This is a genomic window from Pseudomonas sp. ESBL9, from assembly GCF_036668715.1.
GTDB lineage: Bacteria > Pseudomonadota > Gammaproteobacteria > Pseudomonadales > Pseudomonadaceae > Aquipseudomonas > Aquipseudomonas lundensis.
This window is the reverse complement of the sequence record NZ_JAZEVV010000009.1, coordinates 1-56,693: the sequence shown is the minus strand read 5'-3', so window position 1 is coordinate 56,693 and position 56,693 is coordinate 1. Positions and strand designations below refer to the sequence as shown.

Genomic DNA, 56,693 nt, shown 5'->3' with positions numbered 1-56,693 from the left:
ACTGATCGCCCTGTGCGGGCGTGCAGGAGCTGCCAGCGGGCGCTCCTGCATGGCGGGGACTGTCAGTGCCCGGCAGCCGTTTTGAATTGCGGATCGCCCGTCAATTCAAACAATAACCCCACCCCTTGTGGCCAATACCCCAGGCCACTGTCGGCATTGATATGCCCCGCATTGTCCAATGTCTCCAACCTTTTGCTGCCCCACGCCTCGCTAAAGGCCTGTGCCCGCTCAAGCGCGACAAAAGGATCGTCCGTGCTGGCGACGGTGATGGACTCAAACGGCAGCTTGTTCAGGGGCATGGGGGTAAACCCCCGGGTGCCTGACGGGTAACTGTCCGCTTCGGTATCGCTGGGCGCCACCAGCAACGCGCCTCTCACCTGCTTGGCCGCCTCCGGGTGTTCGTGTGCCCAGCGGGCAATCAGGGTACAGGCCAGGCTGTGGGCCACCAGCGCCACCGGGCGCGGGCTGGCGGTGACCTTTTCATGCAACCGCTGCACCCAGTCGTCACAGGATGGCGTCTGCCAGTCGGTCTGTTTAACGCGCTTCAAGCCGCTGAAACGCTGTTCCCAATGGGATTGCCAATGATCGGGGCCTGAATCAAGTAGCCCGGGCAATATCAACACTCTGACGGTCATCCCTGCTCTCCTCTGGATGCTGGATAGTCACCGTGACCTTAGCTGCTCACTGGCCTGCGGTCGAGGCGACTGATCCACACGGCGACGAGTATCACTAATCCACCCAAAAACAGCCGCCCAAGCGGCTCGTGCTGATTCCAGATCAACAGGTTGAGCAACAAGCCCACTGGCACATGCAGGTTGTTCATCACTGCCAGCGTGCCCCCGCTGACCAGGCAAGCGCCCTTGTTCCACCAGTACATGCCCAGCGCGGTGGATACCAAGCCCAGAAACAGCAGCACACCCCACTGCAACGGCGCGTCGGGCAGAAAGTGGGCCTTGCCGAACAGCAGGAAAGCTGGCAACACCACGGCCAGTGCGCCCAGGTAGAAATATCCGAAGCGCCGGTAGTGCGGCAGATCGCTGGGGTAACGCGCCACCAAATGTTTGTACATCACCTGCCCGGCGGCGTAGGTAAAGTTGGCCAGCTGCAGCAGCAGGAAGCCTTTGAAAAAGTCCGGGCTGATGCTGTCAAAACGAATGACCGCCGCACCGCTCACGGCCACCAGTGCCGCCACCAGCGCCCACGGGTTGAAGCGACGATTGAGCGCGTCTTCAATCAGCGTCACGTGCAACGGCGTCAAGATGGTAAACAGCAACACTTCCGGCACGGTCAGGACGCGAAAACTCAAATACAGGCAGACATAGGTAATGCCGAACTGCAACGCGCCGATCAACAACATGCCGCGCATAAAGCCCGGCTCAACCGCGCGCCAGCGGGTTAAGGGGATAAACACCAGCCCCGCCAACACCACGCGTACCAGCACTGCAAAGTAACTGTCGACATGCCCTGCCAGATACTCGCCAATCAGGCTGAAGGAAAACGCCTGTATCAGCGTAACAATCAATAAATAGCCCATTACTTTTCGCCTGCCGCCCAACGGAATGAGGGCGACCTTAGCGGTTTTCCACCGACAGCGAAATCCCGGGCAAAAAAAACCCGATACAGCTAAAAAGCTGATCGGGCTGGAGCACTCAGAAGCAAAGTGCAAAGGGAGGTTCGATGCGCGAACCGCATGCTTGAAGGAGCAATGAAGCGATTAAGCCCGCTGGCGATTACCTGCCGATTAAGGCGTCATGCAATCTCTGAAATCCGGGATCTGGCTTGGTTCAATCCTTTTTCCTGGAAGTCACCACCCAAATTCATACCCTCTGCGTGGATAAAGGTCACATCGTGGATCCCGATAAACGCCATCACCTGACGCAGATAGGGTTCTTGGTGGTCCGTGGTGCTACCCGCGTATAGGCCGCCCCGTGCCGTCAGCACGTATGCTTTTTTGCCGGTCAGCAGCCCTTGCGGCCCGGTGTCGGTGTATTTAAACGTCACACCGGCCCGCAACACGTGATCCAGCCAGGCTTTGAGGGTGCTGGGGATGGCGAAGTTGTACATCGGTGCGGCCATGACCAGCACGTCGGCGGCCAGCAATTCATCGGTCAGTTCGTTGGAGCGCTGCAACGATGCCTGTTCCGCCTCGCTGCGTTGCTCTTCAGGCTTCATCCAGCCACCCAACAGGTTGGCATCCAGGTGCGGAACCGGGTTACGCGCCACATCGCGGACCGTGATCAGGTCAGCTGGATGCGCCGCTTGCCATTGGCCGATGAACTGCCGGGTCAGTTGACGGGAAAAAGAATCCTGCTGGCGGGCACTGCTTTCGATGATCAGAACACGGGACATGATAGGTAGGCTCCATCTCTAAATGCTGTAAGGCGATGGAGTGAAGGTTAAAGGCCACGGCTTCGATGAAAAAGCGCAAATACCTGCTACAACCTATCTATAAAGTTGTTTATTAATCGTTGTGCCGGTGCGAACATCAGGCGCACGTGCCTTGGCCCAACGTGGCTACCAACGCAGTCATCTATTCATTCTCAGAGGTACTCATCGTGAAAGCGCCCCGCGTGACCCTTGACCAATGGCGCACCTTGCAAGCGGTGGTCGACCATGGCGGCTTTGCACAGGCCGCCGAAGTGCTGCACCGCTCGCAATCGTCAGTCAGTTACACCGTGGCCCGCATGCAGGACCAGCTCGGCGTGCCACTGCTGCGCATCGACGGGCGCAAAGCCGTGCTCACGGAGGCGGGCGGCGTGTTGTTGCGCCGCTCCCGGCAACTGGTCAAACAAGCCAGCCAGCTCGAAGACCTCGCCCACCACATGGAGCAAGGCTGGGAAGCAGAGGTACGCCTGGTCGTGGATGCCGCCTACCCCAACGCACGCTTGGTCCGTGCTTTGGCCGCCTTCATGCCGCAGAGCCGCGGCTGCCGGGTGCGGTTGCGCGAAGAGGTCTTGTCCGGGGTTGAAGAAGTGTTGCTCGAAGGCGTGGCCGATTTGGCCATCAGCAGCTTCAACATTCCGGGTTACCTGGGCACCGAACTGAGCGCGGTGGAGTTTGTGGCCGTGGCCCACCCCGACCATCCGCTGCATCGCTTGCAGCGCGAGTTGCAATTTCAGGACCTGGAAAGCCAACTGCAAGTGGTGATCCGCGACTCGGGACGCCAGCAACCCCGCGACATGGGCTGGCTGGGGGCTGAACAGCGCTGGACCGTCGGCAGCCTGGCCACCGCGGCGGCGTTTGTCGGCAGCGGACTGGGGTTTGCCTGGCTGCCACGGCACATGATTGAGCGGGAAATCAACGAAGGCGTGCTTAAACCCTTGCCCCTTCATCAAGGCGGTAACCGTCACCCGGTGTTTTACCTGTATTCCAACAAAGACAAACCGCTGGGGCCTGCTACGCAAATTCTTGTCGAGTTGTTACGCACCTTCGACACGGCCCCACTGGACGCCGCCTTTGCAGCGCCCATGCAAGCATGACAGCGGTGGGCAGGAACCGGATTCGGGCATATCCTGTCAAACACTCGCGACATCTGCTGTGCTGTCTGCGTGACCTTCAACCGTCACCCCACTTTTTCAGGATCACACACCCATGCTTAAAAAAATTGCCCTCGCCGCTGGCGCCCTGCTGTTTGCCGCCAACCTGATGGCAGCGACGCCTGCATCGGCCAAGGCGCCCCATGTGCTGTTGGATACCAGCTTCGGCAAAATCGAAATTGAGCTGGACCCGGTCAAGGCCCCGATCAGCAGCAAGAATTTTCTGGAATACGTCGACAGCGGCTTTTACACCAACACCATTTTCCACCGCGTGATTCCAGGATTTATGGCGCAAGGCGGCGGTTTTACGGCCCAGATGGTGCAAAAGCCGACCCGCGACCCGATCAAGAATGAAGCCAGCAACGGCCTGCACAACGTGCGCGGCACGCTGTCGATGGCACGCACCTCCAACCCGAATTCCGCCACCAGCCAGTTCTTTATCAACGTGGCCGATAACGCGTTCCTCGACCCGGGCCGCGATGCCGGTTACGCCGTGTTCGCGAAGGTGGTCAATGGCATGGACGTTGTGGACCAAATCGTCAACTCGCAAACCACCACCAAACAAGGCATGCAAAACGTGCCCATCGACCCGGTCGTTATCAAATCTGCCAAGCGCATTGATTGACCGATCGAGCCTTGCAGGAAGCGTAGACCGCTCCCCCTGAACGTAGCTGCTGCCAAACCTGCGAGCTGTTACACCTGCCGGAACAGCTCGCACGTTTGAGTCCTTGCGTGTTCATCGGGTCAGTGGTCACACCACGAAAGGAGAGCCCGCGCTGCGGGCGTCAGTGCCCATGCTTTATCGCCGTTTCGAAAAACTGATCGATATCTTCCGCGAACCGCCCACCCCGGCGCCTCCCTCGACGGTCTGGGCGTTTTATCTGTATTACCTGCGTCAGGTCTGGCCGATTTTTGCCGCCTTGCTGGTGATCGGGCTGGTGGCGGCGCTGATTGAAGTTTCCCTGTTCAGCTACCTGAGTACCTTGATCGACCTGGCCCAAGGCACGCCCAACACTGATTTTTTCAGGGTCCACAGCACCGAGCTGATCTGGATGGCCGTGGTTGCGCTGATCATTCGTCCGGTTTTTTTCGGCCTGCACGACTTGCTGGTGCATCAAACCCTGAGCCCCGGCATGACCAGCATGATCCGCTGGCAGAACCACAACTACGTGCTCAGGCAGAGCCTGAACTTCTTCCAGAACGATTTCGCCGGGCGCATCGCCCAACGCATCATGCAAACCGGCAACTCGTTGCGCGACTCATTGGTGCAAGCCGTCGACGCGCTCTGGCACGTACTGATCTACGCCATCAGCTCGCTGGTGCTGTTTGCCGAGGCGGACTGGCGCCTGATGATTCCACTGCTGACCTGGATCGGGCTGTATATCGGCGCGCTCTATTACTTCGTACCCAGGGTCAAGGAGCGTTCGGTGGTGTCCTCCGACGCACGCTCCAAACTGATGGGCCGCATCGTCGATGGTTACACCAACATCACCACCCTCAAATTGTTTGCCCACACCAATTACGAGCAAGAGTACGCGCGCGAAGCCATCGTCGAACAAACCGAAAAAACTCAACTGGCCAGCCGTGTCGTGACCAGCATGGACGTCACCATTACCGCCATGAACGGCCTGCTGATTGTCAGTACCAGCGGTCTGGCCTTGTGGTTGTGGAGCCAGTCGCTGATCAGCGTCGGCGCCATTGCCCTGGCCACCGGCCTGGTGATTCGCATCGTCAACATGTCCGGCTGGATCATGTGGGTGGTCAACGGCATCTTCGAGAACATCGGCATGGTTCAGGACGGCCTGCAAACCATTGCTCAGCCGTTGGCCGTCACCGACCGCGAAAATGCGCCCCGCCTCACCGTCACGCGCGGCGAAGTGCGCTTTGAGCATGTGGATTTCCACTATGGCAAACACAGCGGGATCATCAGCGACCTGAACCTGACCATCAAACCCGGCGAAAAAATCGGCCTGATCGGCCCTTCAGGCGCGGGCAAATCAACGCTGGTCAACCTGTTGCTGCGCTTGTATGACCTGCAAGGCGGACGCATCCTGATCGACGATCAGAACATTGCCGAAGTGACACAGGAAAGCCTGCGTGAACAAATCGGCATGATTACTCAGGACACTTCGTTGCTGCACCGCTCCATTCGCGACAACTTGCTGTATGGCAAACCGGATGCCACCGACGACGCGTTGTGGGCCGCCGTGCACAAAGCGCGAGCCGACGAGTTCATCCCGCTGCTGTCCGACGCCCAGGGCCGCACCGGCTTTGACGCCCATGTGGGCGAACGCGGGGTCAAATTGTCAGGCGGCCAGCGCCAGCGGATAGCCATTGCGCGGGTGCTGCTGAAAAACGCGCCCATCCTGATCATGGACGAAGCCACCTCAGCGCTGGACTCCGAGGTTGAAGCGGCCATTCAGGAAAGCCTTGAAACCCTGATGCAAGGCAAAACCGTGATTGCCATTGCCCACCGGCTGTCCACCATCGCCCGCATGGACCGTTTGGTGGTGCTGGACAAAGGCCGCATCGCAGAAAGCGGCACCCATGCCGAGTTGCTCGCCCACGGCGGTTTGTACGCACGGCTTTGGCAACATCAAACGGGGGGATTTGTCGGCATCGACTGATCCAAACCAACCGCTCCTGTAACCCCCCTGAAACACATCGCCAGCGCCCGGTTTTAAAGGGCTCTGGCTTTTTTTTGGGCAATGGAAAATCCGCTGCCGCCTGCTGTAATGAAAAAAGGATTCGGAGGAATTCTGTCGTCAAACATGCAGGATGCACCGAGTGATCACTGATAGATCAAGCCATCTATCCAGGACCCTGACATGAACCTGTTCAAACGCTCCATCACAGAGTTGATCGGCACTTTCTGGTTAGTCCTTGGCGGGTGTGGCAGCGCGGTACTCGCCGCTGCTTTCCCCGATGTCGGCATCGGATTGCTCGGCGTGGCGCTGGCATTTGGTCTGACAGTACTGACAATGGCCTTCGCCATCGGCCATATCTCCGGCTGCCACCTCAATCCCGCCGTATCCTTGGGGTTGTGGGTGGGCGGACGCTTCCCGGCCAGGGAGTTGCCCGCCTACATGGTGGCCCAGGTCATTGGCGGGATCATTGCGGCCAGCGTGCTGTACTTCATCGCCAGCGGCAAACCGGGTTTCGATCTGGCCGTCAGCGGGCTGGCCGCCAATGGCTATGGCGAACACTCACCCGGAGGCTATTCAATGATCGCCGGGCTGGTGTGCGAATTGGTCATGAGCGCCATGTTTATCCTGATCATCATGGGCGCCACCGATAAACGCGCACCGCCCGGATTGGCCCCCATTGCCATTGGCCTGGCGCTCACGCTGATTCACCTGATCTCAATACCGGTGACCAACACCTCGGTCAATCCGGCCCGCAGCACCGGGCCGGCGCTGATCGTCGGCGGCTGGGCGATCCAACAGCTTTGGATGTTCTGGGTGGTGCCACTGGTGGGCGCGGCCATCGGCGGGCTGACCTATCGCTGGCTGGGCAAGACCGACAACTGAGGTGCAACACGGCGAGGCTCAGGCCTGCCGATAAGGCAGCGCCGACCTCGCTTGTTCCGCATACGCCAGCACGCCTTCGCGCTCGCGTTCCAGAAAATCGCTGACCGCAGCTTTCAGGCCCGGGTGCCGCAGGTAATGCCAGGAACGTGTGATGACCGGCTCAAAGCCGCGGATCAACTTGTGCTCACCCTGGGCCCCCGCATCGAAGCGCTCAATACCGTGGGCGATGGCGTACTCCATCCCCTGGTAAAAGCACGTTTCGAAGTGCAGGCGATCGAACTCGGCCAGGCAGCCCCAGTAGCGGCCATACAGGCTGTCGCCTCCCAACAGACTGAACGCCATGGCCACCGGTGAAGCGCCCTGCTTGGCCAATACCACGCGAATGGCCTCGGGCATGCGCTCGGCCAACAGGCTGAAAAACGCGCGGGTCAAATACGGCGTCTGTCGACGCACGGCGTAGGTGTGCGCATAGCAGGCGTAGACAAAATCCCACTGCGCCTCGCTCACCTGATGACCTTCCAGCCACTCGAACGTGAAACCCTGCGCGGCGACCTGTTCGCGCTCCTTGCGCATTTGTTTGCGCTTGCGCGAGCTGAGCGTGTCGAGAAAGTCCTGAAAGTCGCGATACCCGCGGTTTGGCCAATGGAACTGGCAGCCCAGGCGTTGCAACCAGCCGGCTTGCTCCGCCAACGCGCTGTCTGCCAGCGCATCGGTAAAGTTGATGTGCGCACTGGACAACCCTTCGATCTCCAGATAGCCCGGCAACGCCGCCAGCAACTCACGCCCTTGCTCGGCGCTGGCAGCTAAAAGACGCGGGCCGCTCACGGGGCTGAAAGGCACGGCAGTCAACAGCTTGGGGTAGTACTCGATACCCGCCCGCTCACAGGCGTTGGCCCATTCGTGATCGAACACGTACTCGCCATAGGAATGCCATTTGCGATAACTGGGCAATGCCGCCTGCAAAGTGCCGTGCGCGTAATGCAACAGGTGCTCGGGCTGCCAGCCGGACTGCGGGTTCAGGCTGCCACTGTCTTCAAGCGCGCTGAGAAAGGCATGACGCAAAAAAGGGTGGGACGTGGGGACCAGTGCATCCCATTCAGGGGCGCTGATAGCCGACAGACTGTCCAGACGATGTAACGGCATTGAGGGGCTCCGGCACGCGCTTCAGAGCGGCGATGGTATCACCCCGCCCGCCTTTGAAAACGCCCTTCGCCGCCTCATGCCCGGCAGCACCTGCACACAGCACGCGTGCCGGCGCGGCACTTCAGCCCACCGGAACGCCTGCCAACCGGGGGCTGGAGCGGTGTCACAGACTTGCTATCACCCTGCCACTTTTCTGTCATATCCAGCCGCGATACTGGCGCCGCTTCTTAGAGCGCGGGGTTATGAGTGGACGGCTGCCAACACGCCCATAACACACTCGCCCCGCACCCATTTTGAGCCCGAGAAGGGCCGTTTTTCCTGGGATGGTCATCGCCATCCCACCACTGGGAGATTCATATGCGTCTTGTATCTACACGGGTTGCGGCGGGACTATGTGGCGGCCTGGCGTTAGCCATGAGTATTCCGGCCAGCGCCGGGGTCGATGCCAAACTGCTGGAAATGCTCAAGGCAAACGGTTCCATCTCCCCTGGCCAATACGCCGAGTTGCAAACCGAACTCGCCAGTGAAAAACAGGCTCAGCAGGAAGCTGCCGCCCAACAGGTCAAAAAATCCGACCTCAGCGCGTTTGAACAAAAAGTGGCATGGGCCGCCAAGACCGAGTTCAAGGGTGACGTGCGGGTTCGCCATGAGAACATCAAGATCGACGGTGAGTCAGACGGCAAAAACAAGGACCGCCAGCGTATTCGTGCACGCCTGGGTGCCTACACCCAGATCAACCCGCAGGTGAACACCGGAATTCGTATCGCCACTGGCGGCGGCGACGATGCTCGTTCGACCAACCAGGACCTGGACAACTATTTCGACAAGAAACAGCTGTGGCTGGATCAGGCCTACATCGACTACCACCCGACCGCGGTCAAGGACCTGCACCTGATTGGCGGCAAGATGCCACAACCGTGGGTGAGCACCGGTGATGTGATCTGGGACAGCGACATCAACCCTGAAGGCGTGGCCGCTACCTACAAGCACAACCTGGGCAACAGCGGCGTCGAAATGTTCGGCAGCGCGGGTTACTACACCCTCAAGGACAACGTCGACGGCGAAGGCGTGCAGTTCCGCCACGACCTGAGCATGTATGCCGGTCAATTGGGCACACGCTTCGCACCGACCGACAGCCTCAAAGTGACCTTGGGCGGCAGCGTTTACGGCTACAAAAACGACGATGACAGCAAGTGCCCGACCACCGGCACCAAAACCACGCCGTGCGCCCTGGCCGTCAATGGCAACAGCACCAGCGAGTTCCGCCTGTATGAAGGTTTCGGCCAGGTCGACATCGCCAACCTGCCACTGCCGCTGTCGCTGTACGGCCAGTACGTGCACAACGCCGCCACCGACAGCGATCAGGACGATGCCTGGCTGGTGGGTTTCAAGAGCAAGCTGAACGCCTTCAGCCTGGACTACAACTACCGCGACGTTCAACGTAACGCCGTGGTCGGGGCATTCACTGACTCCGACTTTGCCAACGGCACGACTGGCTCGCGTGGCCATAAGGTCAAACTGGGTTACGAAATCGACAAGAACTTCGGTGTCGGCGTGACGTACTACCTGACCAAGGCCGACTACGCCACCACGACCCAGAAAGACGCGAACACCAACACCCTGCAACTGGACGTAGAAGCCAAGTTCTAATCCACGCTTGAATCAAAGAAAGGCGCCGTCGATCCCCTTCATCCGTCGACGGCGCCTTGTCTTTAGTCCCCTTTTTGGTGACGCGACCGCTCACGCACCATTCGCTCAACCGTCGCCTCAAGGTCCGCTGGCGGGGCCTGCGGCAAGTGTTTGAGGGTGGCATTGAGCAACCGCATTTGCTTGATGAACCGACGGCAGTTGGGGCAGAACAGCAAATGATGGCGCACCAGCAGCCGCTCACGAAAGGTCAACTGGCCATCCAGATAATCACTTGAACGGGCAACTTGCTGTTTGCAGGTCAACATTCACCGGTTTCCTCGAAATGCTCCACCGTCGCGAAGACTTTAAGCCGGGCACGATGTATCAGCACCCGGGCATTAGAGAGCGTTATCTGCAGAAGATTACAAATGTCTTCCAGCGCCAGCCCTTCGCGCTCGCGCAACACCAGCACACTGTTTTGCAACTGAGGCAGGCTGAGCAAGGTGTGCTCAAGGCACTCACGCAGTTCGTCCTCCGTCAACAAGGCTTCCGGGGTGTCCTGATGCCAGGCAAAAGGCGCCAACAGCCAATGGCCATCACTGGAGAAACGGTCATCGTCAACACAGCCGTGGGGCGATGGCAGGTCATCGAGCAACACTTCGCGCCGATTCTGTTTGTAGCGATTTTTAGCCGCGTTGGCCGTGATCGTCAGCAACCAGGTTTTCAGGCTGGATCGACCTTCGAACCCGTCCAGATTGCGCACCACCGACAACCAGGCGTCTTGCACCGCTTCGTCTGCATGACGACTGCCGACAATCGCGTACGCCACGGCACGCATGGCACTTTGATAGGTGCTGACCAGCTCGCGAAACGCCCGGTCATCACCCGCCAACAGGCGGGTGAGTAATTCAGAGTCAGCCATCAGGCCTCACATCATCAGGGCCGCTGCCCTATCTGGACAACGACCCTGCAAGGGGATTAACGCTTGCGCAGAATCACGCTACCGATGGAGTAACCCGCACCGAACGAACTGAGAATGGCCAGCGCGCCGTTGGGCAAGTCATCCTGGTACTTATGGAACGCAATCACCGATCCCGCCGAACTGGTGTTGGCGTAGGTATCCAGAATCACCGGCGCTTCTTCGACCGAGGCTTCACGGCCCAGCAGGCGCTTGACGATCAGGTGGTTCATGCTGAGGTTGGCCTGGTGCAGCCAGAAGCGCTTCACGTCGGCCACGTCCAACTGGTTTTCTTCGAGGTGCTGCCCGATCAGCTCGGCCACCATCGGGCACACGTCACGGAACACTTTGCGCCCTTCCTGCACGAACAACTTGTCCGGGCTGTCGGCAGGTTCGTCCGAAGCACGGTTCAGGAAGCCGAAATTATTGCGGATGTTGTTCGAAAAGGTTGTCAGCAATTTGCTGCTGACGATATCGAACTGATGCGCCGAAGTCGCCAGGTCAGCGCGCTCGATCACCACGGCCGTCGCCGCATCACCAAAGATGAAATGGCTGTCACGGTCCCGGAAGTTCAGGTGGCCGGTGCACACTTCGGGGCTGATCAGCAGCACGGCGCGGGCCTGGCCCAACTGCACGCTGTTGCTGGCGGTCTGGATGCCGAAGGTCGCGGACGAGCAGGCGACGTTCATGTCAAAACCAAAACCCTGAATGCCCAGTGCGTGTTGCACCTCGATGGCAATGGCCGGGTACGGGCGTTGCAGGTTGGAGCACGCCACGATCACGCCGTCGATATCGGCTGCGGTTTTGCCTGCGCGCTCCAGCGCCTGCTGTGCCGCGCCGACCGCCATTTCGCAGAGCACCGACATTTCGTCGTTGGAACGCTCCGGCAGGCGCGGGCGCATGCGCTGCGGGTCAAGGATGCCGTCCTTGTCCATCACAAAACGGCTTTTGATGCCGGAGGCTTTTTCGATAAAGGCCGCGCTGGATTCGGCCAGAGGCTGAATCTCACCGGCCTCGATGGCAGCCGCGTGTTCGGCGTTGAACTGTTGCACATAGGTATTGAAAGACTGCACCAGCTCTTCGTTGGAGATGCTGTTGGCCGGGGTATACAGGCCGGTGCCGCTGATGACGACGTTATGCACGGTCGTTCCTCTGTTCTGTTCAAGCAGAAAATATTGGCACTTGCGTACCAAATCATAAAAGGACTCACCCCGGACAAACGGGGGGTGAAGTGCCTTGGATCACATACGTGTCTGGACTTAATAGCCGCGAAGTTTGCCATAAAAGGCAACATTTGCGTTATCGCCGCATCGACGGCCGGAGGCGCGTGTCACGCCTCCACCTGGCTCCACTGTTTGCTCAGGCGCTTGTCAGAAATCGGCACCTTGGTGCCCAGTTGCTGGCCGAACAGCGACACCCGGTATTCTTCCAGCCACCAGCGGTACAGCTCCAGTTGCGGATCGCGCTTGCCTTCTTGCGCATGCTTGGTGGCGCGGGCCTGATACTGCGCCCACAGCCCACTCAATTCGCCGCTCCACACCCGATCTTTTTGCACCTGGCCCGGCAGTTTCTCCAGGCGCAGTTCAATGGCCTTGAGGTAACGCGGCAGCTCCTTGAGCCACATCGCGGGGGTTTCCCGGACAAATCCGGGGTACACCAAATGGCTCAGTTGCTGCTTGATGTCATTCAACGCCACGGCCTGGGCCAGGTCGATCTTGCCTTTGAAGCGCTTTTGCAGACCGTGCCACAGCTTGAGGATGTCCAGCGTCAGTTTCGCCAGTTTCTCGGCGTGTTCCGTCCAGCCGGCGCGCTTGCGTTCGGCCAGTGAAGCCAGCCCGGCGCCATCACGGGGCAGCACGGCCTCGCCTTCAAGAATGCAGCTGTCGAGGCTGGCCAGCAGAATGTCTTCGACCAGACTTTCAACCCGTCCCAGCTCGCGGTACAGCAAGCCCAGTTCGGTCAGCCCCGGCAATTTGCCCCGCAGGAACTTCGCAGGTTCGGCCAACTGCTGCATCAGCAAGCGCTGCAAGGCGCGACGGTGCTGGTATTCGGCCTCGGCCGGGGTCGAGAATCGACCTTCCTTGACCGTGTTGCCCTCTTCGACCAGCGCCGGGTACACCGTCATCGACAAACCGGCAATCTTTTGCTGGGTTTTCTCCGCCACCGGGGCAAAGCCCCTGGCCTGCACCGGCTGTTGACTTTCGGCGCTCTGCGGCACCGCCAGAGCGGCTTGGCTGGCTTCAGCAAAACGCGCGGTCAGCTCGGCCAAATCGCGGCCTTCGCCAAGGAACTTGCCATGGGCGTCGACGATTTCCAGGTTCATCCGCAGATGACTGTCGACCTGCTGCGCCGCCTCGGCCCACGCCTCATCACTGACCCGCACGCCTGTCATGCGCAACAGTTCACGCCCCAGCGCCTGGGGCAACGAACCCTGACCAAACTCCATACGCTGCAACGCAGCCTTGACGAAGTCCGGCACCGGCACGAAGTTTTTGCGCAATGCCTTGGGCAGGCTGCGCACTAGCGCGATGCACTTGGCCTCGATCATCCCCGGCACCAGCCACTCCAGGCGCTCGGGCGGCAGCACGGGCAACAGCGGCGCGGGCACTTTGACCGTCACGCCGTCACGGGGGTGGTTCGGCTCAAAGTGATAACTGAGCGCCAGCGTCAAATCCCCCAGACGCAATGTGTCCGGGTAATGTTGGGCGGTGATTTCAGTGGCCTCGCGGGCCAGCACGTCTTCTTCGCGCATGATCAACAGCTGCGGGTCTTTCTGACTGTTGACCCGGTACCAGCTGTCGAAAGTCGCGGTCTGATGAATCTCGGCGGGCAGGCGCGCATCGTAGAACGCAAACAGGGTCTCTTCGTCCGCCAGAATGTCACGGCGCCGGGCCTTGGCTTCCAGCTCGTCGAGCTGTTCCAGCAACCGGGCATTGGCCGCCAGGCACTTGGCCCGCGACTGGATCTCACCGCGCACCAGCCCTTCGCGGATAAACAGCTCACGGGACAGCACCGGGTCAATCGGCCCGTAATGGACGGGGCGACGGCCCACCACGATCAAACCGAACAGCGTGATTTGCTCAAAGGCCACCACTTGCCCGCGTTTTTTCTCCCAGTGCGGCTCAAAGTAATTCTTTTTGACCAGATGCCCGGCCAGCGGCTCGATCCAGTCCGGCTCGATCTTGGCCACCATGCGCGCATACAGCTTGGTGGTTTCCACCAGCTCGGCGGTCATCAGCCATTGCGGGCGCTTTTTGCCCAACCCCGAAGACGGGTGAATCCAGAACCGACGCTGACGCGCGCCCAGGTAATCACCTTCTTCGGACTTCTGCCCGATCTGGCTGAGCAACCCCGACAACACGGCCTTGTGCAGCTTGGGGTAATCCGCCGGTTCTTTATTGACCGACAGTTGCAGGTCACGGCAGATCAAGCTCAGTTGACGGTGAGAATCGCGCCACTCGCGCAAGCGCAGGTAGTTCAGGAAATTCTTGCGGCACCAGTTGCGCAGCGGGCTGGCGGTCAGCGCCTGGCGCTGCTCTTCAAACCCGCGCCACACATTGATCAGCGCGGCAAAGTCCGAGTCCACATCCTTCCATTGCGCGTGGGCCTGATCGGCCGCCTGCTGGCGCTCCGGCGGACGCTCGCGCGGGTCTTGCACCGACATCGCACTGGCCACGATCAACACTTCCTGCAAGCTGCCGAGCTTGGCCGCTTCAAGCAGCATGCGCCCCATGCGTGGGTCGACCGGCAGGCGCGCCAGTTGGCGGCCCAGCGGCGTCAGCTGGTTTTCGCGGTTGACGGCGGACAGCTCCTGCAACAGGTTGAAGCCGTCCGTAATGGCTTTGCCGTCTGGCGGCTCGATGAACGGGAACGCCGTAATTTCCCCCAGACGCAGGTGCAGCATTTGCAGGATGACGGCCGCAAGGTTGGTACGCAGAATCTCGGGATCGGTAAATTCCGGGCGCCCGTTGAAGTCTTCTTCGGCGTACAACCGCACGCAGATACCCGGCTCAACCCGCCCGCAGCGGCCCTTGCGCTGATTGGCGCTGGCCTGGGAAATGGCTTCGATCGGCAAACGCTGGACCTTGGCCCGGTAGCTGTAGCGGCTGATACGTGCGGTGCCGCTGTCAATCACATAACGAATGCCCGGCACCGTCAGGGAGGTTTCTGCGACGTTGGTCGCCAAGACCACACGGCGTCCGGGGTGCGACTGGAAGATCCGCTGCTGCTCGGCCGGTGACAGTCGTGCATACAACGGCAGGATTTCTGTGTGTTTGAGCTGGGCCTTGCGCAACATGTCGGCGGCATCGCGGATTTCGCGCTCGCCGGGCAAAAACACCAGCACGTCGCCGGGGCTCTTGCGCTCATGGCGCTCGTGGGCGGCAATTTCGTCCAGCGTCGCAATGATCGCCTGATCGACGCTCAAATCCTCTTCGACGCTGTTGCCCTCCTCGTCCTGCTCGGCGGTCAACGGGCGATACCAGGTCTCGACCGGGAACGTGCGGCCCGAGACTTCCACAATCGGCGCATCGTTGAAGTGTTTGGAGAAACGCTCCAGATCGATGGTGGCCGAGGTAATGATGACCTTGAGGTCCGGACGCCGGGGCAGCAGGATTTTCAGGTAACCCAGCAAAAAGTCGATGTTCAGGCTGCGTTCGTGGGCTTCGTCGACGATGATCGTGTCGTAGCGTTCGAGGAAGCGGTCGTGCTGGGTTTCGGCCAACAAAATCCCGTCGGTCATCAACTTGATCAGCGTGTTGGAATCGCTTTGATCCTCAAACCGCACCTGATAGCCGACCAATGCGCCCAACGGCGTCCCCAGTTCCTCGGCCACGCGACTGGCCACGCTGCGCGCGGCGATACGCCGGGGCTGCGTATGGCCAATCAAACCGTGCTGACCGCGCCCGATCTCCAGGCAGATTTTCGGCAGCTGGGTGGTTTTGCCCGAACCGGTTTCACCGGCCAGAATCAGCACCTGATGCTTGAGCAGCGCGGCCTTGATCTCATCGCGCTTGGCGGCGATCGGCAAGTGTTCGTCATAGCGAATCAACGGCACACTGGCCGCCCGCGCCGTCACCTGCGCGCACGACGCCTCGACCCGCGCCACCCAGGCCGCCAGCTTGGCGTCGTCCGGTTTTTTGCGCAGCTCATGCAACTGCCGACGCAGCGTGTGGCGGTCGGCAATCATGGCGTGATCAAGGTTTTTCAACAGCTTGTCGATAGCAGGCGATTCGTCAGTCATCAGGTGCGTAACAGTCTTGGTAAAGGCAGGGGGCGGATTGTCGCAGATTTAGGGGCCCAAGCACGAATCTGTAGCACGACGACGCTCAATTGCGCGTATCCGGGAGGTGTCAAGAAACGCCTCCCCTGCGCAGCATCATCCCCGCCGCCGATAAGGAAACACATCGATCACCTTGCCCGACGCGATGGAGGCTTGCAGGCCTTTCCAGTAATCGGCGTCGTAGATTTCACCGTGCAGCTCGTCGAACAAACGGCGCTGGCTGGCATCGGCGAACAGGAACGGCGGAAACTCTTCGGGGAACACGTCCAGCGGACCGATGGAGTACCACGGCTCGCTGGCCATTTCGTCTTCCGGGGTGCGCGGCTGGGGGATGTGGCGGAAGTTGGCTTCGGTCAGAAAGCAGATTTCGTCATAGTCGTAGAACACGACGCGGCCATGGCGGGTGACGCCAAAGTTTTTCAACAGCATGTCGCCGGGGAAGATGTTGGCCGCCGCCAGTTGTTTGATCGCCAACCCATAGTCGTCCAGGGCTTCGCGGATTTGCGCAGGGTTGGCGTTTTCCAGGTACAGGTTGAGCGGGGTCATGCGCCGCTCGGTCCAACAGTGGCGAATCAGTACCGTGTCGCCTTCCACCTCGACCGTGGACGGCGCCACGTCCAGCAGCTCGGCCAGGCACTCGGGCTCGAACTGGCTTAACGGGAAACGGAAATCCGCAAATTCCTGGGTGTCGGCCATGCGCCCGACCCGATCCACGCTTTTGACCAGCCGGTATTTTTCAATGACCGTGGCCCGGTTGACGTTTTTGGAGGGTGAAAACGTGTCCTTGATCAGTTTGAACACGGTGTTGAAGCCCGGCAGGGTGAACACGGTCATGACCATGCCGCGCACGCCGGGGGCCATGATGAAGCGGTCATCCGTGGTGGCCAGATGGTTGATGAGGGCGCGGTAGAACTCGGACTTCCCGTGTTTGTAAAAACCGATGGAGGTGTAGAGCTCGGCGATGTGCTTGCCCGGCAGGATGCGTTTGAGAAAGCCGACAAACTCGGCGGGCACTGGTACATCGACCATGAAGTACGAACGGGTGAAGGAGAAAATGATCGACACTTCGGCTTCGTCGGTGATCAAAGCGTCTATCTGAATGCCCCGTCCTTCGCGGTGCAGCAGCGGGATCACCAGCGGCCATTGCTCGTCACGGGTGTAGAGGCGCCCTACCAGATAGGCCCCCTTGTTGCGGTACAACACCGAGCCAAACAGTTCGATGCTCATGTCCGGGTCTTTGCACACCCAGTCGGGCAGGCTTTCACGCAGGTGTGCTTCCAGCCTGCGCACGTCCCCCGGTAAATCGGCGTACGCCTCACTGAACGCGTAGTCGCTGAAGATCTGCGTGAGCGTGAGGCTTAACTGCCCGGCGGGGCGATACGTGCGGGTTTGTGCGGCCCGCGGCTGACGCAAGGCCGGGCGCGTGGTGTGAATGAACATGCAGTCGTCGCTGATCAGGTCGTGGCTGAACAGGCTGCAAAACGTCGAGTTGTACCAGGTCTCGGCCAGCTCATCGTCCAGCCGCGGATCAATCAGGCGGATGTACGCGTGCTTGACCAAGGGCCACTGGCTGGCATCCAGCAAACCCTGTTCAGCGAACGCCGATTGCAACCGCTGGCGGACCTGACTGACTTTTTGTTCATAGAGGTTGATCCGTGCGGCGGAAGCCTCCTGCGCGTCCTGCCACAGCGCGCTTTCAAACCGGGCGCGGGCGCCGTCGGTGATTTGCCGAAAGTGCTCACGGTAATCATCGAAGCCATCGAGAATCAGCGTTGCGATGGCGTCGGCCGGCCAGGTACGGGGCATGGGGAAAACCTCTGCACGAACGTCGTGGATGTTGTTATGCGCCTGAGCTTAGAGGCCAATTGTTACCGGACGCAACCATTGCCTTGCGCGCAGCATCCCCTACACTGCCCGCCACAAAACCTGTAAGGAAACATCCGTGAGACTTGTCGATATCGTGCGCATGCTGTCGCTGGCAGGCATTTGGGGCGCCAGCTTTTTATTTATGCGGATCATCGCACCGGTTCTCGGCTCCATCCCTACTGCTTTCTTTCGTGTGTCCATCGCGGCCACCGGATTGTTGGTGATGCTGACGATGATGCGTGTCAGCTGGAATTTCGGCGGCAAATTCAAAGTGGTGCTGATCCTCGGGGTCATTAACTCAGGCATACCGGCCACGCTGTATTCCGTGGCGGCCCAGGTGCTGCCTGCCGGGTATTCAGCCATTTTCAACGCCACCACGCCACTGATGGGCGTGCTGATTGGCGGCCTGTTTTTCAGTGAAAAACTCACGCCGACCAAAATGGCAGGGGTGTTTTTGGGCCTGTTGGGGGTGGGCATTCTGACCCGGGCAGGGCCTGTCGCGTTTGACATGGACTTGCTGATGGGCGCCCTCGCCTGCTTGCTGGCCACCACTTGCTACGGCTTCGCTGGCTTTTTGGCGCGCCGCTGGCTGGATCAGCAAGGTGGGCTGGACCCGCGTCTCTCGGCGCTGGGCAGCATGCTCGGGGCCACGCTGTTTCTGCTGCCGCTGTTTGCGGGCAGCCTGATCCATCAGCCACCCGCCAGTTGGGGTGGTACAAGCGTGTGGTTGTCGCTGCTGGGGTTGGGCCTGTTGTGCACAGCGTTTGCGTACATTTTGTACTTCCGCCTGCTGACCAGTATCGGTCCGGTCAAGTCCATGACCGTGACCTTTATGATCCCGCCGTTTGGCGTGCTGTGGGGCGCACTGTTTCTGGACGAGCCGCTCTCGATGGCGCACGTGTATGGCGGGCTGTTGATCGCCGTGGCGCTGTGGCTGGTGCTCAGGCCCGGACGGCCTTGATACCGTGACTCAAGCAAGCTGCGAAGAAGGCCGCATTGCCCCTTCGCAGCCCGGCTCAGCGGTTACGCGGTTTTACGGAACACGAACATCAGGCCCACGATGATCATGGCCATGCCCAGCAGGCTCAACGCCGCGAGGGTATTGCCGAAAATCAGGTAGTCCATCACGGCTGTGACGGCAGGCACCAGGTAAAACAGGCTGGTGACATTGACCAGGTTGCCCCGCGCAATCATCCGGTACAGCAACAAGGTGGCCAGCACCGAGACCACCAGCCCCATCCACAACACCGGAATTACAAAGCCTGCGCTGTACTGGACGTTAAAGGGTTGAAACGGCACGAACACCGCGCACACCACCAGTCCGGCAAGGTACTGCAATGGCAAGGTACCCAACGGGTTATGGGTGATGCGCTTTTGCATCAGGGTGCCGAACGTCATGCTCCCCAGCGCCAGCACCGCGAACAGCATGCCTTGCCATGACATGCCCGCCAGCCCGATGCCCTGGTACACCACCAGAATCAGCCCGGCCAACCCCAGAAACAGCCCCAGCAGTCGGCTCCAGCAAAGGCGCCGCTCCAGGATCACAGCGGTCAGAATCGGCTGGACGCCCATGACCGTGGCCATGACGCCCGGCGTGATGTGAAGCGACAGCGCCAGCATGTAAAAAATCTGATAGGCGCCCAGCAAGACCGCCCCGGTGGCCAATGCATACCGCACCGCCCGGGCCCCGCGCGGCCGCTGGAGTTTGAGCAAGGGGATCAACAGCACCAGCGCCAGTAACGCGATGGCAAAGCGGATCAATAAAAACGCAAAGGGCGACGCGTGGGCCAAGCCCCATTTGGAGAAAATCGCGCCGCTGCTCCACAGCAACACAAACACACACGTGGAGGCAGCCGCCAGCGCGGCATCTTTTGAGATCGAATACATGAGTTACACCTGTCATCAGGCAAAAAAGGCCACTCAGCCAAGGCTGAAGTTCAGTGGTTTTTCAGACGGGTACGGGCAGCCGAAGGCTCGGCTCAGCCCGCCACAACACCCGGTGGCGATACGACGACGTACACCACAGTGCTGCTGACAGGAGGGGGGGAGTGAATGATCTGCTCCGGCTGCTGATTCGCACACGGCACTGCGTCAGCAGTGACTGCTGAATCGACAACGCGGTGTGGAAGAGAAACCGGCATGGGCTGATCGTTCTGAAGGGTATCGAGCGCCGACTATAACCAGCGCCCGATACAATTGGCAATACGTTAACCGAACAACCAGCGCCACAGCAGCACCAGCACCAGCACCGCCAACACCGGGCGCATGATGCGGTACAGCTTGGGGTTGCGGCGTTTCCACTGCTTGACCACGCCACTGAAGCGATCGCTGAAGCGTTTGCTCCAGGCGTAGGCTTTGTTGATGCCGCCTACTCGTTCGTCGTCCAGGTTTTGTGGCGCGGTGGCTTTGCCCAACTGAGCGCTGACCCAACGGTTGATCTTGGTCATGAGGCGGTTGGTCAACGGCCGTTCCACGTCACAGAACAGGATGACGCGGGTGATGTCGGTTTCGTTTTTGACCCAATGCACGTAGGTTTCATCGAACATCACGTCTTCGCCATCACGCCAGGCGTACTCCTCGCCGTCCACAAAGATGCGGCACGCGTCGGAGTTGGGCGTTGACAGCCCGAGGTGATAACGCAGTGAACCGGCAAACGGGTCGCGGTGCGGGTTGAGGTGACTGCCGCCCGGCAGCAAGGCAAACATCGCGCCTTTGACGTTAGGAATGCTGTTGACCAGCGCCACGGTTTTCGGGCAAAGCAGCTCTGCGGAAGGCAGCGGCTTGTCGTACCACTTGAGGTAAAAGCGCTTCCAGCCTTTTTTGAAGAACGAACCGAAGCCTGCGTCGTTGTTCTTTTCGGCGGCGCGGATGTAGCCCTCGTCGAACAGGTGCATGGCCTCTTCGCGAATCGCCTGCCAGTTGTCCTTGAGGATATCCAGCTCGGGGAATTTGCTGCGGTCCAGGTAAGGTTTGGACGGCACACCGGAGAACAGGTACATCAAGGCGTTGTACGGCGCAAAAAAAGCGGAGTGGTTGACGAACTGACGCAACACCGGCAAGCGCGCCTTGCCGCGCAAGTGCACGTAAAGGATGCTGCCGACAAACAGCAGTATCAGCCCTGCCTTGATGGCGAAGGATAAGGTCATGCAACAACTCCTCGAAAAAACTGTGCGGCACCGATAGCCCGATGTGGCAGCCGGGCATGATAAACACTACCGGCGCAGGACAAAACCCGCGTGATCCAACATTCAGTGTTAAGGATTACGTAACAGCGCATTTAATAGCATATGCCGAGGCGAAATCGCTTGATGTGAGTCAGGCAAAACCTGTCGCTGATGCGGGCCGGGACGCGACAGGCGGCGCTTGCGCAGGCGCGGTGAGCCCGCCCGCCTGCGCCGCCCCGGCCGTGATAATTGTGGCCTTACTGCTCCAGTTCCTGCTCACTAAACATGTCGCTGAACAGAAAGCTCGACAGGTAACGTTCGCCCGAGTCCGGCAGGATCACCACAATCGTCTTGCCTTGCATCTCCGGTTTTTCGGCCAGACGCACCGCCACTGCCATGGCCGCACCGCAGGAGATGCCGCACAGAATGCCTTCTTCATGCATCAGGCGCAGCGCCATGGCCTTGGACTCATCGTCACTGACCAGCTCGACCTGATCGACAATCGACAGGTCGAGGTTTTTTGGCACAAAACCGGCACCGATGCCCTGGATTTTATGCGGCGCAGGCTGGATGGCCTGACCGGCCAGCGCCTGGGTGATGACTGGCGAGGTGATGGGTTCAACGGCCACTGACATCAGCGGCTGACCCAGTGTGTGCTTGATGTACCGTGAAATACCCGTGATGGTGCCGCCCGTGCCCACGCCTGAAACCAGCACATCGACACGCTCTCCGGTGTCGTTCCAGATTTCGGGGCCGGTGGTTTTTTCATGGATGGCAGGGTTGGCCGGGTTTTCGAATTGTTGCGGCATGAAGTACTGGGCAGGGTCGCTGGCCTGGATTTCAGCGGCCTTGTCGATCGCGCCTTTCATGCCTTTGGCCGGTTCAGTCAGGACCAGCTCGGCGCCCAGTGCCTTGAGCACTTTGCGACGTTCAAGGCTCATGGACGACGGCATGGTCAGCATCAAATTGTAACCGCGTGCAGCGGCCACGAAGGCCAGGCCAATGCCGGTATTGCCCGACGTGGGTTCAATGATGGTCATGCCCTGTTTAAGTACCCCGCGGCTCTCGGCGTCCCAGATCATGTTGGCGCCAATCCGGCATTTAACCGAATACCCCGGATTACGCCCTTCGATCTTGGCCAGAATCGTGACACCACGGGGCCCAATGCGGTTGATCTGTACCAGCGGTGTATTACCGATGGAATGAGCGTTATCTGCAAAAATACGACTCATGACGGGGGTCCCTTATGCACTTTTCGGAAAGGCTTCAAGGGTAGGCTTCGTGTTCGCGTGCGTCCAGTCATGGCGTGACGGCCCGTTCACAGACTGAATGAGGCGTTTGCGTTCACGCCACGCGGGTGCCGCGTTATAGTCGGACATACTTTTTTAGTCGCCCGCCCTGCCCTGTGCAGACCGGGTTCATGGTTTGAGGATGTGCAGATGAAGTTTGAAGGTACCCGCGCCTACGTGGCCACTGATGACCTGAAGCTGGCGGTCAACGCGGCCATTACCCTGGAACGCCCGCTGCTGGTCAAGGGCGAGCCCGGCACCGGCAAGACCATGCTGGCCGAGCAACTGGCCGAGTCTTTCGGCTGCAAGCTGATCACCTGGCATATCAAGTCCACGACCAAAGCCCACCAGGGCCTTTATGAATACGATGCGGTCAGCCGTCTGCGCGATTCACAGCTGGGCGTCGATAAAGTCCACGATGTGCGCAATTACCTGAAGAAAGGCAAATTGTGGGAAGCCTTCGAAGCCGAAGAACGGGTGATTCTGCTGATCGACGAAATCGACAAGGCCGACATCGAGTTCCCCAATGACCTGCTGCAAGAACTCGACAAGATGGAGTTCTACGTTTACGAGACCGACGAAACGATCAAGGCCAAGGTGCGCCCGATCATCATCATTACGTCCAATAACGAGAAAGAGCTGCCGGACGCCTTCCTGCGCCGTTGCTTCTTCCACTACATCAGCTTCCCGGACCGCAACACGCTGCAAAAAATTGTCGACGTGCACTTCCCTGATATCAAGAAAGAACTGGTCAGCGAAGCGCTCGACGTGTTCTTCGATGTGCGCAAAGTGCCAGGCCTGAAGAAAAAGCCTTCGACTTCCGAACTGGTGGACTGGCTCAAGCTGCTGATGGCCGACAACATCGGCGAAGCCGTGCTGCGCGAGCGTGATCCGACCAAGGCCATCCCGCCGCTGGCCGGCGCGCTGGTGAAAAACGAGCAGGACGTGCAATTGCTTGAGCGCCTGGCGTTCATGAGCCGTCGCGGCAATCGTTGATTGACCCGAGGCGATAAGCATGTTGCTGAATCTGTTCAATGAAATGCGCGCAGCCAAGGTGCCGGTTTCGGTGCGTGAGCTACTGGACCTGATCAACGCGCTCAAACACCGCGTGACCTTCGCCGACATGGACGAATTTTACTTTTTGGCGCGCACCATTCTGGTCAAGGACGAGCGCCACTACGATAAGTTCGATCGCGCCTTCGGCGCCTATTTCAACGGCCTGCAAAACCTCAATGAACACCTTGAGGCCCTGATCCCGGACGAATGGCTGCGCAAGGAGTTCGAGCGCTCGTTGAGCGATGAAGAGCGGGCGCAGATCCAGTCGCTGGGCGGGCTGGACAAACTCATCGAAGCGTTCAAACAGCGCCTGGAAGAGCAAAAGGAACGCCACGCCGGGGGCAACAAGTGGATCGGCACCGGCGGTACCAGCCCGTTCGGTTCCGGCGGCTATCACCCCGAAGGCATTCGCGTCGGGGATGCCGGTGCGCGCCAGGGCAAGGCTGCAAAAGTCTGGGAACAGCGCGAGTACAAAAACCTCGACGATCAGGTCGAACTGGGCACCCGCAACATCAAAGTTGCGCTACGGCGTTTGCGAAAATTCGCCCGTCAGGGTGCGGCAGATGAACTGGACATCGACGGCACCATCGATCACACCGCACGCGACGCCGGTCTGCTGAATATCCAGATGCGACCGGAGCGGCGCAACACCATCAAGCTGCTGTTGCTGTTCGACATTGGTGGCTCGATGGACGCCCATGTGCAGATCTGCGAAGAACTGTTCTCGGCCTGCAAGACTGAGTTCAAGCACCTGGAGTACTACTACTTTCACAACTTCATTTATGAGTCGGTGTGGAAAAACAACCAGCGGCGGCAGGTTGAACGGATCGCGACCCAGGATGTGCTGCACAAATACGGCGCCGATTACAAGGTGATCTTCATCGGCGACGCGGCCATGGGTCCATACGAAATCACCCATGCCGGGGGAAGCGTCGAGCACTGGAACGAAGAACCGGGTTACCTGTGGATGCAGCGTTTTAGGGAGAAATACAAAAAGCTCATCTGGATCAACCCGTACCCCAAAGACACGTGGAACTACACGGCCTCGACGCGCATCGTGCGCGACTTGATTGAAGACCGCATGTACCCGCTGACGCTGGAGGGACTGGAAGAAGGGATGCGCTTTCTGGCGAAGTGAACTGACACCCCTCCTCCGAGGGGTGTGGCTCAGACGCTGTTGAGGCGCTGCATCCACTGCACCTGCTGGCGCTGCGCGACCTCCTGGGTCGTGGGGCGCAACGTCACCCGCTGTCCCGGCAGGCACTGGGCCAGCCGGGCCAATGACAGCGGCGTCAATGCCCCCAGTCGCGGGTAGCCACCGATGGTTTGCCGGTCATTGAGCAACACGATGGGTTGACCATCCGGCGGCACTTGCACCGCTCCCAGCGCAATTCCTTCGGAAATCATCGGCGGCCCTTGGTACACCAGGGTCGGCCCCAGCAAGCGGATGCCCATGCGGTCGGCACGGCTGTCGAGTGCCCATGGGCAATTGAAGGCGTCAAACGTGCTTTGCCCGCTGAAATTGCCGATCTGCGCGCCCATGACCACATTTAGCGACGCCGCGTCGGTGAATATGGGAATCCAGGCGTGATGCAACTCACGCAGCGCGGGCTGAATGTCACTGAAGCCCAGCTCGGCGCCCTTCACCAGCGCGTGCCCCTTGCCATCCAGCCCGCCCAACTGCTCGCGTATCACCGTGGCGCAACTGCCCAACACGCGCGGCGCGTCGAAGCCTCCCGGCGCGGCCAGGTAAGCGCGCGCGCCGTTGAGCGGCTGCACGAAACCCAAGGTCTGACCTTGGCGCAGCCTGAAACTGCGCCACGGCTTGAGCGGCTGACCATCCACGGTGGCGGCCAGGTCTGCACCCGCCAGCGCCAATGTGCAATCGCGCTGGGCGATGACGCTAAAACCGCCCAAGGTGATTTCAATCACCGGCGCCTGCAGCCCATTGCCCAACAGCCAGTTGGCCCACGTCATCGACTGCCAGTCGGCTGCACCGCCCTGCGTCACGCCCAAGTGCCGAACGCCAAAACGTCCGGCGTCCTGCAACTGGCACAACGGGGTGCTGGCCTGAATCAACAATGGGCTCATGCCAAGGCCTCCTGCGGGGTGTCGTCACCGCCCAGGCGGATGAATTCGCTATGACTGATCGGTTCAAACTGCACGCGATCGCCGGGTTGCAACAGGCTGTAGCCGTCCCGCTCCCGGTCAAACAGCATGACCGGCGTGCGCCCGATGAGGTTCCAGCCGCCGGGTGACTGGGCCGGATAGGCCGCCGTCTGGCGTTCGGCAATCCCGACACTGCCCGCCGCCACCCGTTTGCGCGGGGTGTCGAGGCGTGGAGCTGCCAACACCTCGTCTACCAGCCCCATAAAGGCAAAACCGGGGGCGAAACCCAATGCGAACACCTGATACGGACGCGCGCTGTGACGACGAATCACTTCGCCCTGCGACTCGCCCGTGCGCCGGGCCAGCAATGCCAGCTCGGGCCCCACGCTCAGGTCGTACCACACCGGCAGCACATGGCATTGGCCGTGGTCCCCAGTAGCGGGCTGCAGGTCTGTCAGTGCCTGATGAATCAATTCGCGCGCCTGTGCCGGGCTGAGCGCCAGCCCGTCGTAGTGAATCATCAGCGTGGTGTAGGACGGCACCACATCAATCAAAAAACCCGCAAACCCGCTGCGCACACGCTCTGTGGCGGCCAGCATCCACGGCATGTTGAGTTCGGCAATCTCATCGAACAACCGCAGCATCAAGCAGTCGACGGCCGCCACTTCGATACGCGGCTTCATGCACGTTGCCCGTTCAGGGCCGAACGAATGCGCTGCACGGCCGCCACCGAACTGGCGTTGTCGCCATGCACGCACAGCGTATGGGCGTGCAGGTGCAATGGGCTGCCATCAATGGCTGTCAGCGGCTGGCCCGCTGCAAGGGTCAGCGCCTGCTGCACGATGGCTGCAGGGTCGTGGTGCACCGCGCCCGGTAATTGGCGCGAGACCAGATGCCCGGCCGCGTCATAGGCGCGATCGGCAAATGCTTCAAACCACAGGGTCACGCCACACGCATCGCCGATGGCTTGCGCGGCGCTGTTATCGCGGGTCGCCATCAGCATCAGCGGCAGGCTCGCATCGTAGGCCGCCACGGCGCGCACCACCGCGCGCAACTGCTCGGGGTTGGCCATCATGTCGTTGTAGAGCGCACCGTGGGGTTTGACGTAGCTGACCCGCGTCCCCTGGGCGCGGCAGATGCCATCCAGGGCGCCGATCTGGTAATGCAGCAGGTCTTGCAGCGCCTGGGCGGTATAGGCCATGGAGCGGCGGCCGAACCCTGCCAGATCCTGATACGCCGGATGGGCACCGATCTGGACGTCATGTTCCAGCGCCAGCGCCACGGTTTTGCGCATGATCTGCGGATCACCGGCATGAAAGCCGCACGCGATGTTGGCGCAATCAATAAAGGGCATCACCTCGGCATCCAGGCCCATGGTCCAACTGCCAAAACTTTCACCCATGTCGCAGTTCAATAACAGGCGGCTCACGATGATGCTCCTGTGGTTTTTATCGTTAGAAGTAGGACATTTTTCGACAGCCGTACGTCGTTCGTCCAACTAATAAAAGCGGGGCACAGGGATAAGAAAAGTTGATTGCGGTGAAGTTGCCACGTTTAAACCGTTGCCGATCGGCGCGCAGGGCGCAGAACGGCTTGCGCAGCGACTACAGGTCAGTAGCTGCGCTCACGGCGTGCAATGCGTTCGCGTTGACGCTTGCCGCCCAGGACGACCCAGTCGATGAGCCGCAAAAAGCCCTCGATCATGAAGGAAAACAGCAACGCGCCGGCCATGGCCCAGCCAATGGCGCTGGGCGAGAGCAACACTTGATAAGTGTAGGCGTCGTAGGTTTCCTGACGGATGGCCGGGTCTGCCGCGTACGCCACGTGCAGGGCGCGCAGGTACCACGGCCCTTGCATGGCCTGGAACTGGTTGTCCAGCAGGCGCTGACGGGTCAACAAGGTGCCCAGGCTTGAGGCATCGCTGCGAAATACCGGGTCGTCACTGGCCTGGTAGTGCGCCACCAGTGCGTGCAGGTCGCCGTTGAAAAACTGGTTGGCGGTGTTTTGAAACCCGGCCAAACCGGTTTGCGCTTCGATCAGGTGAGCTTCCACGCGCTTGGCGTAGTCATTGATAAAACCCGGCACTTGCACGCCGACCAACAGGCCCAGGGTGAACAACACCAACCGCAGGTAACTCAGGAACATGCTCGCCCATCCTTATTCGGTTGTGCCCTGGCTGACGCATTCGCCGCGTCGCCACAAGCCCCACTGGCCAGGCGCATAGCGCGTCCAGGTTTCGTTTTCAGTCAACGGCTCGGTGGCAATCACAGTGACCACGTCATTGGGGGTGGTTTCTGCCTGAAAATCCACGATCACGTCGACATCTTTGAGCCGCGCCGGGCCAAAGGGCGCTCGACGGGTGATATGCACCAGTTTGGTCGAGCAGTAGCAAAACAACCAGTCACCATCACTGAGCAAGCAGTTGAAGACGCCTTTGCCGCGATATTCGGCACAGGCGGCCACCAGCACCGGAATGAGGGTTTGGACGTCCACCGGTTCGGGGAAGGCTTCGCGCACCCGGTTGAGCACGTCGCAAAACGCTGCTTCGCTATCGGTGTCACCGATCGGCCGGTAGAAGCTGGTACGCGGGTTGAAATCGGCCAGTTGGCCGTTATGGGCGAAACACCAATTACGGCCCCACAATTCGCGCACAAACGGGTGGGTATTGGACAGGCACACTTTGCCGACATTGACCTGGCGGATATGACCAATCACCACTTCGCTTTTGATCGGGTATCGCTGCACCAGCAATGCGACTTCAGAGTCGCAACTGGCGGCCGGGTCCTGAAACAGGCGCAGGCCACGCCCTTCGTAGAACGCAATCCCCCAGCCATCACGGTGCGGGCCGGTGCGCCCGCCACGCTGCATCAGGCCGGTGAAGCTGAACACAATATCGGTCGGCACGTTGGCGCTCATGCCCAGTAATTCACACACGCTCGCACTCTCGCATTCAGGCTCGACGGAAAAAGTTACAACCTGGGTTCAACCCGGGTAGAACCGCTGACCCGCGGTGCTACCGGACGGCCGTAACGGTCGTCACCGGCATTGCCGAAGGGTTGATCGTCTTCAGGATCGCTCTGGCGGGCCTGCTCGGCCGCCGCCGCTTGCGCACGCCGGGCCTTGCTCGCGCGCTCAATGGGCCAGCGGATCAGCACAAACAGCCCATACAGGCAAAACGCAATGATGGCGTACATCAACAGGTCGGACACGGCCCGCCAGGCGTTGTTGCCCACTTTGAACGCCAGATCAAGGGCGGTGATGGCAATCGCAGGGGCGAACTTTTCCTTGACCGGGTCAATGATGGTCGGGCTGAACAACAGCACGGCCATCAGTACCCGCAACGGTTCACGCAGCCAGCGCCACATGAAGCGGGTCAGGCGGCACCACACGAGCAGGCAGCCCAAAGCGGCAAAGGCGTAAAGGCCCCAAGCGATCAGATAGTCGTTCTCGGTCATGGTATCCATGGTCGGCAGGCAATGAGGCGCTATGATAACGGCTTTTAGCCAGTGCGGCTGCACGGCTTCTTTTCATTCAGGTTTCCGAGAGCAGTTAATGACCGAATCTACCTACGCAAATAGCGCTCCAGTCGCACACACCATAGAGGGTTCAGACCCCTATGCGTGGTTACAAAATCGCGACAGCAAAGAGGTTTTGGACTACCTGAAAGCGGAAAACCAGTACCAGGAAGCCCAGTTGGCCGACGAGGCGGAGCGACGTGAAGCGTTGTTTGAAGAGATCAAGGGCCGCATCCGCGAGACTGATCTGTCCTTGCCGTCGCCCTGGGGCCCTTATCTGTACTACACCCGTACCCAGGCGGGGGAAGAATACGCCCGCCATTTCCGCTGCCCGCGCCCGGCTGACAATAGCCAGCAGGTAGACGAAGAGGCCGAACATGTGTTGCTGGACCCGAACGCGCTGGCTGACGGCGGGTTTATCTCCCTGGGTGCGTTCAGTATCAGCCCGGATCATCAACGGCTGGCTTACAGCCTCGACACCAGTGGCGAAGAAACCTACCGCCTGTTCGTCAAAGAGCTGACCAGCGGGGCCGTGACCGAGCTGCCGTTCGAGGCGTGCGATGGCAGCATGACGTGGGCCAATGACAGCCAGACGCTGTTTTTCGCAACGCTGGACGACACTCACCGTCCCCACAAACTGCTGCGCCACACGCTCGGAGAAACCGCCGCGCACGAGGTGTTCCATGAGCCGGACGGGCGTTTTTTCCTGCATTGCTACCGCTCCAGTTCCGAGCGCCAGCTCATCCTGTTGCTCAACAGCAAAACCACCAGTGAAAGTTGGGTGCTGGAGGCCGATCAACCGGCCAGCCCCTTCCACTGCCTTGCGCCCCGGGTTGAAGGCCACGATTACAGTGTCGATCACGGACTGTATCAGGGTGAGTGGAGCTGGTTTATCCGCACCAATCAGGACGGGATCAACTTTGCGCTGTACCACGCCAAGGGCGAAACACCGACCCGCGATGACTGGACGCTGCTGATTGCCCACGACGACGCGGTCATGCTCGAAGGCCTGACCCTCAATGCCCATGCACTGTGTTTAAGCCTTCGCGAAGGTGGACTGCCGATCATTGAGATCCGTCCGAGCGGTTTAACGCCTTATCGGGTGCAATTACCAGACGCCGCCTACAGCCTTTATGTGCAGGACAGCCTTGAGTTCGAAAGTCCCTATATCCGTTTGCGCTATGAGGCGTTGAATCGTCCGGCACAAGTACGTCAACTGACACTGAGCACCGGCGAGCAAAGCGTGCTCAAGGAAACTCCGGTCCTGGGGCCGTTCAATGCCGACGATTACGTCAGTCAGCGCCTGTGGGCCACGGCCCCTGATGGCACCCGGGTGCCGATCAGCCTGGTGGTCAAGCGCAGCGCCCTGGGCCAGCCGACGCCGCTGTATATGTATGGTTACGGCGCCTATGGTGAAAGCCTTGACCCGTGGTTCTCCCATGCGCGCCTGAGCCTGCTCGATCGGGGCGTGGCGTTTGCCATCGCTCACGTGCGCGGTGGCGGTGAGTTGGGCGAAGCCTGGTACCGGGCGGGCAAACAGGAACACAAGCACAACACGTTCAGCGACTTCATCGCCTGCGCAGAACATGTGATCGCTCAAGGGCTGACAACGGCCGGGCAACTGGTCATCAGTGGCGGCAGCGCGGGCGGCCTGTTGATCGGCGCGGTGCTCAATCAGCGGCCTGAGCTGTTCAAGGCGGCCATCGCCGAAGTGCCTTTTGTGGACGTGCTCAACACCATGCTCGACCCGGACCTGCCCCTGACCGTCACCGAATATGACGAATGGGGCAACCCGCAGGAACCCGACGTCTATGAGCGGATCAAGGCCTACGCGCCCTATGAAAACGTGCGCGCACAGGCTTACCCGGCGATGCTGGTCATTGCCGGGTACAACGACAGCCGCGTGCAGTACTGGGAGGCCGCCAAATGGGTCGCCAAATTGCGCGCCAGCAAAACCGACGACAATCTGTTGCTGCTCAAGACAGAGCTGGAGGCTGGCCACGGCGGGATGAGCGGACGCTATCAAGCGTTGCGCGATGTGGCGCTGGAATACGCGTTTGTGTTCAAAGTACTGGGCCTTTAAACGAGGGCCTGCACCCGGTGCCGCTGCCCGGCTCAATCAGCAGCAGGCTTGATCTTCAGGTCTTTGCGGTCGAGCCCCGGCAAGGGTTGGTCTTTGGGCGGCGGCTGGGGCAAGTCGATGGGGGGCAGCGGGAGCAGGCTGCCGCTGCCTGCCACGGGCTTGGGCACCGGCCGCGGCGTCATCTGCGGATAAGGCGTGGGCGTGGCTGTACCGGGCGAACCGGGTTCCGGGGTTGCAGGCATCACAGGCACAGGGCTCAATGCCCCCGCTTGCGCTGCACTTATCGAGAGCACCGCCCCTACAATGGCCGTTAGAATAGTGCGTTTCATCAGTCACTCCGTTGCCAGACCGGCTTGTCTGCCCTCAGGCTACTCGTAACCTGCGGTTTTTGTCCTCTTCTATGAGATACCCATGAAACGTTTTGTTCTGCTCGACACCACTCCGATCCCCGATAACGGCGGCGCCCTGTGCCTGTTTGAGTATGGCGAGGACTTCGTGATCAAGATCCAGGGTGGCGACGGCGGCCAATTAATGAACACCCGCATGCACGGCTCGGAAGACGCACTGGCCGAAATCCCCTGCCGCAAGGTCGCCGGACGTGCCCAGTCGCGCGTGCTGATCGGTGGTTTGGGCATGGGGTTCACTCTGGCGTCGGCCCTCAAGCATTTGGGCAAAACCGCCGAAGTGGTCGTGGCCGAACTGGTGCCGGGGGTTGTTGAATGGAATCGCGGCCCGCTAGGCGAAAAGGCCGGCAACCCGTTGCAAGACCCGCGCACGGTGGTCCGCCTGGAAGACGTGGCCAAGGTGCTGCAAGCCGAACCCAAAGGGTTTGACGCCATCATGCTGGATGTCGACAACGGCCCCGAAGGCCTGACTCAAAAAGCCAACAGCTGGTTGTATTCGGCCGGAGGCTTGAGTGCCTGTGCCAACGCCTTGCGGCCCAAAGGCGTGCTGGCCGTCTGGTCTGCCAGCGCTGACAAACAATTTTCCGACAAACTGCGCAAAGCCGGTTTCAAGGCCGAGGAAGTGCAAGTCTTCGCCCACGGCAACAAAGGCACGCGGCATACCATCTGGATTGCTGAAAAAATCAAAGGCTGATCAACAGCTAAACTTAACGACCTGACCGTCATTCGTCTTCAAAGGTGAACCCATGAGCTCGGCCAACCCTCCCTCCCATACCGCAAAGCTGGATCGCATCCTGGCCGATGCCCAGCGTGACCGTGAAATGGGCTACCGCGACAAAGCCCTGAAAATGTACCCGCATGTCTGCGGCCGCTGCGCCCGTGAGTTCTCGGGTAAACGCCTGAGCGAGCTGACGGTCCATCACCGCGATCATAACCATGACAACAACCCGCAAGACGGTTCCAACTGGGAGCTGTTGTGCCTGTATTGCCATGACAATGAACACTCGCGCTACACCGACCAGCAATACTTTTCGGACAGCTCGACCAGCAGCCCGAAAGTGGCCAAAGCCACCCACAACCCGTTCGCCGCTCTGGCCGGGTTAATGAAAAAAGACGACTAGTCGCGCGCTTGCCGACGCCGCGGCCTGGACTGCGGCGCCGGATCAGCGTGAACAGGCGTATACTCGCGTCTTTTTTCTGAAGGGCTCGGGCACGTGGCGAACAAACGGTACAGCTGCATTGGTTTGTATAACCCCAAATCACCGGAAAACGTCGGCTCGGTGATGCGTGCGGCTGGTTGCTATAACGTGGCGTCCGTGTTCTACACCGGCAAACGCTATGAGCGCGCCCGGGACTTCGTGACCGACACCAAAAAGGTGCATCAGGACATTCCGCTGATTGGCATTGATGACCTGAAAAAGATCCTGCCGTTGGGCTGCATTCCCGTGGCAGTGGAGTTGGTAGAGGGCGCTCGCGCCTTGCCCGAGTACACCCATCCGGATCGCGCTCTGTATGTTTTCGGGCCTGAAGACGGCTCGCTGGACAAAGAGATTCTGGACTGGTGCGAGGATGTGATTTACATCCCGACCAACGGCTGCATGAACCTCGCCGCCACCGTCAACGTAGTGCTTTACGACCGTTTGGCCAAGGGTAACAACACCCGATCCGGGCCTAAATTCTGACCCTAGGATGCCTGCCAGGGGAACAACCCGCCTGCGCTGAGAGTCAGCTCTGTATCCACCAACCCTTGGAGACAGAGCATGAGCAACAGAAATCCTGTAGAGCGCATTGAATCCCCCGCATACCCGGACGTGCCTTACCAAAACGTTGAAGGCTGGGAGCGTGTGGGCTCTTTGGCGGGCGGCGTGGTGATGCTCGGCAAGGGCATTCGTCGGGGCGGGTTTATCGGCCTGATCCAGGTGGGCATCGGTGCCATGGCGCTAAAACGCGGTATTACCGGCCACAGCTCAACCAAGCGCCTGCTTGAGAAGAGTCGCCAGCAACTGCACAGCGTGCGCTCAGACATCGAGCGCGCTGGCGATGAGTTGCTGCGCATGAAGGACGAAGTGGAAGGAAAGATCGTCAAGAGCGTCTGACCGACGCGTGAGGCTGCGATGCTACGCAGCCTCACGCCGCTGGTCCTTGCGTGCGCGGGTTAGCCCTGGGTTTTGTTTTGCTGGCTGGCGCTCCAGTCCACCAGCAGGCTATAGGCCAGCGCCAGCAAGGTCGGGCCGATGAACAAACCGATAAACCCGAACGCCATCAAGCCGCCGAACACGCCAAGCAGCACGATCACCAAGGGCAAGTTGCCGCCCCTGCTGATGAGATAGGGCTTGAGCACGTTGTCCACACCGCTGATGATCAGCGTGCCCCAGATACCCAGGAAAATCGCCATCCCGTAATCGCCTTTCCAGGCCAGCCACGCCGTGGCCGGAATCCAGATCAGCGGCGGCCCCATCGGGATCAGGCTGAGCAGGAACGTTGCAAGGCACAGCACCAGCGCACCCGGCACGCCCGCAATCAGAAAACCGATGAGTGCCAATAACGCTTGAGCGGCCGCCGTGCCGATCACCCCGTTGACCACTCGCTGAATGGTGCCCGCCACCAACTCTTGGTAGTAAGACGCGCGCTCACCGATCAGGCGTTCAAGCAAACGGTGCACAAAGGTCGCCAGCCGCGGGCCGTCCCGATAGAAAAAGAACACAAAGACAATACTCAGGGTCAGCTCCAGAATCCCGCCGCCGATCTGCGCACTGCGGGCCAGCAACCAGTTACCCACCTGCCCCAAATACGGCTTCACCGCGATGATCATCGCCGCGCCCTGCTCGTCGATGGTGTCCCAGATGCCCACCAGCCGCTCTCCGACCAGCGGAATGCCAGCCAGCCAGGTCGGGGCCTCGGGCAACCCTTCTAATTGCACATCCTTCACGAAGGTGGTGGCGTCGCGCACGTGATCGGCCAGATTAAAGCCCAGCCACACCAGCGGCCCGGCCACCAGCAACATCCACCCCAAGGTCAAAATGCCAGCCGCCAGCGATTCCCGCCCACTGAGCCAGCGGGTCAGTAAGCGCATCAGCGGCCAACTGGCAAAAGCCAGTACGGCGCCCCAGAACAGAGCCGACCAGAAAGGTGCCATGACCCACAAACTGGCACCGAACAACACCAGCAGCAGAATTTGCACCAGCAGGCGATCGTTATTGAGCATGTGTATTCCACAGAAATTCGAAAACAAAAAAGACGACGGCTACGCCAAGTGTAGCCGTCGTGGGTAACGCTTAGCGCAGCAGCTCGATATGCAGCCCCGGCGCCGGGGTGTCGCTCAGTTCAAGACGCGAGGCGCGCACGCCACTCTTGATCAGGGCCTCTCGCCAGGCAGCTGCATTGACGCCGCTCAAGCTGAGGCGTGCGGTGGTATCAAGTTTTAAAGCACGGCTAATGAGCTCAAGCCAGGGCGCGTCGGGCGCTTGCGTCAGGGTCGGGAAATCCAGCGCATAGGTGGTTTTCAGTTGACGCTGCAACGTAGCAGGCGTGGGCAATAAGGTCCCGAGATCGGTCGTGGCCACCAGTTGTTCCACATGCAGATACCCTTTGCGACTGCCGCGGTTGATGGCATACAGCGCCACCAATCGATTGCGTTCAGGGGCCGCCATTCGGAGCAACAGGTAGGATTGTTGCTCATCGGAGCCCACCAGCTTGGCGTTGCCTAACACCTCATTGGCCCAGAGGCTGCTTTCGCCGCAGTCACGCGCCTGGCACCAGAACAATAATTCGGCATCCTTGGCTTGCAGCGCCTCGCGCGCCGCCGTGAAGGCTTCGGTGGCCGAATGGCCGGCCGGCAGTTCATAGGTTATTGCGGTGGTCTCGCCCCGTGCATCCACTTGCCCGTCGAAGCGCAGGCGCCCGCTTATTTTACGAATCGGCCCCATCGGGTAGATGCGCTCGGCATCCGGCTTAACGGTGTAATCGACAATGTGTGCGTCAGCCAGCCGGGGCACGTCCTGCAAGTCCTGGCTGCCGGGCACATCGGCCGCCCACAACAAAGGGCTCAGGCAACTCAAACCCAGTACGCCGATCAAACGGTTGGTCAATTTCATCGGCACGGGTCACCCGCAGGTGACGGGTGACTCAGCCTGCTCACGATAGAGACCGGATGGCCTTTCAGGGTCGCAGCGGTGTAGAGATCTATCATGGTTGTCTCCCATTTCAACCCGCCAAGCCTCGGCAGTTGGCCGCCGCAAGTCAAGGAGCAGCGAAGAACCTATTGAAACAGTCTGCAACAAGGATTGCCCCGGCTTCGTCATTGACATGTAAATGATGGCCACCGGGTAACCGTTCCAGGCTGAAGGGTAGTCCATCCAGCCGCTCGGGATGGGTAGCAAGCATGCCGGCTTCGGCCACGATCAAGGTGGCCGGACAACTGACGCGCCGGACGAAGGACATGGCTTGCTCCTCCGTCAGGCGCAGGGGTGAAGGGAGTGTCAGGCGGCTGTCGCTGCGCCAGCTGTATCCGCCCGGCACCGGCATCAGCCCGCGCTGGGCCAATAACTCGGCAGCTTCGCGGCTGACCGCGACCATGCCTTTCATGCGCGCTTCGACGCCACGCTCGAGGGTTGTGTGCACGGACTTGCGTTTGTGGTTCAACTGTAACTGAGCGTGCAGCGCCTGCCCCATGCGCTCAGCCGTGTCGTGCTGAGTGCCGGTGTGCGGCATCACGCCATCAATGAGCGCCAGATGCGTGACACGCTCCGGGCACGAACCGGCCACCACCACCGAAATGATCGCCCCCAAGGAGTGGCCCAGCAGCGCAAAACGCTCCCAGCCCAACTGTTCGGCCACGCTCAACACATCAAATGCATACTCCCACAAGGAGTAACTGGCGCCCGGCGGCCTGTGGGCAGAGTGGCCGTGACCTGCCAGATCCAGCGCCACAATGCGTAATCCGTGCAGCTTGGGCGCCAGCCGCGCAAAACTGTTGGCGTTATCCAGCCAGCCGTGCAGCGCGATCACCGGAATACCGTCTTCAGGCCCAAACACATGGGCTGCCAGTTCGATATGGGGCAGGCTCAGACGAATTTCTTCCACCACGGGCGGCATGCGGTTCACTCTTCAACGCCGGAATCACGCGATTCCCAACGGGTAAAAATCGACTTGAGCAGGCAGGCGGTATCGTCCGGCTGTTCCAGTGGAAACATGTGCCCACCCGGCACGCTCAACGCTTCACCGAACGGCAAGCGGGCCACGGCATTGGCATGGTGGCGCATCACGACGCGGCTGTCGCGTCCGCGCACCACGGTCAATGGCACCCGCAATTGCTTGACCAGACCGGGACTGGTGTGGGGTACGCTGCGGTAGATATTGATTTCCGTGGCCGGATCGAAACTCAGGCGCAAACGGTCATCCATCGCCCGCAATCCATGCTCCAGATACGCGTCGAAACAGTCAGGGTCGAAGCTGCGAAACAGCGATTTTCCGGCGAAGTACTCGCGCGCCGCTTCGCGGTCCGCAAACTCTTCACGGCGCCCCAACGTGCGCCCGGCCGGGGTCAGTCGATCAATCAGGCCAAAACGTTTAGCAGCACGAATCACCCACTGGTCGGTGCGCGTCAGGACGGGAGAATCGAGCATGACCACGCCTTTGTAGAGCTGGGGACACCGGATGGCCGCATGCAAGTGCAACATGCCGCCCAGTGAGTGGCCAACGCCCAGCACCGGGCCGTCCTGCTGTTGCAGGTGGTAAATGAGTTCGTCGACCAGGTTGCGCCAGTTGTTGTCGACCGGGAAGCGAGGGTCATGCCCGTGCTGAGGCAAATGCGCCACGTGGTAATCGGGCGCAAGTGCGGCAAACAGCTTCCCATAGGTGCCTGAAGGGAAGCCATTGGCATGGGCGAAAAAAATCTGCCGGGACATTTAAGGCATCCACACGAAGTAATTGGACTTATTGTCTGCAGGAACTTTCGATGTCGCAATGACCGTATACGCCAGGAGGGACGCCACTACGGCCATTGCCCTTTAAATGCTCAACGCGCGGGCGGTGTTTCGCCTAACGGCACAACGGCGATGGTCAGACGAGAAATGCAGGTGAGCTTGCCCGAGTCATCGGTCAAGCGGATGTCCCAGACATGGGTGGTACGGCCCCTGTGCACAGGCCGTGCAACGGCGCTCACGCGCCCGCTGCGTACCCCGCGCAGGTGGTTGGCATTGACCTCAAGACCTACGCAATAAAACTGCTTTTGATCGATGCACATATAGCTGGCCATCGACCCGAGGGTTTCTGCCAGCACCACCGATGCACCGCCGTGTAACAGCCCGAATGGCTGATGGGTGCGGTGGTCGACCACCATGCTCGCGGTGATGGAATTGTCATCGAACGCATCAAAGGTGATGTCCAGCACCTCACAAATGGAGTTTTTGCGCATTGCATTGAGGTACGCCAGATCTGGCAGGGTTGTCCACATGCTCATTGTTCAGTCCTTGGTGGGTGAGTCGGCTATCGTCTTGTTGCCATAACACACGGCGACGGTGCAACCGGGAATGCCCCGCAGACAGCGCCAGGCAAGGAGCAAGGAGCACCCAAACAGTCTTGCGCTTACGGGTGCCACACCCGCAGCAAGCGCAGGCTGCCGGCCAGCGGCCACTCACCTTCGAGTTCTGCCAGGCTGGCGGTTTGCATGGGTTGAGGCTGCCGGCAATGACCATGCTGCAACAGACTGATCAGCTCACCCACGAACGGTTGATGGCTGACCAACAACACATTGCCGCTGTCCGGAAGTTGGTTGACGGCAAACCGGGGATCACTCTCCGGGGTCAGCCACGGTACGGTTTTCAAGGCTGAGCTGAATCCCAGCGCGTCGCGTACAAGATCGGCCGTCTGCTGAGCCCGGACATACGGGCTCACTAAGATGCAATCAAGCGGTTGCCCTATCAAGTGCGCGGCGCTGCGCACGACCTGCTGACGCCCATGCTCGGTGAGATTACGATCGGCATCGCGAAGGGCATGCGGCTCGGCTTCTCCATGACGCAATATCCATAACTTCATGGCTGTTTGGTCTGCGTCGCAGGCTCGACATAGGGGGCCTCGCCTTCTGGCGCACGGGGAGCGGGCCAGTCAGCAAAAGGCCAGGGTTTTTGCTCGGTGTGAAAACTACCAAAGCGACCGATTTGCGCCAGGTACAGGCTCAAACTGTCGCCGACATTCATCAGGCCGCCGTTCGGCGCGCCGTACACCAGCCGGTAAATCAGCTGCACCAGCACCAGGCCGCCGAGCAGCAACTGGGCGATTTGCCAGACCAGCAGAAAAACCAGCATCCACAGCACGCGCAACACTAGGGATTCGTACTGGGGGGCATTCGGGTTGTCATTCATGGGTTGCTCCTGTCGGGCTCAGTTGAAACCACTGGTGGAAATAAAATCGACGTCTGTCTTGGGTTCGGCCCGCATCAGCACTTCAATCACCTGATTGAGCGTGCGCCCTTCAAAGAGGATCGCGTGCAAGCCTGCCACCAGCGGCATGTAAACATTCAGCTCCTGCGCCTTGGCCTTGAGCACCTTGAGAGTATTAACGCCTTCAGCCACTTCGCCAAGACGCGAGACGGCCTCTTCCAGGCTCAAGCCTTCACCCAGGGCAAACCCCACCTGGTAGTTACGGCTCTTGGGGGAAGAGCAGGTCACGATCAAATCGCCTACCCCGGCCAGTCCAAGAAAGGTCATCGGGTTGGCACCTTGACTGACAGCAAATCGTGTCATTTCAGCCAAGGCACGGGTAATCAACATACTTTTAGTGTTTTCGCCCATGCCCAGCGCAACCGCCATGCCGGCAATGATTGCATAGACGTTTTTAAGCGCCCCGCCCAGCTCGACGCCGAAGCGGTCGGCACTGGCATACACACGAAATGTGCGGCCATGCAAAACCGCTTGAACCTGCGTACACAGGGCTTCATCAGCACTGGCAACGACCGTGGCCGTGAGCGCATGTTCTGCGACTTCACGCGCCAGGTTAGGCCCCGACAACACGCCAATCCGCGCTTGCGGGGCGATCTCTTCAAGAATTTCGCTCATCAGTTTGAAGCTGTGGGCTTCAATGCCTTTGGTCAGGCTGACGAGCATTTTGCCGCTCAAGCGCTCGGCATGCGCTGACAGCACCGTCCGCAATGCGCTGGAAGGCAAAGCGACGAAACATAAATCACACGCCTCAAGGGTGGCGTGCAAGTCCGTGACCGGATCAACGCCTGGATGAATCTTGATGCCTTTAAGGTAACGAGGGTTTTCACGGTTAAGTCGAATCGCCTCGGCTTGCACCGGGTCGCGCATCCATTGACGCACCGGGTGACCGTTTTCTGCCAGCAGGTTGGCCACCGCGGTGCCAAAGCTCCCGCCTCCCAAGACCGCAATCGCGCGCTGTTCAGTCATAGCAATCCTGTCATCCATCTAGCCGTGGCAATGGCGGCATTATACGGAGCACATCCGCTGGGGCCAGCCCCCCTCACGCAGCGCCCTTGAGCGGCTGTTCCCTCAGAAAATGCATGGTTTTGACTGGAAAACTGATTCAGCTCGGTTAACATGCCGCCCATCATCCACACTCGAGGCAGCCTGGCTGCGCACCTGCATGACTGACTGCACGTCACGGCTGATCTCGGCACCCTGGCGCTGGCTCACGGAACCTCTCACTCATGGCTGACCGACGCCGCTGGGATATTCACGCCCGTACCCAAATGATGAGCCTGGGCCCTGCTTTGCTGTTGACCCTGATGCTCATCAGCTTTTTTACCTTCGTGCGCCTGCAGGATTTGCGTCAAGAGCTCAACCACACAGGCCAGTTGATTGCTAACCAACTGGCCCCAGCCACGGAATTCGGAGTGATTTCCGGTAACACGCACGTGCTGGAAACCCTGATGCAAGCCTCGTTGAACACCCCTCACGTGCAATTCGTGCAGGTTCAGGACCGCGCCAACCAGGTGCTGGTGCATGCGCAGCAACCTTTGGCCGATAAGGGTCGCACCCGGGATGTAGAAGTGTTTGAGGCGCCCGTGCGGGTTCAAAGCATTTCAGGAAGACCCGACAACGATCCCATGACGCCTGCCACCGAGGATTACCTGGGGCGGGTGCTGGTGGGCATGTCCAGTGATGCCTTCAATGAGCGCCAGCAGGACATCCTGTTGAAAGCCATGATCCTTGCGCTGTTTGCATTGGGCTTTACCTACTTGCTGGCGCGGCGCCTGGCGTCCAACCTGTCCCAGCCGATCAGCGACATGAGCGATGCGGTAAAGGCAATTCAACAGGGGCACTTCAACACGCCTTTACCGGTGGTTGACGATGGTGAACTCGGCAGCCTGGCCCGCCACATTAACAACCTGGCGCACGGCCTGGCCCAAGCCAGCCGCGAACAACAGACCGCGATCGCTCAGTTGATCCAGACCCGCGAGGAAGCAGAGCGTGCCAACAGCGCAAAAACCGACTTTCTGGCCATGATGAGTCATGAGTTGCGCACGCCGATGAACGGTGTTCTGGGGATGCTGCAATTGCTTGAAACCACCCACATGACGGACGAACAAGCTGAGTACGCCGCACTGGCCTCGGAGTCCACGGAACACTTGCTCAAGGTCATCAACGACATCCTCGATTTCTCCAGAATCGAGCGTTCCACCCTGGAGCTGGAGCAGATTCCGTTCAACCTTGCCGAGCTGGTGGGCAATTGCGCGCAGGCGTTTCAGCACAGTGCCGTACAGCGTGGTCTGAAACTGAACTTGAGCATGGCCCAGGGCTTGCAGGATTTACAGGTCATGGGCGACCCCACGCGGATTCGTCAGATACTGGTGAACTTGATCGGCAACGCACTGAAGTTCACCGAGCAGGGTCAAGTCAGTATCGAGCCGGCCTGGCAACCGCTGGACCATGAACTGATCTGGTTCACTTGCACGGTACGCGACAGCGGGATCGGGATCAGCGCAGACAAGCTGGAGTCGATGTTCAAGGCCTTCCAGCAAGCCGACAGTTCGATTTCTCGACGCTACGGCGGCACCGGGCTTGGCTTGCCCATTGCCCGCACCCTGGCTGAACGCATGGGCGGTCGCTTGCTTGCGCAAAGCGAAGAAGCTCAAGGCTCGGTCTTCACCCTGGAGATCCCCCTTGAGCTGCACCAGAGCATTGCCATTAACCCAAGGCCGGCGATGGCTGCGGACAACGCGTGCATCAAAGGACGCAAGATTCTGCTGGTGGAAGATAACCCGGTCAATCAGACCGTTATCGACGCCATGCTCAGCAGCCTGGGGTATGAAGTGAGCATGGTCAGTGACGGCGCACAGGCCATCCACCGGGCCAACACCGAGGCATTTACAGCCATCCTGATGGATTGCAGGCTGCCGATCATTGACGGTTATGAGGCGACCCGGCAGATCCGCCAATTGTCGGGTTGCACGGACGTGCCCATCATTGCGCTGACCGCCAACGCCTTGCAGGGCGACCGCGAGGCGTGCCTGCAAGCCGGAATGAACGATTACCTGGCCAAGCCGTTCAAACGTACTGATCTGGAGCAAATACTGCGGCGCTGGGTCCAGTAACTTATGGCTATTAGCCTACCTGCGACTGGCGTAAAACCTAAAAGTGCGGCAGTCTTAGGCACCCGATTGGGGCCCTTGACCGGCCTGAATTACAATTTCAGTGAACAAGTGTACATTTGTGCCCTTGGCGCTGTGACTTTCACTACTACGCAATAGTCTATGTGTAGGCTGGCGAACTGAGACGGGTATGTTTCAGTTGGTCGGGAAGTTTTGCCCCACCTTGCCGCATGGGATTATTGAGGAGCTCGCATGACCAAACAAAACGCCTTTACTCGGGAAGATCTGCTGCGCTGTAGCCGCGGCGAACTGTTCGGCCCAGGTAACGCGCAACTGCCCGCCCCTAACATGCTGATGGTGGATCGCATCACCCATATCAGTGAAGAGGGTGGCAAGTACGGCAAAGGTGAATTGGTCGCCGAGCTGGATATCACCCCTGACCTGTGGTTCTTCGCCTGTCACTTTGAAGGTGACCCGGTGATGCCAGGTTGCCTGGGCCTCGACGCCATGTGGCAACTGGTGGGTTTCTACCTCGGCTGGCAAGGTCTGCCGGGCCGCGGTCGTGCCTTGGGTTCAGGCGAAGTGAAGTTCTTCGGCCAGGTCCTGCCGACCGCACAGAAAGTCACTTACAACATCCATATAAAGCGCGTCCTCAAGGGCAAGCTGAACCTGGCCATTGCCGATGGTTCGGTGGCCGTTGACGGTCGCGAAATCTACACCGCCGAAGGCCTTCGCGTCGGCGTTTTCACTTCAACTGACAACTTCTAAGGGTTATCCGCATGCGCCGCGTCGTTATCACTGGTCTGGGCATCGTTTCGTGCCTGGGCAATGACAAAGAGACCGTCTCCGCTAACCTGCGTGCAAGTCGCCCTGGCATCCGATTCAACCCGGAATATGCCGAAATGGGTCTGCGTAGCCAGGTTTCCGGCTCCATTGACCTGAACCTCGAAGAACTGATCGATCGCAAGATTTATCGTTTCGTCGGCCACGCAGCTGCATACGCTTACTTGGCCATGAAAGACGCCATCACTGATTCGGGCCTGACCGAGGAGCAAGTCTCCAACCCGCGTACCGGCCTGATTGCCGGTTCGGGCGGCGCGTCGACCCTGAACCAGATGGAAGCGCTGGACATCCTGCGCGAAAAAGGCGTTAAACGTGTTGGCCCATACCGTGTAACGCGGACCATGAGCAGCACCGTTTCGGCTTGCCTGGCCACACCGTTCAAGATCAAGGGCCTGAACTACTCCATTGCTTCTGCCTGCGCCACCAGTGCTCACTGCATCGGTACTGCCATGGAACAGATTCAGATGGGCAAGCAGGACATCGTATTCGCCGGCGGCGGTGAAGAAGAACACTGGAGCCAATCGTTCCTGTTCGACGCCATGGGCGCCCTTTCCAGCCAATACAACGACACGCCGGAAAAAGCCTCCCGTGCCTACGATGCCAAGCGTGACGGTTTCGTCATTGCCGGTGGTGGCGGCATGGTTGTGGTTGAGGAGCTGGAGCACGCTCTGGCCCGCGGCGCCAAAATCTACGCCGAGATTGTCGGTTACGGTGCAACATCCGACGGTTACGACATGGTTGCCCCAAGCGGTGAAGGCGCCATTCGTTGCATGCAGATGGCAATGTCTACCGTTGACGCCCCAATCGACTACATCAACACCCACGGCACCTCGACCCCGGTCGGCGACATTGCCGAGATGAAAGGTGTGCGTGAAGTGTTCGGTGAAAATGCTCCCGCCATCAGCTCCACCAAGAGCCTGTCGGGTCACTCCCTGGGCGCCGCAGGCGTTCACGAAGCGATCTACTGCATGCTGATGATGGAAGGCAACTTCATTGCTGGCTCGGCCAACATTGAGGAACTGGATCCGGCGGTCGCCGACATGCCGATCCTGACCAAAACCCGTGAAGATGCAAAAATCGACACGGTGATGAGCAACAGCTTCGGTTTCGGCGGCACTAATGCCACGCTGATTCTCAAGCGTTGGGCGGGCAAATAAGCCAACCCCTTGCCTCATAAAAAAGCCCTGACCCGTCAGGGCTTTTTTGTGGCTGGCATTTACCTTCAGAAGCGCTATTTCGCCACCAAGTATTACCCCCATCGAAATGATTCACCCCCGCTTAATGACCTCAAACCCCGTTGATTATTAACGACCTCCAACACCGTAATGACGCGCCATTTACAAGAAATTAAAACAGCGCTCACGGCCTATCGAAACATTCAAAAACACCCCTTTAATACACCTCACTCCTTGTCGACTACGTTTATTTAAACCGCCAACACAACGATTAATACTTACGCGCACAAGGAAGAGCCATGAAATCAATCATGCTTAATATGAAACAGAAGGCGTTACCTCTCGCGATGAGCGGGGTAAAAAACAAACTTGTTGTTCTCCTGGAAACAACAGGCGAAAAGGAGCGTTATGGGGCAAAACTTGAAGCCATCATGACCCCTAGCAGTAACAGTCACGTTAACGGCATTTTTATGTACAACGCTCAATACGGTTACCAAGCGCACCCTAATGGTCGCGACGGGCACTGGTTCTACGTGCCTTCCTTCAACTCAGAGCACTGGAAATCCGAGATTTTTGTCTACGTAACGTGCGGCAACTTACCCACTGACGGTAGTGTCGTCGAAGTCGGTACCTTCACGTATTACAGCCCAGAAGGCGTACGGGGTGTCTCGACCCCATTGCGGGTAAGAGCGCCTTTTGACCCCAGAGTCAAAATGAACTTAAAACAAGAACTGCTCGCCAGTTGGGAAGATAACTTAAGTGGCAAACGCGTCTACAGTCACAGGATCAGCCTTGATTTGCCTGATAAGAATGTCAGCCACTGGAGCGTTTCTTTTAAAGTCGGGAAAGGAACACTCGTTTTCAACAAGCCCTGGACCGCATACACCCACGATGAACATACAGGGGTCATCGAACTCACGTCGTCAGCCGCTAAAGACGCTACACACACTGAAAATAGGCAGGTCGATTTCCAGTTACTGTCCACGTCTAAACACTACGAGCCCGCGCTGGAGAACCTGGCCAACCTTGAGGGTCATTACGTTATGAAAGGAAGTCCATTGGCCAGCGACTACCAGGATTAAGACTGTACTGTTACGCCTATCAGCAAGTGCGCGCCAACATCTGTAGATGAACTGACGCGCATGTTTAGGCGTGCTTATCACGCCTATTTAAACAGTGTCGCGCTGCTGGAATCACTGAGAGAGAATCAATTTTTATTCTTGGGCAAGATGGCTAAAAAGTTATCTTTGGCAACCTTATGAGCAACCTCCACTGGCAGCGCGTTTAAAAAGGGATCAAAGCTGCGCATTTCCTGGCCTAACTTGTCGAACCGCCCTACCACATCTGACCCCAACATGAAGCGCTCAGGATGGCGCTTCACTAACGCTACCCACTCAGGTCGGGGCTTGCCTTGTTCATCCAGCAGATAAGGCGTGAGCATGCTCCAGGACAGGTCGATATAAAGATTGGGATAAGTGGCCAGCAAACGGGTCAACGTCGGCAATAAAAACTCCATCTGTGTTTGATGCCGATGAATCTCGGCGCTGGTACCGGCATGCGCCCAAATAAAGCGCGTATCAGGGTGTTGGCCCAGCGGTTCTTCGATTTCTGCCAGGTATAACGGATTTTTTTCACGCTTTGACGTGATATTCGAATGCACCAGCACCGGCAGGTCATGCTCGGCCGCCAAGGTGTAAATACGCATCATCGCCTCATTGTTGGCTCGTGGCGTATCCCCGGAAATCAGTGCCGTCAGGTCGTCGTGACGGGTGAAGACCTCGCCAATGCCTTGCCACAGCCCCGGATTGAGGTCGAGCATGCGCTGTATGTGCGCGGCGGAATTCTTGTCATTCGGATTAAACCCCGACAGAAACGGATGAAAATGCCGACGTTGCTCAGCGCTAAGCTGCTTGACCGCCTCCGCCACCCACACATCGGTTGCGCTGTACCAATAAGCGTCAGCGTCGTCACCCGCGTAGTAACGAGGGCGCTTGGGTTCGTCTTCATGCCACTTTTTGGCCACTGGAATGCCAGAAATCATCACGTGTTGAATGCGATTTTTCTCCATCGCTCGCAGCAACTCAGGCATACCGGCGGTTTCCTGGAAAAAATCCACGTAATGCAAATGCGCGTCGCTGTAAGCATATTCGCGAGCCTGCACCGTGGCACAGACCGCCAACACCCCCAAAGCCAAAAACACAGATGTGAATCTCAATGCGTCATCCTCATGTAGTGATACGAGTAGACCCGATCAGAGGCTCCGGGGTTCATGCCCTGGTTTTAAATGGAACGCACAATCCCCCAGATGCTCTATAAAGATCAGGACCTTTAATCACTGCCAAGCTGAGGTTTGCCATGACTGTTACCGTTAATACTGTGTCGCAAGATGGTTTTCGTCACAGCATCAAGATCGACGACTACGAACTGTTTACCGACGTGCCCAAAAGCGCGGGCGGCGAAGGAAGTGCGCCGTCACCTCACGACTACTTCGATGCGTCATTGGCCGCCTGCAAAGCGTTGACACTGAAGATGTATGCGCAAAAGAAAGACATCCCGCTGACAGGCGTCACGGTCGAGATCAAGCACGATGCCGAGCAGGAACAAAAAGGCCGTTACAAACTGATCGTCAAGCTGACACTCAAGGGCGTATTGACGGACGCACAGCGCCAGGATCTGCACAAAGTCGCGGACAAATGCCCGGTACACAAACTCATGACATCCGCTGAGATTGAGATCGAAACGCACCTGTCTGAAGGCGCCTTCAGCCAGTAAACGGAGCGCGCTAACGCGGAGCGTTGGGGTATGCTCAACGCTCCTTGATTGCCGGAGCAGGCTCATGTCTGCACGTATCGTGATTCGCCCCCGCGCTGAAGCAGTGGAAGGCCAACCTATTCTGCGTCCGCTTCCTTCTGCCAAGTGCCGCAGTGTCGGCCCTTTTGTGTTTTTTGATCACATCCTGCAGAGCCGCTATCTGCCAGGCCATGGGATGAATATCCGACAGCATCCTCATATCGGTCTGTCGACCCTTACCTATTTGTATGAAGGTCATTTGCAGCACAAGGACAGCCTGGGCTCCGATCAACACGTCGGACCGGGTGATGTCAGCTGGATGACGGCAGGGGCAGCCATTGCTCACATTGAACGAACCCCTGAGCCCTTTCTTTCTGCCGGCTCTGATATTCATGGCCTGCAGGTGTGGCTTGCGTCTCCCACAGAGCATGAACAAGGGCCTGGCCACTATCGCTATCACCCGGCTGACAGCCTGCCCGTCAGCGACACCTTGGGTGTCAGGATTTGCCTGATTGCAGGTTCCGGGTTTTGCTTGACCTCCCCGGTGCCCGTGCTTTCTCCCACGCTCTACGCCGACGTACAGATGCAGACTGCGACCACGTTGCTGATCCCGGCTGAGCATGAAGAGCGTGCGGTGTATGTGCTGGAGGGCGATGCGAAAGCCGATGGCGAGCCGCTGGAGGTTCGCACACTCAACGTGTTGTCGGCAGGAGAGGATGTGATGCTTTGCGCTGACAGTCCCTGTCACGTTGTGATTCTCGGCGGCGCAACCCTGGACGGGCCACGTCGAATGAACTGGAATTTCGTCGCCAGCGATCAGGCGCTGATTGAGCGGGCCAGGGCTCGCTGGACTGCCGGGCAATGGCCCACCGTACCGGGCGAGACTGGCCGCATCGAATTACCCTGAACCTCAAACCGCTGGCGAAGGGAACGAAAAGTTCGTCACCTTCGCCAGCATCGGCCAATCAAATACGAAACTGACCGACCAGGTCTCCGAGCCGCTGCCCCAACTGCGCCAGGCTGCGAGTCGTTTGCGCGCCCTGCTGGGTTTCGTCTGCCACGTTATCCACGGCGACAGCAATCTGGTGAACACTGCGGTTGATCTCTTCGGCTACCGCCGTCTGCTCTTCTGCTGCACTGGCAATTTGTGCGTTCATCGAGTTGATGGTGCCAATCAGTTGCGCCATGGCGTCCAGTGATTCACCCGCCTGATTGGCTTGCTCGGAAGTGCCGACACCCGCTTCGCTGGAACGACGCATGGCTTGGACCGCCTCATCGGTGCCCTGTTGCAAGCGGTCGATCATGCCTTGAATCTCTTGCGTGCTTTGCTGGGTACGGCTGGCCAGCGCACGCACCTCATCGGCGACGACCGCAAAGCCCCGACCCGCTTCACCCGCTCGCGCAGCCTCAATGGCAGCGTTCAAGGCCAGCAAGTTGGTCTGGTCAGCAATGGAGCGGATCACACCCAGTACGCTGACAATTGAGGTCACGTCCTGCTGCAAACTGTCCAACGAAGACCCGCTGCTGCGGATGTCGCTGACCAACGCATGGATCTGCTGAATGCTGCCGTCGACCACACGCTTGGCCACCTGGCCTTCCTCATCGGTTTTCTGCGCCGCGACCGAAGCGCCCTGAGCACTGCGGGCCACCTCTTGGGCGGCCGAGGACATTTCATTGATGGCAGTGGCCACTTGATCCGTCTCGTGACGCTGACGCTCCATGGCCTGCTCAGAACGATGAGCCTGATCAGATACTTGCCCGACCAGCGTCGTCAATTGGAACGTCATGTCCGTGATCTGACGAACCATCGCGTGGATTTTATCCACGAAGCGGTTGAACGAACGGGCCAGGTCGCCGAGTTCGTCCTGACTGGTGATCGCCAGACGATGGGTCAAGTCACCCTCGCCCGCGGCAATATCGTCCAGGTTGGCTTTCATCAGGTGCAAGGGGCGCAGGATGGTATTGGCTACCAACATGCCAATCACTGCGATGACCAGGAGAACGACAAAGGTGATGGCCACGATGCTGAGGATCATGCCTTGCATGCGCTCTTTGACACTGGCTTCGACCTCCGCCACCTGCGCTTCGATGCCATCGAGGTTAACGACGGTACCGATCACCATGTCCCATTTGGGCAAGTACTCGGTATAGCCCAATTTGGGTACTAATACGCGTTCGTTGCCCGGCAATGAGGAGCTGTATTGAGCATAATGGCTGCCGTCCTTGGCCACGCGCACCAGCTCGCGGTTGGTGTACACGCCATTCGGATCGCGATTGTCCTGAAAGTTTTTGCCGACGCCTTCCGGGCTATTGCCTTTGAACAGGCGCACGGTTTGCGAGTCATAGCCGAAAAAATAGCCGTCAGTGCCGTAGGTGATGTTGGAGAGCAACTTGATCACCTGCGCCCGCGCAGCCTCATCCCCCGGTTGCGCGGCATCGTAGAGAGGCTTGATCGCGGTCATCGCCACTTCAACGTAGCTTTTCAGGGTGGCCTTTGCGTCATTGAGCAGGCGCTGCCGAGTTTCCTCCACTTCCTGGTTGGCCTGATTTTGCAAAATCCAGACAGTCGTCAGACTCATGACCAGAGCAAACAACAAGACCGGCAACACTGCGAGGGACAACACTTTTGCCTTCAGGCTCAGGCGCATGGCTTTTACTCTTTTTAAGAAACGACTTACTGCGTTAACGGCCTGAATCCTACAAAGTTAAGACCGCACACAGGTGTTTATTCATAAATGGTCAGCCCGCCGCTTACAGCGTCATTGCCGCAACCCAGCCGAACGCCAGCAGTGGCAAGTTGTAATGCAGGAAAGTGGGCACCACGGTGTCCCAAATATGGTGATGCTGGCCGTCAACGTTCAGACCGGAGGTCGGACCGAGGGTTGAATCTGAAGCCGGGGACCCGGCATCGCCTAACGCACCGGCAGTGCCCACGATGCAAACGATGGCCATTGGACTGAAACCCAGTTGAACGCAGAGCGGAACGAAAATGGCTGCCAGGATGGGCACGGTCGAAAACGACGAGCCAATCCCCATGGTCACCAGCAAGCCGACCAGCAGCATCAGCAGTGCTCCGACGCCTTTACTGTGATTGATCCAGCCGGCAGACGCCTCAACCAGGGATTTCACTTCGCCAGTGGCTTTCATCACTTCGGCAAACCCCGAGGCCGCAATCATGATGAAGCCGATCATGGCCATCATTTTCATGCCTTCGGTAAACAGGTCGTCGGTCTCACGCCAGCGCACGATGCCCGAGGCAGAAAAAATCAGAAAACCGACCAGTGCGCCAATGATCATCGAACCCAGCCACAGTTGAACAATGAAGGCCGCCGCGATGGCCACACCGGCGACCAGCAGGGTGCGCGGGTTATAGCGAATGGCAGTTTGCTCGACCTGCTCGATTTTCGACAAGTCGTACTCACGCTTTTTGCGGTAGCTGATAAACACGGCAACCAGCAAACCGAACAGCATGCCCAACGCCGGAATGGCCATGGCGTGGGTGACATTGACCTGGCTGATGTCCACGCCCCCTTTGCTGACATTGGCGAGCAAGATCTGGTTGAGGAAAATGTTGCCAAAGCCCACAGGCAAGAACATGTACGGCGTGATCAGGCCAAATGTCATGACACAGGCAATCAGGCGACGGTCGATCCGCAATTTGGTCAAGACGTACAGCAGCGGAGGCACCAGCAAAGGGATAAACGCAATGTGGATCGGCAAGATGTTCTGCGACGATATGGCCACCACTAGCAACAGGACGATCAATAACCACTTGATCCGGTTCCCGCCTGCAGTCTGTTGTTTGTTAACCAATGTGAGGGCTTTATCGGCCAAGGCATGTGCCAGGCCTGATTTGGCGATGGCTACAGCGAAGGCACCGAGCATTGCATACGACAGTGCGACCTGCGCTCCACCGCCCAGCCCGCTGTTGAACGCATTAAGGGTTTCTTCGACACCCAACCCACCCACCAGGCCGCCGACGACAGCACCGACGATCAGAGCGATGACCACATGCACACGGGACAGACTGAGCACCAACATGATGCCGACCGCGGCAACAACTGCATTTATCATTACAACCTCATGGTTCACACAACGTGAAAACACCGTCGTGCGGATGATTCCGGGCAAAAGACTGCTGTTCCAGTCGCCGGATTTGGAAAGGAGGATTTATTTGAGGGCGCACACTTTGCAGCAGCATTGCCGCCTTGTCAAAGCGCGTGCCTTGTCTTGCCATCAAACGCCCCGCATCCGGCTTTAACCCTAGTAAATAAAGGGCCAAATCAAATTTTAAAAAGCCTGATTTCAGGTTTCAACGGTAAAGAAATGTGTCAATCGGCCGCTAACAGACAAAGCCTCTTTTTAGGATGTCTCCATGTCGATCAGACAGCTTTCCATTCAATGGAAAATCACCCTGCTTTCCGGACTTTGTTTATTGGCGATTGTGACGTTGCTGGTGGGATTGTCCCTTTATCGCATGGAGCACAATTCGGAGCTGGTGAAAGCCTCCAGCACCCAGATGCTCAATGAGTCAGCCCAAGCCCGTATCGAATCACAGGGCGAGGCTCAGGCGCTGGCCATCAGTCGCCAGTTCATGGATGCGTATCAATATGGAAATGGCTTCGCCCGTCAGGTGCTCTTTCTGCGCGAGCAATCGGAAAAACGTTTTCTGGATGCGTTTGATCTGCGCGAAGACCTGACCCGTCAGGTAAAAGCCGCCTTGCAGGCCAACCCGGACTTGCTCGGTTTGTCTCTGGTGTTTGAAGCGAACGCGCTGGATGGCAAAGACCAGCTGTTTGATCATCAAAAAGAGCTGGGCAGTAACGACAAAGGCCGTTTTGCCCTGTATTGGTCGCAACCGACGCCGGGCAAGCTGACGTCGATGGCGCTTCCTGAAAGTGACATGGCTGATACCAGCACCGGTCCGAGCGGACAGGCCAATAACGCCTGGTTCACTTGCCCGCGCAAGACCCTGAAGCCGTGCATCATTGAGCCCTACTTTTATGAAATAGACGGGCAAAACGTGCTGCTGACCAGCATCGTATTTCCCCTCATGGTTAACGGCAAAGTGATTGCATCGCTGTCCGTGGATATTAATCTCAACAGCCTGCAAGCCCTCAGCCAGGACGCCAGCCAGAAACTTTACGGCGGCCAGACCAACGTAGGCATTATCAGCTCGGTCGGTTTGCTCGCAGGCTACAGTGCCGACGCCAGCAAGCTCAGTCAGCGCCTGGATGCCGTAGATCGTGAAAATGGCGCACAACTGCTGCACATGATGACCACGGGCGGGCAAGCCCAAAGCCTGCGCAATCAGGGGCGTCTGAAAGTACTCACGCCGTTCTTTCCCATCCCGGGGAGCCAACCTTGGGGGGTTTTGCTGGACGTGCCTGAAAAAGTGCTGGTCGGCCCGGCTGAAACCTTGCAGGCCGAGCTGGATGAGCGCAATAACGCCGGCACATTGATTGAGCTGAGCCTGGGCCTGCTGGCGGCGATCGTCGGCCTGGTGCTTATCTGGTTCATGGCGCGCAGCGTAACGCGTCCTATCCTGGGCGTGGCTCACATGCTGGAGGATATCGCCAGTGGCGAAGGTGACCTGACGCGCCGCCTGACGTACGACAAAAAAGACGAGCTTGGCCAGTTGGCCGGTTGGTTTAACCGTTTTCTGGACAAGCTGCAGCCGATCATTGCCGAGGTCAAACGCTCCGTGCAGGATGCGCGCAGCACTGCCGATCAATCGGCCGCCATTGCCACGCAGACCAGCGCTGGTATGGAGCAGCAATACCGTCAGGTCGACCAGGCTGCCACGGCGTCCCACGAAATGAGTGCCACGGCACAGGACGTTGCCCGCAGCGCCGCTCAGGCTGCGCAAGCCGCGCGGGATGCAGACCAGGCGACCCGTGAAGGCTTGACCATCATTGACCGCACCACCAACAGCATCGATCACCTGGCTGCCGACATGAACGACGCCATGACCCAAGTGGAGGGGCTGGCAGCCAACAGTGAAAAAATCGGGACGGTGCTGGAAGTGATTCGCGCCATTGCCGAACAAACCAACTTGTTGGCCTTGAACGCCGCCATTGAGGCGGCCCGGGCCGGTGAAGCGGGTCGCGGATTCGCAGTAGTGGCCGATGAAGTCCGTAACCTCGCGCGGCGCACGCAAGAATCCGTGGAAGAAACCCGCCAGGTGATTGAGCAATTGCAAGCGGGCACGCAAGTGGTCGTCAGCTCAATGGGCAATAGTCATCGTCAGGCGCAAGGCAGTGTTGAGCAGGTCGGACAGGCCGTCACCGCCCTGCAACAAATCGGCAATGCCGTGACCGTGATTACGGATATGAACTTGCAGATTGCCAGCGCGGCGGAAGAACAGAGCGCGGTGGCGGAAGAAATCAACAACAACGTGTCGACTATTCGTGATGTCACGGAGTCATTGTCTGAACAGGCAAATGAATCGGCGCGGGTCAGTCAGTCGCTGAACGAACTGGCCAATCAACAACAGACGCTCATGGATCAGTTCCGGGTCTGATTGTGCAAAGGCGACGACATGCCTCAGGCTGTCGTCGCCCCGTTTGCTGGGTGCACCAGTTCAATAGTGACCAACAAACCGCCCCACTCGCCTGTTGTCAACTGCATGCTAGCGCCCCAGGCGTCGACTATGTCGCGCACGATCCCCAGTCCCAAACCATGGCCAGCCGTCTGCTCGTCGAGACGCGTACCGCGACTGACTACTTGATCGCGCTCTCCCTCGGGGATGCCCGGACCGTCGTCCTGCACTTGAATGTCATACCCGACTTCCGTTTGCCGCAAACGCAGCTCGACGCGGGCATCCGCCCATTTGCACGCGTTGTCCAATAAGTTGCCCAATAACTCAAGCATGTCTTCGCGATCCCAGGGCAAATGCAGGTTCGACGGTGAGTCAAAGGTGATCGTAAGATGCTGGCCGTGAATCATGCTTAGGGTGGCGAGCAACGCAGGTAACTCGGCATCGGCATCAAATTGGGCGCCCGGTAGGGCATCCCCCGCGAGACGGGCCCGATTAAGTTCGCGGTTCATGCGCTGTTCTATGTGCTCAAGTTGGTCATGCAAGGTGCGCTGGATTTCGGGATAGGCCGCGAGACGTGGGTCGTTGGTAAGACTCATCAGCACTGCCAGGGGCGTTTTCAGGGCATGCCCCAGATTGCCTAAGGCATTGCGTGAACGCTTAAGGGTGTCTTCCGTGTGTGCCAGGAGGTGGTTGATTTGCGTGACCAGCGGCTCCAGTTCAAGGGGCACCTGCGCATCCAATTGAGAGCGTTGCCCTTGCTGTAACTGAGCTATTTGTTTGCGGGCTATCTCCAATGGCCGCAGTGCGCGTTGGACGGTTACACGTTGCAGCATCAGGATGATGATTAACGCCGCCACCCCCATGGCTAAACCAATGCGTTGTACTTGCTTCAGGCTGGCGCGTATGGGCGAGTAATCTTGGGCAACGGTGATGGAAACCACCTGCCCCAAACGTTTGTAGTCGCTTCGCAGCACGAGCAACATCTGGTTATCCGGGCCTGGCTGGAGTTTGCTGCTCAACCCTGGCTTGGCTGTCTTGGGCAGTTGACTGTCCCAGAGGGATCGAGACCTCCAGTGGATGTCCCCAAACTCAATACTGAAGTAATGCCCGGAAAACGGACGCTGATAAGCGGGCGCCAGACGTCGCTCGTCCAGTTGTAATCCTTGGGGGCCCCGGCTTAATGCAATCAACAGGTTTTCACTGTCATTTTGCAAGCCTGACTCCAGATAACGCTGCAGACCTGTTTCAAATAACCACAGGCTAACCTGCCCCACTACAAGGCCTGCTACCAGCAAGACACTGACAAGCCCAAGACTGAGCCTGCGCTGGATTGATCTCATGGAGTGCCCGATCCAAAGATGTATCCTTGCCCGCGGCGCGTTTCAATCACATCACGTCCCAATTTGCGGCGCAGGTGGTTTACATGCACTTCCAATACATTGGAATCACGCTCGGTTTCACCATCATATAAGTGCTCGGATAGATGGCTTTTCGAGAGAATTTGTTGCGGATGCAACATGAAATACCGCAATAACCGGAACTCGGCAGCGGTCAGTTGAATATCGACACCATCCCGGGTAACACATTGACGGCCTTCATCCAGTTGCAAGCCAGCCGACGTTAATACCGGTTGATTGGCATGGCCATGCGAGCGTCGTAACAGCGCCTGCACCCGCAATTGCAATTCTTCTGGATGGAAGGGTTTGGTCAGATAATCATCCGCTCCGGCCTTGAGGCCCTCAATCCGCTCCGCCCAAGAGCTGCGGGCTGTGAGTATCAAGACTGGGGTGGTCACGCCACCTGCTCGCCACTGTTGTAAAACGTCTATGCCGGGCAGACCCGGTAATCCCAAGTCAAGAATGATCAAGTCATAAGGCTCGCTTTGCCCTTCATGGAGAGCGTCACGGCCATCAGCAAGCCAGTCAACGGCATAACCTTGACGGGTCAGGGCGGCAGTCAACTCATCAGCCAATGGCACATGATCTTCAACCAGCAACAAACGCATTAATCGTCTTCCTTATCTTCGAACAATTCACCATCACGGGCGTCGAACTTGAGCTCTCGAACAACGCCTTTCTTGGTCAACAGTTCGACTTCATAAACGTAGCGACCGTGTTTTTTTTCCAACTCAACTTCCAGCAATCTGGAAGCCGGATAGCGCTCAAGGGCTCTGTCCACAAACTGCTCAAACGGCAAAATAATCCCTTTTTGGCGCAGGCGCAGTGCTTCATCCGGCCCCAGATCCCGCGCGACAGCCAGCGAGCAAACACCAAAAAGCATTAAAACCAGCAGAGCTTTAGCGCCCCCGCTCCCGTACATGGTATCTCCTGATGTCCAGCGCATAAGGTGGTATTGAATGCTGGAGGTGTTAACTCTACTGGTCATGGCTTAACTTAAACTGAAGATATCGGGCATTTTGTCGCTGATCATACTCCGGTCCCGCTCAGGTTGAGCGCTGCGCCGGGGTTAACTGTTAAACTCTGTTTCTGCTTTCATCACACACGTGAAAGCCCCCCTTTCTTCAAGAGCTGCTAACACTGTGGAAATTTTCAAAGAGTTTACCTTCGAGTCGGCGCACCGCCTGCCTTTCGTTCCGCAAGGACACAAATGCGGACGCTTGCACGGCCACTCATTCAAAGTAGCGATCCATTTAAGCGGTGAAATAAACGCTTCGACTGGCTGGATTCGGGACTTTTCCGAGATCAAAGCGATTTTCAAGCCTCTCTATGAAGTGCTTGATCATAACTATTTGAATGACATTCCTGGTCTGGAAAATCCAACGAGCGAAGTGCTTGCCACGTGGATATGGCAGCAGTTGAAACCTTTGCTGCCAGAGTTGTCAGCAATACGGATTCACGAAACCTGTACCAGCGGTTGCATTTATCGCGGCGAGTGATTTCGAAGTTAGCGGTTTGTTTCATCCCAACCTGCGAGCAGTGTGTTCGCAGGTTTTTTTTGACCAAAAAACGGGTTTAGCCTCGTCAATTGCGGCCGTCGGAGGCGTGTAACTCCTCTTGAGGAATGGGGTTCCCCGTAGAAATACCTGAAGGCTCTTTTTCAGGCACAAAAACAAAATCCCCGTCTGCGTGAGCAGACAGGGATTTCGGAATTTAATCTTGACGATGACCTACTCTCACATGGGGAAACCCCACACTACCATCGGCGATGCATCGTTTCACTGCTGAGTTCGGGATGGGATCAGGTGGTTCCAATGCTCTATGGTCGTCAAGAA

General features: G+C 58.8%; 55 protein-coding genes, 1 rRNA gene and 2 pseudogenes (1 of these 58 running past the window's edge). 23 read left to right on the top strand and 35 right to left on the bottom strand.

Features of this window, described 5'->3' with window-relative positions; genetic code table 11:
• A protein-coding gene (locus tag V6F78_RS20270; RefSeq protein WP_095008410.1) for a mechanosensitive ion channel family protein crosses the window boundary here: on the top strand, positions 1-5 show its final stretch. The gene continues 1,294 nt to the left of window position 1, outside the view; 5 of the gene's 1,299 nt are visible here — the last part of the coding sequence; the start codon falls outside the window, past its left edge; it ends in the stop codon at positions 3-5.
• A gap of 57 nt (positions 6-62) precedes the next feature.
• On the opposite strand, the gene V6F78_RS20265 is transcribed toward V6F78_RS20270, so the two are convergent.
• The 3 genes from V6F78_RS20265 to V6F78_RS20255 all read right to left on the bottom strand — a co-directional run bounded on the left by V6F78_RS20265 (position 63) and on the right by V6F78_RS20255 (position 2,349).
• Entirely contained in the window at positions 63-635 is a 573-nt protein-coding gene (locus V6F78_RS20265; RefSeq protein WP_047276057.1) for an RBBP9/YdeN family alpha/beta hydrolase, read from the bottom strand.
• 38 nt (positions 636-673) lie between these two features.
• On the bottom strand, positions 674-1,534 hold the full coding sequence (locus V6F78_RS20260; protein WP_047276108.1) for a carboxylate/amino acid/amine transporter: 861 nt from the start codon (positions 1,532-1,534) through the stop codon (positions 674-676).
• Positions 1,535-1,749: 215 nt separating this feature from the next.
• A complete protein-coding gene (locus tag V6F78_RS20255; protein WP_047294603.1) occupies positions 1,750-2,349 on the bottom strand; it encodes an FMN-dependent NADH-azoreductase in 600 nt (199 codons plus the stop codon).
• Positions 2,350-2,555: 206 nt separating this feature from the next.
• Between V6F78_RS20255 and V6F78_RS20250 the strand changes: the two genes are divergently transcribed.
• From V6F78_RS20250 to aqpZ, 4 genes are all read left to right on the top strand, one after another.
• Positions 2,556-3,479 carry a LysR family transcriptional regulator gene (locus V6F78_RS20250; protein WP_047294686.1) on the top strand — a complete coding sequence of 308 codons (924 nt, stop codon included), beginning with the start codon at positions 2,556-2,558 and terminating at the stop codon, positions 3,477-3,479.
• A 112-nt stretch (positions 3,480-3,591) separates the two neighbouring features.
• Entirely contained in the window at positions 3,592-4,161 is a 570-nt protein-coding gene (locus V6F78_RS20245) for a peptidylprolyl isomerase (RefSeq protein WP_047294606.1), read from the top strand.
• A 169-nt stretch (positions 4,162-4,330) separates the two neighbouring features.
• A complete protein-coding gene (locus V6F78_RS20240; protein WP_047294610.1) occupies positions 4,331-6,163 on the top strand; it encodes an ABC transporter ATP-binding protein in 1,833 nt (610 codons plus the stop codon).
• Between the two features lie 201 nt (positions 6,164-6,364).
• Positions 6,365-7,066 carry an aquaporin Z gene (gene aqpZ, locus V6F78_RS20235; protein WP_047294612.1) on the top strand — a complete coding sequence of 234 codons (702 nt, stop codon included), beginning with the start codon at positions 6,365-6,367 and terminating at the stop codon, positions 7,064-7,066.
• Positions 7,067-7,084: 18 nt separating this feature from the next.
• Here the strand turns inward: aqpZ and V6F78_RS20230 are convergent, their stop codons facing one another.
• Positions 7,085-8,209, bottom strand: coding sequence for a GNAT family N-acetyltransferase (locus tag V6F78_RS20230; protein WP_094990453.1), 1,125 nt, complete (start codon positions 8,207-8,209; stop codon positions 7,085-7,087).
• Positions 8,210-8,566: 357 nt separating this feature from the next.
• On the opposite strand from V6F78_RS20230, the gene V6F78_RS20225 reads away from it, so the two are divergent.
• A complete protein-coding gene (locus V6F78_RS20225) occupies positions 8,567-9,859 on the top strand; it encodes a putative porin (RefSeq protein WP_332728050.1) in 1,293 nt (430 codons plus the stop codon).
• A gap of 62 nt (positions 9,860-9,921) precedes the next feature.
• Here V6F78_RS20225 and V6F78_RS20220 read toward each other — a convergent pair whose 3' ends face one another.
• The 5 genes from V6F78_RS20220 to aceK all read right to left on the bottom strand — a co-directional run bounded on the left by V6F78_RS20220 (position 9,922) and on the right by aceK (position 17,883).
• Entirely contained in the window at positions 9,922-10,164 is a 243-nt protein-coding gene (locus V6F78_RS20220; RefSeq protein WP_047294616.1) for an anti-sigma factor family protein, read from the bottom strand.
• Complete coding sequence (locus V6F78_RS20215; protein WP_332728048.1) at positions 10,158-10,760, bottom strand: RNA polymerase sigma factor; 603 nt, start codon at positions 10,758-10,760, stop codon at positions 10,158-10,160. The genes V6F78_RS20220 and V6F78_RS20215 overlap by 7 nt, the downstream gene beginning before the upstream one ends.
• Positions 10,761-10,816: 56 nt before the next feature.
• Positions 10,817-11,938 carry a beta-ketoacyl-ACP synthase III gene (locus tag V6F78_RS20210; RefSeq protein ID WP_047276080.1) on the bottom strand — a complete coding sequence of 374 codons (1,122 nt, stop codon included), beginning with the start codon at positions 11,936-11,938 and terminating at the stop codon, positions 10,817-10,819.
• Between the two features lie 188 nt (positions 11,939-12,126).
• A complete protein-coding gene (hrpA, locus tag V6F78_RS20205; protein ID WP_047276082.1) occupies positions 12,127-16,038 on the bottom strand; it encodes an ATP-dependent RNA helicase HrpA in 3,912 nt (1,303 codons plus the stop codon).
• Positions 16,039-16,173: 135 nt separating this feature from the next.
• Positions 16,174-17,883 carry a bifunctional isocitrate dehydrogenase kinase/phosphatase gene (aceK, locus tag V6F78_RS20200; protein WP_047294619.1) on the bottom strand — a complete coding sequence of 570 codons (1,710 nt, stop codon included), beginning with the start codon at positions 17,881-17,883 and terminating at the stop codon, positions 16,174-16,176.
• A gap of 136 nt (positions 17,884-18,019) precedes the next feature.
• On the opposite strand from aceK, the gene V6F78_RS20195 reads away from it, so the two are divergent.
• Positions 18,020-18,904 carry a DMT family transporter gene (locus V6F78_RS20195; protein ID WP_048375797.1) on the top strand — a complete coding sequence of 295 codons (885 nt, stop codon included), beginning with the start codon at positions 18,020-18,022 and terminating at the stop codon, positions 18,902-18,904.
• Positions 18,905-18,966: 62 nt separating this feature from the next.
• Here V6F78_RS20195 and V6F78_RS20190 read toward each other — a convergent pair whose 3' ends face one another.
• The 3 genes from V6F78_RS20190 to cysK all read right to left on the bottom strand — a co-directional run bounded on the left by V6F78_RS20190 (position 18,967) and on the right by cysK (position 22,339).
• The gene (locus tag V6F78_RS20190) at positions 18,967-19,830 is read right to left on the bottom strand and encodes a DMT family transporter (RefSeq protein ID WP_047280904.1); all 864 of its coding nucleotides are present in this window, start codon (positions 19,828-19,830) and stop codon (positions 18,967-18,969) included.
• A 320-nt stretch (positions 19,831-20,150) separates the two neighbouring features.
• Entirely contained in the window at positions 20,151-21,089 is a 939-nt protein-coding gene (locus tag V6F78_RS20185; protein WP_047276087.1) for an aspartyl/asparaginyl beta-hydroxylase domain-containing protein, read from the bottom strand.
• 275 nt (positions 21,090-21,364) lie between these two features.
• Positions 21,365-22,339 carry a cysteine synthase A gene (gene cysK, locus V6F78_RS20180; RefSeq protein ID WP_048375799.1) on the bottom strand — a complete coding sequence of 325 codons (975 nt, stop codon included), beginning with the start codon at positions 22,337-22,339 and terminating at the stop codon, positions 21,365-21,367.
• 207 nt (positions 22,340-22,546) lie between these two features.
• Here cysK and V6F78_RS20175 point away from each other — a divergent pair, with 207 nt between their 5' ends.
• Together V6F78_RS20175 and V6F78_RS20170 are read left to right on the top strand one after the other, a co-directional pair.
• A complete protein-coding gene (locus tag V6F78_RS20175; RefSeq protein WP_047276083.1) occupies positions 22,547-23,392 on the top strand; it encodes an AAA family ATPase in 846 nt (281 codons plus the stop codon).
• 19 nt (positions 23,393-23,411) lie between these two features.
• A complete protein-coding gene (locus V6F78_RS20170) occupies positions 23,412-24,590 on the top strand; it encodes a vWA domain-containing protein (protein ID WP_047276093.1) in 1,179 nt (392 codons plus the stop codon).
• Between the two features lie 29 nt (positions 24,591-24,619).
• Here V6F78_RS20170 and V6F78_RS20165 read toward each other — a convergent pair whose 3' ends face one another.
• From V6F78_RS20165 to V6F78_RS20140, 6 genes are all read right to left on the bottom strand, one after another.
• A complete protein-coding gene (locus V6F78_RS20165) occupies positions 24,620-25,543 on the bottom strand; it encodes a biotin-dependent carboxyltransferase family protein (RefSeq protein ID WP_094990457.1) in 924 nt (307 codons plus the stop codon).
• A complete protein-coding gene (locus V6F78_RS20160; protein ID WP_094990458.1) occupies positions 25,540-26,244 on the bottom strand; it encodes a 5-oxoprolinase subunit B family protein in 705 nt (234 codons plus the stop codon). Before V6F78_RS20160 ends, V6F78_RS20165 begins: the two co-directional genes overlap by 4 nt.
• Entirely contained in the window at positions 26,241-26,990 is a 750-nt protein-coding gene (locus V6F78_RS20155) for a 5-oxoprolinase subunit PxpA (protein WP_047276076.1), read from the bottom strand. The genes V6F78_RS20160 and V6F78_RS20155 overlap by 4 nt, the downstream gene beginning before the upstream one ends.
• A 182-nt stretch (positions 26,991-27,172) precedes the next feature.
• Complete coding sequence (locus V6F78_RS20150) at positions 27,173-27,706, bottom strand: DUF2937 family protein (protein ID WP_047294632.1); 534 nt, start codon at positions 27,704-27,706, stop codon at positions 27,173-27,175.
• Positions 27,707-27,718: 12 nt separating this feature from the next.
• Positions 27,719-28,495, bottom strand: coding sequence for a class II glutamine amidotransferase (locus V6F78_RS20145; protein ID WP_332728041.1), 777 nt, complete (start codon positions 28,493-28,495; stop codon positions 27,719-27,721).
• 35 nt (positions 28,496-28,530) lie between these two features.
• Positions 28,531-29,025, bottom strand: a complete 495-nt coding sequence (locus V6F78_RS20140; RefSeq protein ID WP_047276208.1) for a hypothetical protein — start codon at positions 29,023-29,025, stop codon at positions 28,531-28,533.
• Positions 29,026-29,113: 88 nt separating this feature from the next.
• Between V6F78_RS20140 and V6F78_RS20135 the strand changes: the two genes are divergently transcribed.
• The gene (locus tag V6F78_RS20135; RefSeq protein ID WP_169858953.1) at positions 29,114-31,159 is read left to right on the top strand and encodes a S9 family peptidase; all 2,046 of its coding nucleotides are present in this window, start codon (positions 29,114-29,116) and stop codon (positions 31,157-31,159) included.
• A 32-nt stretch (positions 31,160-31,191) separates the two neighbouring features.
• Here V6F78_RS20135 and V6F78_RS20130 read toward each other — a convergent pair whose 3' ends face one another.
• A complete protein-coding gene (locus V6F78_RS20130) occupies positions 31,192-31,488 on the bottom strand; it encodes a hypothetical protein (RefSeq protein ID WP_047294636.1) in 297 nt (98 codons plus the stop codon).
• Between the two features lie 82 nt (positions 31,489-31,570).
• Between V6F78_RS20130 and V6F78_RS20125 the strand changes: the two genes are divergently transcribed.
• The 4 genes from V6F78_RS20125 (at position 31,571) to V6F78_RS20110 (ending at position 33,659) form a co-directional block, all read left to right on the top strand.
• Entirely contained in the window at positions 31,571-32,257 is a 687-nt protein-coding gene (locus V6F78_RS20125) for a spermidine synthase (RefSeq protein ID WP_094990460.1), read from the top strand.
• 52 nt (positions 32,258-32,309) lie between these two features.
• Entirely contained in the window at positions 32,310-32,684 is a 375-nt protein-coding gene (locus V6F78_RS20120) for a YajD family HNH nuclease (protein WP_047276064.1), read from the top strand.
• 93 nt (positions 32,685-32,777) lie between these two features.
• A complete protein-coding gene (locus V6F78_RS20115; RefSeq protein WP_047294640.1) occupies positions 32,778-33,245 on the top strand; it encodes an RNA methyltransferase in 468 nt (155 codons plus the stop codon).
• 78 nt (positions 33,246-33,323) lie between these two features.
• Complete coding sequence (locus V6F78_RS20110) at positions 33,324-33,659, top strand: DUF2892 domain-containing protein (protein ID WP_047276060.1); 336 nt, start codon at positions 33,324-33,326, stop codon at positions 33,657-33,659.
• A 59-nt stretch (positions 33,660-33,718) separates the two neighbouring features.
• Here V6F78_RS20110 and V6F78_RS20105 read toward each other — a convergent pair whose 3' ends face one another.
• The 8 genes from V6F78_RS20105 to V6F78_RS20070 form a co-directional block, all read right to left on the bottom strand.
• A complete protein-coding gene (locus V6F78_RS20105; RefSeq protein WP_047294642.1) occupies positions 33,719-34,768 on the bottom strand; it encodes an AI-2E family transporter in 1,050 nt (349 codons plus the stop codon).
• A gap of 70 nt (positions 34,769-34,838) precedes the next feature.
• Entirely contained in the window at positions 34,839-35,657 is an 819-nt protein-coding gene (locus V6F78_RS20100) for a DUF4892 domain-containing protein (RefSeq protein ID WP_047276105.1), read from the bottom strand.
• Positions 35,658-35,802: 145 nt separating this feature from the next.
• Entirely contained in the window at positions 35,803-36,657 is an 855-nt protein-coding gene (locus tag V6F78_RS20095; protein ID WP_047294644.1) for an alpha/beta hydrolase, read from the bottom strand.
• A 5-nt stretch (positions 36,658-36,662) separates the two neighbouring features.
• The gene (locus tag V6F78_RS20090; RefSeq protein ID WP_047294646.1) at positions 36,663-37,469 is read right to left on the bottom strand and encodes an alpha/beta fold hydrolase; all 807 of its coding nucleotides are present in this window, start codon (positions 37,467-37,469) and stop codon (positions 36,663-36,665) included.
• Positions 37,470-37,579: 110 nt separating this feature from the next.
• On the bottom strand, positions 37,580-38,023 hold the full coding sequence (locus tag V6F78_RS20085; protein ID WP_047276050.1) for a hotdog fold thioesterase: 444 nt from the start codon (positions 38,021-38,023) through the stop codon (positions 37,580-37,582).
• 125 nt (positions 38,024-38,148) lie between these two features.
• On the bottom strand, positions 38,149-38,598 hold the full coding sequence (gene sixA / locus V6F78_RS20080) for a phosphohistidine phosphatase SixA (RefSeq protein ID WP_047276048.1): 450 nt from the start codon (positions 38,596-38,598) through the stop codon (positions 38,149-38,151).
• Positions 38,595-38,924 (bottom strand): DUF4389 domain-containing protein, encoded by a 330-nt coding sequence (locus V6F78_RS20075; protein ID WP_047294648.1) that lies wholly within the window; start codon positions 38,922-38,924, stop codon positions 38,595-38,597. Before V6F78_RS20075 ends, sixA begins: the two co-directional genes overlap by 4 nt.
• 18 nt (positions 38,925-38,942) lie before the next feature.
• Positions 38,943-39,968 carry an NAD(P)H-dependent glycerol-3-phosphate dehydrogenase gene (locus tag V6F78_RS20070; RefSeq protein ID WP_047294650.1) on the bottom strand — a complete coding sequence of 342 codons (1,026 nt, stop codon included), beginning with the start codon at positions 39,966-39,968 and terminating at the stop codon, positions 38,943-38,945.
• 260 nt (positions 39,969-40,228) lie between these two features.
• Between V6F78_RS20070 and V6F78_RS20065 the strand changes: the two genes are divergently transcribed.
• From V6F78_RS20065 to V6F78_RS20050, 4 genes are all read left to right on the top strand, one after another.
• Complete coding sequence (locus V6F78_RS20065; protein WP_047276043.1) at positions 40,229-42,115, top strand: response regulator; 1,887 nt, start codon at positions 40,229-40,231, stop codon at positions 42,113-42,115.
• A 249-nt stretch (positions 42,116-42,364) separates the two neighbouring features.
• Positions 42,365-42,880 carry a 3-hydroxyacyl-[acyl-carrier-protein] dehydratase FabA gene (gene fabA / locus V6F78_RS20060; RefSeq protein ID WP_047276121.1) on the top strand — a complete coding sequence of 172 codons (516 nt, stop codon included), beginning with the start codon at positions 42,365-42,367 and terminating at the stop codon, positions 42,878-42,880.
• An 11-nt stretch (positions 42,881-42,891) separates the two neighbouring features.
• Complete coding sequence (fabB, locus tag V6F78_RS20055) at positions 42,892-44,112, top strand: beta-ketoacyl-ACP synthase I (protein ID WP_047276038.1); 1,221 nt, start codon at positions 42,892-42,894, stop codon at positions 44,110-44,112.
• A gap of 317 nt (positions 44,113-44,429) precedes the next feature.
• Positions 44,430-45,212: a hypothetical protein gene (locus V6F78_RS20050; RefSeq protein WP_047294652.1), complete on the top strand. Its 783-nt coding sequence runs from the start codon at positions 44,430-44,432 to the stop codon at positions 45,210-45,212.
• 125 nt (positions 45,213-45,337) lie between these two features.
• On the opposite strand, the gene V6F78_RS20045 is transcribed toward V6F78_RS20050, so the two are convergent.
• Entirely contained in the window at positions 45,338-46,345 is a 1,008-nt protein-coding gene (locus V6F78_RS20045; RefSeq protein ID WP_047276034.1) for an amidohydrolase family protein, read from the bottom strand.
• Positions 46,346-46,485: 140 nt separating this feature from the next.
• Between V6F78_RS20045 and V6F78_RS20040 the strand changes: the two genes are divergently transcribed.
• Both V6F78_RS20040 and V6F78_RS20035 read left to right on the top strand, forming a co-directional pair.
• Positions 46,486-46,902: an OsmC family protein gene (locus V6F78_RS20040; protein ID WP_047294656.1), complete on the top strand. Its 417-nt coding sequence runs from the start codon at positions 46,486-46,488 to the stop codon at positions 46,900-46,902.
• Between the two features lie 64 nt (positions 46,903-46,966).
• The gene (locus V6F78_RS20035; protein ID WP_047294658.1) at positions 46,967-47,827 is read left to right on the top strand and encodes a pirin family protein; all 861 of its coding nucleotides are present in this window, start codon (positions 46,967-46,969) and stop codon (positions 47,825-47,827) included.
• A 58-nt stretch (positions 47,828-47,885) separates the two neighbouring features.
• Here V6F78_RS20035 and V6F78_RS22525 read toward each other — a convergent pair whose 3' ends face one another.
• The 3 genes and pseudogenes from V6F78_RS22525 to V6F78_RS20025 form a co-directional block, all read right to left on the bottom strand.
• The gene (locus V6F78_RS22525; protein WP_371058400.1) at positions 47,886-48,641 is read right to left on the bottom strand and encodes a methyl-accepting chemotaxis protein; all 756 of its coding nucleotides are present in this window, start codon (positions 48,639-48,641) and stop codon (positions 47,886-47,888) included.
• 102 nt (positions 48,642-48,743) lie between these two features.
• Positions 48,744-49,499 (bottom strand): annotated as a pseudogene (locus V6F78_RS22520) (cache domain-containing protein); the annotation flags it as partial.
• 172 nt (positions 49,500-49,671) lie between these two features.
• Positions 49,672-50,991, bottom strand: coding sequence for a Na+/H+ antiporter family protein (locus V6F78_RS20025; protein WP_162199710.1), 1,320 nt, complete (start codon positions 50,989-50,991; stop codon positions 49,672-49,674).
• Positions 50,992-51,295: 304 nt separating this feature from the next.
• On the opposite strand from V6F78_RS20025, the pseudogene V6F78_RS22515 reads away from it, so the two are divergent.
• Together V6F78_RS22515 and V6F78_RS22510 are read left to right on the top strand one after the other, a co-directional pair.
• Positions 51,296-52,585 (top strand): annotated as a pseudogene (locus tag V6F78_RS22515) (HAMP domain-containing protein); the annotation flags it as partial.
• A gap of 102 nt (positions 52,586-52,687) precedes the next feature.
• Positions 52,688-53,443: a methyl-accepting chemotaxis protein gene (locus tag V6F78_RS22510; protein ID WP_390898191.1), complete on the top strand. Its 756-nt coding sequence runs from the start codon at positions 52,688-52,690 to the stop codon at positions 53,441-53,443.
• Positions 53,444-53,466: 23 nt separating this feature from the next.
• On the opposite strand, the gene V6F78_RS20015 is transcribed toward V6F78_RS22510, so the two are convergent.
• From V6F78_RS20015 to V6F78_RS20005, 3 genes are read right to left on the bottom strand one after another with little or no spacing between them, the layout of a single operon-like run.
• On the bottom strand, positions 53,467-54,801 hold the full coding sequence (locus V6F78_RS20015; RefSeq protein WP_047294665.1) for an ATP-binding protein: 1,335 nt from the start codon (positions 54,799-54,801) through the stop codon (positions 53,467-53,469).
• Entirely contained in the window at positions 54,798-55,466 is a 669-nt protein-coding gene (locus tag V6F78_RS20010; RefSeq protein WP_047276017.1) for a response regulator transcription factor, read from the bottom strand. The genes V6F78_RS20015 and V6F78_RS20010 overlap by 4 nt, the downstream gene beginning before the upstream one ends.
• Positions 55,466-55,780: a PepSY domain-containing protein gene (locus V6F78_RS20005; RefSeq protein ID WP_047294667.1), complete on the bottom strand. Its 315-nt coding sequence runs from the start codon at positions 55,778-55,780 to the stop codon at positions 55,466-55,468. Before V6F78_RS20005 ends, V6F78_RS20010 begins: the two co-directional genes overlap by 1 nt.
• Positions 55,781-56,000: 220 nt before the next feature.
• On the opposite strand from V6F78_RS20005, the gene queD reads away from it, so the two are divergent.
• Entirely contained in the window at positions 56,001-56,357 is a 357-nt protein-coding gene (gene queD, locus V6F78_RS20000) for a 6-carboxytetrahydropterin synthase QueD (protein WP_070415130.1), read from the top strand.
• Positions 56,358-56,575: 218 nt separating this feature from the next.
• Here queD and rrf read toward each other — a convergent pair.
• Positions 56,576-56,691, bottom strand: a 5S ribosomal RNA gene (gene rrf / locus V6F78_RS19995).
• Positions 56,692-56,693 lie beyond the last annotated feature (2 nt).

Excerpts from the sequence above, each read along its gene's own strand:
- V6F78_RS20095 (WP_047294644.1), bottom strand. The coding sequence starts at position 36,657 with ATGCCGCCCGTGGTGGAAGAAATTCGTCTGAGCCTGCCCCATATCGAA.
- V6F78_RS20160 (WP_094990458.1), bottom strand. The coding sequence starts at position 26,244 with ATGAAGCCGCGTATCGAAGTGGCGGCCGTCGACTGCTTGATGCTGCGG.
- V6F78_RS20005 (WP_047294667.1), bottom strand. The coding sequence starts at position 55,780 with ATGTACGGGAGCGGGGGCGCTAAAGCTCTGCTGGTTTTAATGCTTTTT.
- V6F78_RS20150 (WP_047294632.1), bottom strand. The coding sequence starts at position 27,706 with ATGTTCCTGAGTTACCTGCGGTTGGTGTTGTTCACCCTGGGCCTGTTG.
- V6F78_RS22525 (WP_371058400.1), bottom strand. The coding sequence starts at position 48,641 with ATGGAGCGTCAGCGTCACGAGACGGATCAAGTGGCCACTGCCATCAAT.
- cysK (WP_048375799.1), bottom strand. The coding sequence starts at position 22,339 with ATGAGTCGTATTTTTGCAGATAACGCTCATTCCATCGGTAATACACCG.
- V6F78_RS20110 (WP_047276060.1), top strand. The coding sequence starts at position 33,324 with ATGAGCAACAGAAATCCTGTAGAGCGCATTGAATCCCCCGCATACCCG.
- V6F78_RS20075 (WP_047294648.1), bottom strand. The coding sequence starts at position 38,924 with ATGAATGACAACCCGAATGCCCCCCAGTACGAATCCCTAGTGTTGCGC.
- hrpA (WP_047276082.1), bottom strand. The coding sequence starts at position 16,038 with ATGACTGACGAATCGCCTGCTATCGACAAGCTGTTGAAAAACCTTGAT.
- V6F78_RS20065 (WP_047276043.1), top strand. The coding sequence starts at position 40,229 with ATGGCTGACCGACGCCGCTGGGATATTCACGCCCGTACCCAAATGATG.
- V6F78_RS20170 (WP_047276093.1), top strand. The coding sequence starts at position 23,412 with ATGTTGCTGAATCTGTTCAATGAAATGCGCGCAGCCAAGGTGCCGGTT.
- V6F78_RS20215 (WP_332728048.1), bottom strand. The coding sequence starts at position 10,760 with ATGGCTGACTCTGAATTACTCACCCGCCTGTTGGCGGGTGATGACCGG.
- V6F78_RS20105 (WP_047294642.1), bottom strand. The coding sequence starts at position 34,768 with ATGCTCAATAACGATCGCCTGCTGGTGCAAATTCTGCTGCTGGTGTTG.
- V6F78_RS20135 (WP_169858953.1), top strand. The coding sequence starts at position 29,114 with ATGACCGAATCTACCTACGCAAATAGCGCTCCAGTCGCACACACCATA.
- V6F78_RS20175 (WP_047276083.1), top strand. The coding sequence starts at position 22,547 with ATGAAGTTTGAAGGTACCCGCGCCTACGTGGCCACTGATGACCTGAAG.
- V6F78_RS20185 (WP_047276087.1), bottom strand. The coding sequence starts at position 21,089 with ATGACCTTATCCTTCGCCATCAAGGCAGGGCTGATACTGCTGTTTGTC.
- aqpZ (WP_047294612.1), top strand. The coding sequence starts at position 6,365 with ATGAACCTGTTCAAACGCTCCATCACAGAGTTGATCGGCACTTTCTGG.
- V6F78_RS20245 (WP_047294606.1), top strand. The coding sequence starts at position 3,592 with ATGCTTAAAAAAATTGCCCTCGCCGCTGGCGCCCTGCTGTTTGCCGCC.
- fabA (WP_047276121.1), top strand. The coding sequence starts at position 42,365 with ATGACCAAACAAAACGCCTTTACTCGGGAAGATCTGCTGCGCTGTAGC.
- V6F78_RS20120 (WP_047276064.1), top strand. The coding sequence starts at position 32,310 with ATGAGCTCGGCCAACCCTCCCTCCCATACCGCAAAGCTGGATCGCATC.
- V6F78_RS20050 (WP_047294652.1), top strand. The coding sequence starts at position 44,430 with ATGAAATCAATCATGCTTAATATGAAACAGAAGGCGTTACCTCTCGCG.
- V6F78_RS20040 (WP_047294656.1), top strand. The coding sequence starts at position 46,486 with ATGACTGTTACCGTTAATACTGTGTCGCAAGATGGTTTTCGTCACAGC.
- V6F78_RS20010 (WP_047276017.1), bottom strand. The coding sequence starts at position 55,466 with ATGCGTTTGTTGCTGGTTGAAGATCATGTGCCATTGGCTGATGAGTTG.
- V6F78_RS20125 (WP_094990460.1), top strand. The coding sequence starts at position 31,571 with ATGAAACGTTTTGTTCTGCTCGACACCACTCCGATCCCCGATAACGGC.
- V6F78_RS20100 (WP_047276105.1), bottom strand. The coding sequence starts at position 35,657 with ATGAAATTGACCAACCGTTTGATCGGCGTACTGGGTTTGAGTTGCCTG.
- V6F78_RS20260 (WP_047276108.1), bottom strand. The coding sequence starts at position 1,534 with ATGGGCTATTTATTGATTGTTACGCTGATACAGGCGTTTTCCTTCAGC.
- V6F78_RS20230 (WP_094990453.1), bottom strand. The coding sequence starts at position 8,209 with ATGCCGTTACATCGTCTGGACAGTCTGTCGGCTATCAGCGCCCCTGAA.
- V6F78_RS20220 (WP_047294616.1), bottom strand. The coding sequence starts at position 10,164 with ATGTTGACCTGCAAACAGCAAGTTGCCCGTTCAAGTGATTATCTGGAT.
- V6F78_RS20265 (WP_047276057.1), bottom strand. The coding sequence starts at position 635 with ATGACCGTCAGAGTGTTGATATTGCCCGGGCTACTTGATTCAGGCCCC.
- V6F78_RS20140 (WP_047276208.1), bottom strand. The coding sequence starts at position 29,025 with ATGGATACCATGACCGAGAACGACTATCTGATCGCTTGGGGCCTTTAC.
- V6F78_RS20190 (WP_047280904.1), bottom strand. The coding sequence starts at position 19,830 with ATGTATTCGATCTCAAAAGATGCCGCGCTGGCGGCTGCCTCCACGTGT.
- sixA (WP_047276048.1), bottom strand. The coding sequence starts at position 38,598 with ATGAAGTTATGGATATTGCGTCATGGAGAAGCCGAGCCGCATGCCCTT.
- V6F78_RS20255 (WP_047294603.1), bottom strand. The coding sequence starts at position 2,349 with ATGTCCCGTGTTCTGATCATCGAAAGCAGTGCCCGCCAGCAGGATTCT.
- V6F78_RS20225 (WP_332728050.1), top strand. The coding sequence starts at position 8,567 with ATGCGTCTTGTATCTACACGGGTTGCGGCGGGACTATGTGGCGGCCTG.
- V6F78_RS20090 (WP_047294646.1), bottom strand. The coding sequence starts at position 37,469 with ATGTCCCGGCAGATTTTTTTCGCCCATGCCAATGGCTTCCCTTCAGGC.
- V6F78_RS20165 (WP_094990457.1), bottom strand. The coding sequence starts at position 25,543 with ATGAGCCCATTGTTGATTCAGGCCAGCACCCCGTTGTGCCAGTTGCAG.
- aceK (WP_047294619.1), bottom strand. The coding sequence starts at position 17,883 with ATGCCCCGTACCTGGCCGGCCGACGCCATCGCAACGCTGATTCTCGAT.
- fabB (WP_047276038.1), top strand. The coding sequence starts at position 42,892 with ATGCGCCGCGTCGTTATCACTGGTCTGGGCATCGTTTCGTGCCTGGGC.
- V6F78_RS20240 (WP_047294610.1), top strand. The coding sequence starts at position 4,331 with ATGCTTTATCGCCGTTTCGAAAAACTGATCGATATCTTCCGCGAACCG.
- V6F78_RS20015 (WP_047294665.1), bottom strand. The coding sequence starts at position 54,801 with ATGAGATCAATCCAGCGCAGGCTCAGTCTTGGGCTTGTCAGTGTCTTG.
- V6F78_RS20035 (WP_047294658.1), top strand. The coding sequence starts at position 46,967 with ATGTCTGCACGTATCGTGATTCGCCCCCGCGCTGAAGCAGTGGAAGGC.
- V6F78_RS22510 (WP_390898191.1), top strand. The coding sequence starts at position 52,688 with ATGGAGCAGCAATACCGTCAGGTCGACCAGGCTGCCACGGCGTCCCAC.
- V6F78_RS20130 (WP_047294636.1), bottom strand. The coding sequence starts at position 31,488 with ATGAAACGCACTATTCTAACGGCCATTGTAGGGGCGGTGCTCTCGATA.
- V6F78_RS20070 (WP_047294650.1), bottom strand. The coding sequence starts at position 39,968 with ATGACTGAACAGCGCGCGATTGCGGTCTTGGGAGGCGGGAGCTTTGGC.
- V6F78_RS20085 (WP_047276050.1), bottom strand. The coding sequence starts at position 38,023 with ATGAGCATGTGGACAACCCTGCCAGATCTGGCGTACCTCAATGCAATG.